This is a genomic window from Microbacterium sp. NPDC056234 (assembly GCF_042267585.1).
GTDB lineage: Bacteria > Actinomycetota > Actinomycetes > Actinomycetales > Microbacteriaceae > Microbacterium.
This window is the reverse complement of record NZ_JBHJTE010000005.1, coordinates 1-57,671: the sequence shown is the minus strand read 5'-3', so window position 1 is coordinate 57,671 and position 57,671 is coordinate 1. Positions and strand designations below refer to the sequence as shown.

At 68.4% G+C, this 57,671-nt stretch carries 45 protein-coding genes and 2 tRNA genes (1 of these 47 running past the window's edge); 36 read left to right on the top strand and 11 right to left on the bottom strand.

Annotated elements, in window-relative coordinates; all coding sequences use genetic code 11:
* Positions 1-360, top strand: the final stretch of a protein-coding gene (locus ACFCYE_RS14010) for an ATP-dependent helicase (protein ID WP_376179647.1). The gene continues 2,904 nt to the left of window position 1, outside the view; the window shows 360 of its 3,264 coding nt (coding positions 2,905-3,264); its start codon lies beyond the left edge, outside the window; it ends in the stop codon at positions 358-360.
* Positions 357-3,842 (top strand): UvrD-helicase domain-containing protein, encoded by a 3,486-nt coding sequence (locus tag ACFCYE_RS14005; protein ID WP_376179645.1) that lies wholly within the window; start codon positions 357-359, stop codon positions 3,840-3,842. The genes ACFCYE_RS14010 and ACFCYE_RS14005 overlap by 4 nt, the downstream gene beginning before the upstream one ends.
* On the opposite strand, the gene ACFCYE_RS14000 is transcribed toward ACFCYE_RS14005, so the two are convergent.
* Positions 3,788-5,053, bottom strand: coding sequence for a phosphotransferase (locus ACFCYE_RS14000; RefSeq protein WP_376179643.1), 1,266 nt, complete (start codon positions 5,051-5,053; stop codon positions 3,788-3,790). The two genes, ACFCYE_RS14005 and ACFCYE_RS14000, sit on opposite strands and share 55 nt — an antisense overlap.
* Positions 5,054-5,116: 63 nt before the next feature.
* Between ACFCYE_RS14000 and nudC the strand changes: the two genes are divergently transcribed.
* Together nudC and ACFCYE_RS13990 are read left to right on the top strand one after the other, a co-directional pair.
* The gene (nudC, locus tag ACFCYE_RS13995) at positions 5,117-5,998 is read left to right on the top strand and encodes an NAD(+) diphosphatase (RefSeq protein ID WP_376179641.1); all 882 of its coding nucleotides are present in this window, start codon (positions 5,117-5,119) and stop codon (positions 5,996-5,998) included.
* A complete protein-coding gene (locus ACFCYE_RS13990) occupies positions 5,995-7,716 on the top strand; it encodes an ATP-dependent helicase (protein WP_376179640.1) in 1,722 nt (573 codons plus the stop codon). The genes nudC and ACFCYE_RS13990 overlap by 4 nt, the downstream gene beginning before the upstream one ends.
* Before the next feature lie 809 nt (positions 7,717-8,525).
* Here ACFCYE_RS13990 and ACFCYE_RS13985 read toward each other — a convergent pair.
* Positions 8,526-9,938 carry a zinc-dependent metalloprotease gene (locus tag ACFCYE_RS13985; RefSeq protein WP_376179639.1) on the bottom strand — a complete coding sequence of 471 codons (1,413 nt, stop codon included), beginning with the start codon at positions 9,936-9,938 and terminating at the stop codon, positions 8,526-8,528.
* 120 nt (positions 9,939-10,058) lie between these two features.
* Between ACFCYE_RS13985 and ACFCYE_RS13980 the strand changes: the two genes are divergently transcribed.
* Together ACFCYE_RS13980 and ACFCYE_RS13975 are read left to right on the top strand one after the other, a co-directional pair.
* A complete protein-coding gene (locus ACFCYE_RS13980) occupies positions 10,059-11,159 on the top strand; it encodes a PDZ domain-containing protein (RefSeq protein ID WP_376179638.1) in 1,101 nt (366 codons plus the stop codon).
* Positions 11,160-11,222: 63 nt separating this feature from the next.
* Positions 11,223-14,162: a UPF0182 family protein gene (locus tag ACFCYE_RS13975; protein WP_376179637.1), complete on the top strand. Its 2,940-nt coding sequence runs from the start codon at positions 11,223-11,225 to the stop codon at positions 14,160-14,162.
* Positions 14,163-14,227: 65 nt separating this feature from the next.
* Here the strand turns inward: ACFCYE_RS13975 and ACFCYE_RS13970 are convergent, their stop codons facing one another.
* Positions 14,228-14,815 carry a dihydrofolate reductase family protein gene (locus tag ACFCYE_RS13970; protein WP_376179636.1) on the bottom strand — a complete coding sequence of 196 codons (588 nt, stop codon included), beginning with the start codon at positions 14,813-14,815 and terminating at the stop codon, positions 14,228-14,230.
* 91 nt (positions 14,816-14,906) lie between these two features.
* Between ACFCYE_RS13970 and ACFCYE_RS13965 the strand changes: the two genes are divergently transcribed.
* Complete coding sequence (locus ACFCYE_RS13965; RefSeq protein WP_376179635.1) at positions 14,907-15,839, top strand: helix-turn-helix domain-containing protein; 933 nt, start codon at positions 14,907-14,909, stop codon at positions 15,837-15,839.
* On the opposite strand, the gene ACFCYE_RS13960 is transcribed toward ACFCYE_RS13965, so the two are convergent.
* Positions 15,818-15,894 (bottom strand) — tRNA-Met (locus ACFCYE_RS13960). The two genes, ACFCYE_RS13965 and ACFCYE_RS13960, sit on opposite strands and share 22 nt — an antisense overlap.
* A 162-nt stretch (positions 15,895-16,056) precedes the next feature.
* A tRNA-Met gene (locus tag ACFCYE_RS13955) sits at positions 16,057-16,130 on the bottom strand.
* 71 nt (positions 16,131-16,201) lie between these two features.
* On the opposite strand from ACFCYE_RS13955, the gene ACFCYE_RS13950 reads away from it, so the two are divergent.
* Positions 16,202-16,996, top strand: a complete 795-nt coding sequence (locus ACFCYE_RS13950; RefSeq protein WP_376179634.1) for a carbon-nitrogen hydrolase family protein — start codon at positions 16,202-16,204, stop codon at positions 16,994-16,996.
* 36 nt (positions 16,997-17,032) lie between these two features.
* Here ACFCYE_RS13950 and ACFCYE_RS13945 read toward each other — a convergent pair whose 3' ends face one another.
* On the bottom strand, positions 17,033-18,232 hold the full coding sequence (locus ACFCYE_RS13945) for an aminotransferase class I/II-fold pyridoxal phosphate-dependent enzyme (RefSeq protein WP_376179632.1): 1,200 nt from the start codon (positions 18,230-18,232) through the stop codon (positions 17,033-17,035).
* Between the two features lie 100 nt (positions 18,233-18,332).
* Between ACFCYE_RS13945 and ACFCYE_RS13940 the strand changes: the two genes are divergently transcribed.
* The 3 genes from ACFCYE_RS13940 to ACFCYE_RS13930 all read left to right on the top strand — a co-directional run bounded on the left by ACFCYE_RS13940 (position 18,333) and on the right by ACFCYE_RS13930 (position 22,653).
* A complete protein-coding gene (locus tag ACFCYE_RS13940; RefSeq protein ID WP_376179631.1) occupies positions 18,333-19,883 on the top strand; it encodes a S1C family serine protease in 1,551 nt (516 codons plus the stop codon).
* Positions 19,884-19,948: 65 nt separating this feature from the next.
* Positions 19,949-21,220 (top strand): CDP-glycerol glycerophosphotransferase family protein, encoded by a 1,272-nt coding sequence (locus tag ACFCYE_RS13935; RefSeq protein WP_376179629.1) that lies wholly within the window; start codon positions 19,949-19,951, stop codon positions 21,218-21,220.
* Positions 21,217-22,653 (top strand): CDP-glycerol glycerophosphotransferase family protein, encoded by a 1,437-nt coding sequence (locus ACFCYE_RS13930; RefSeq protein ID WP_376179627.1) that lies wholly within the window; start codon positions 21,217-21,219, stop codon positions 22,651-22,653. The genes ACFCYE_RS13935 and ACFCYE_RS13930 overlap by 4 nt, the downstream gene beginning before the upstream one ends.
* 6 nt (positions 22,654-22,659) lie before the next feature.
* Here ACFCYE_RS13930 and ACFCYE_RS13925 read toward each other — a convergent pair whose 3' ends face one another.
* A complete protein-coding gene (locus ACFCYE_RS13925) occupies positions 22,660-23,727 on the bottom strand; it encodes a glycosyltransferase family 2 protein (RefSeq protein WP_376179625.1) in 1,068 nt (355 codons plus the stop codon).
* Between the two features lie 50 nt (positions 23,728-23,777).
* Here ACFCYE_RS13925 and ACFCYE_RS13920 point away from each other — a divergent pair, with 50 nt between their 5' ends.
* The 6 genes from ACFCYE_RS13920 to ACFCYE_RS13895 all read left to right on the top strand — a co-directional run bounded on the left by ACFCYE_RS13920 (position 23,778) and on the right by ACFCYE_RS13895 (position 29,658).
* Positions 23,778-25,061: a CDP-glycerol glycerophosphotransferase family protein gene (locus ACFCYE_RS13920; RefSeq protein ID WP_376179624.1), complete on the top strand. Its 1,284-nt coding sequence runs from the start codon at positions 23,778-23,780 to the stop codon at positions 25,059-25,061.
* A gap of 28 nt (positions 25,062-25,089) precedes the next feature.
* Positions 25,090-25,842, top strand: coding sequence for a biotin--[acetyl-CoA-carboxylase] ligase (locus ACFCYE_RS13915; protein ID WP_376179623.1), 753 nt, complete (start codon positions 25,090-25,092; stop codon positions 25,840-25,842).
* Positions 25,843-25,910: 68 nt separating this feature from the next.
* Entirely contained in the window at positions 25,911-26,465 is a 555-nt protein-coding gene (locus ACFCYE_RS13910) for a PH domain-containing protein (RefSeq protein ID WP_376179622.1), read from the top strand.
* Positions 26,466-26,489: 24 nt separating this feature from the next.
* Positions 26,490-27,647 (top strand): 5-(carboxyamino)imidazole ribonucleotide synthase, encoded by a 1,158-nt coding sequence (locus ACFCYE_RS13905; protein WP_376179620.1) that lies wholly within the window; start codon positions 26,490-26,492, stop codon positions 27,645-27,647.
* A gap of 98 nt (positions 27,648-27,745) precedes the next feature.
* On the top strand, positions 27,746-28,213 hold the full coding sequence (purE, locus tag ACFCYE_RS13900; RefSeq protein WP_376180149.1) for a 5-(carboxyamino)imidazole ribonucleotide mutase: 468 nt from the start codon (positions 27,746-27,748) through the stop codon (positions 28,211-28,213).
* Positions 28,210-29,658, top strand: coding sequence for an LCP family protein (locus tag ACFCYE_RS13895; RefSeq protein WP_376179619.1), 1,449 nt, complete (start codon positions 28,210-28,212; stop codon positions 29,656-29,658). Before purE ends, ACFCYE_RS13895 begins: the two co-directional genes overlap by 4 nt.
* Positions 29,659-29,790: 132 nt before the next feature.
* Here ACFCYE_RS13895 and ACFCYE_RS13890 read toward each other — a convergent pair whose 3' ends face one another.
* Entirely contained in the window at positions 29,791-30,474 is a 684-nt protein-coding gene (locus ACFCYE_RS13890) for a hypothetical protein (RefSeq protein ID WP_376179617.1), read from the bottom strand.
* 145 nt (positions 30,475-30,619) lie between these two features.
* Entirely contained in the window at positions 30,620-32,386 is a 1,767-nt protein-coding gene (locus ACFCYE_RS13885) for a DUF4012 domain-containing protein (protein ID WP_376179616.1), read from the bottom strand.
* 85 nt (positions 32,387-32,471) lie between these two features.
* Between ACFCYE_RS13885 and ACFCYE_RS13880 the strand changes: the two genes are divergently transcribed.
* From ACFCYE_RS13880 to ACFCYE_RS13795, 18 genes are all read left to right on the top strand, one after another.
* Positions 32,472-33,545, top strand: coding sequence for a glycosyltransferase (locus ACFCYE_RS13880; protein ID WP_376179615.1), 1,074 nt, complete (start codon positions 32,472-32,474; stop codon positions 33,543-33,545).
* 110 nt (positions 33,546-33,655) lie between these two features.
* On the top strand, positions 33,656-36,115 hold the full coding sequence (locus ACFCYE_RS13875) for an FG-GAP repeat domain-containing protein (RefSeq protein WP_376179613.1): 2,460 nt from the start codon (positions 33,656-33,658) through the stop codon (positions 36,113-36,115).
* 100 nt (positions 36,116-36,215) lie between these two features.
* Positions 36,216-37,154 (top strand): ABC transporter permease, encoded by a 939-nt coding sequence (locus ACFCYE_RS13870; protein WP_376179612.1) that lies wholly within the window; start codon positions 36,216-36,218, stop codon positions 37,152-37,154.
* On the top strand, positions 37,151-37,888 hold the full coding sequence (locus tag ACFCYE_RS13865; protein WP_376179610.1) for an ABC transporter ATP-binding protein: 738 nt from the start codon (positions 37,151-37,153) through the stop codon (positions 37,886-37,888). The genes ACFCYE_RS13870 and ACFCYE_RS13865 overlap by 4 nt, the downstream gene beginning before the upstream one ends.
* Entirely contained in the window at positions 37,885-39,819 is a 1,935-nt protein-coding gene (locus ACFCYE_RS13860; protein ID WP_376179608.1) for a DUF6541 family protein, read from the top strand. The genes ACFCYE_RS13865 and ACFCYE_RS13860 overlap by 4 nt, the downstream gene beginning before the upstream one ends.
* Before the next feature lie 32 nt (positions 39,820-39,851).
* Positions 39,852-40,580, top strand: a complete 729-nt coding sequence (locus ACFCYE_RS13855) for a glycosyltransferase family 2 protein (protein WP_376179607.1) — start codon at positions 39,852-39,854, stop codon at positions 40,578-40,580.
* Positions 40,577-40,978 (top strand): DUF2304 domain-containing protein, encoded by a 402-nt coding sequence (locus ACFCYE_RS13850; RefSeq protein ID WP_376179606.1) that lies wholly within the window; start codon positions 40,577-40,579, stop codon positions 40,976-40,978. Before ACFCYE_RS13855 ends, ACFCYE_RS13850 begins: the two co-directional genes overlap by 4 nt.
* Positions 40,975-42,192, top strand: a complete 1,218-nt coding sequence (locus tag ACFCYE_RS13845) for a glycosyltransferase family 4 protein (RefSeq protein ID WP_376179604.1) — start codon at positions 40,975-40,977, stop codon at positions 42,190-42,192. Before ACFCYE_RS13850 ends, ACFCYE_RS13845 begins: the two co-directional genes overlap by 4 nt.
* Before the next feature lie 11 nt (positions 42,193-42,203).
* Complete coding sequence (locus ACFCYE_RS13840; protein WP_376179603.1) at positions 42,204-42,809, top strand: DapH/DapD/GlmU-related protein; 606 nt, start codon at positions 42,204-42,206, stop codon at positions 42,807-42,809.
* Positions 42,806-43,903 (top strand): DegT/DnrJ/EryC1/StrS family aminotransferase, encoded by a 1,098-nt coding sequence (locus ACFCYE_RS13835; RefSeq protein WP_376179601.1) that lies wholly within the window; start codon positions 42,806-42,808, stop codon positions 43,901-43,903. The genes ACFCYE_RS13840 and ACFCYE_RS13835 overlap by 4 nt, the downstream gene beginning before the upstream one ends.
* The gene (locus tag ACFCYE_RS13830; protein ID WP_376180147.1) at positions 43,900-44,886 is read left to right on the top strand and encodes a Gfo/Idh/MocA family oxidoreductase; all 987 of its coding nucleotides are present in this window, start codon (positions 43,900-43,902) and stop codon (positions 44,884-44,886) included. Before ACFCYE_RS13835 ends, ACFCYE_RS13830 begins: the two co-directional genes overlap by 4 nt.
* On the top strand, positions 44,883-46,664 hold the full coding sequence (locus ACFCYE_RS13825) for an ABC transporter ATP-binding protein (protein WP_376179600.1): 1,782 nt from the start codon (positions 44,883-44,885) through the stop codon (positions 46,662-46,664). The genes ACFCYE_RS13830 and ACFCYE_RS13825 overlap by 4 nt, the downstream gene beginning before the upstream one ends.
* Complete coding sequence (locus ACFCYE_RS13820) at positions 46,661-47,749, top strand: glycosyltransferase family 2 protein (protein ID WP_376179598.1); 1,089 nt, start codon at positions 46,661-46,663, stop codon at positions 47,747-47,749. The genes ACFCYE_RS13825 and ACFCYE_RS13820 overlap by 4 nt, the downstream gene beginning before the upstream one ends.
* The gene (locus ACFCYE_RS13815; RefSeq protein ID WP_376179596.1) at positions 47,746-48,888 is read left to right on the top strand and encodes a glycosyltransferase; all 1,143 of its coding nucleotides are present in this window, start codon (positions 47,746-47,748) and stop codon (positions 48,886-48,888) included. The genes ACFCYE_RS13820 and ACFCYE_RS13815 overlap by 4 nt, the downstream gene beginning before the upstream one ends.
* The gene (locus tag ACFCYE_RS13810) at positions 48,885-50,153 is read left to right on the top strand and encodes a hypothetical protein (RefSeq protein ID WP_376179595.1); all 1,269 of its coding nucleotides are present in this window, start codon (positions 48,885-48,887) and stop codon (positions 50,151-50,153) included. The genes ACFCYE_RS13815 and ACFCYE_RS13810 overlap by 4 nt, the downstream gene beginning before the upstream one ends.
* On the top strand, positions 50,143-51,198 hold the full coding sequence (locus tag ACFCYE_RS13805; protein WP_376179593.1) for a glycosyltransferase: 1,056 nt from the start codon (positions 50,143-50,145) through the stop codon (positions 51,196-51,198). Before ACFCYE_RS13810 ends, ACFCYE_RS13805 begins: the two co-directional genes overlap by 11 nt.
* Before the next feature lie 28 nt (positions 51,199-51,226).
* Positions 51,227-52,309 (top strand): non-hydrolyzing UDP-N-acetylglucosamine 2-epimerase, encoded by a 1,083-nt coding sequence (wecB, locus tag ACFCYE_RS13800; protein WP_376179592.1) that lies wholly within the window; start codon positions 51,227-51,229, stop codon positions 52,307-52,309.
* Between the two features lie 4 nt (positions 52,310-52,313).
* Entirely contained in the window at positions 52,314-53,531 is a 1,218-nt protein-coding gene (locus ACFCYE_RS13795; RefSeq protein ID WP_376179591.1) for a hypothetical protein, read from the top strand.
* 19 nt (positions 53,532-53,550) lie between these two features.
* Here ACFCYE_RS13795 and ACFCYE_RS13790 read toward each other — a convergent pair whose 3' ends face one another.
* Positions 53,551-54,723 carry an acyltransferase family protein gene (locus tag ACFCYE_RS13790; protein WP_376179589.1) on the bottom strand — a complete coding sequence of 391 codons (1,173 nt, stop codon included), beginning with the start codon at positions 54,721-54,723 and terminating at the stop codon, positions 53,551-53,553.
* Positions 54,724-54,810: 87 nt separating this feature from the next.
* Here ACFCYE_RS13790 and ACFCYE_RS13785 point away from each other — a divergent pair, with 87 nt between their 5' ends.
* Entirely contained in the window at positions 54,811-56,106 is a 1,296-nt protein-coding gene (locus ACFCYE_RS13785) for a nucleotide sugar dehydrogenase (RefSeq protein WP_376179588.1), read from the top strand.
* Between the two features lie 65 nt (positions 56,107-56,171).
* Here ACFCYE_RS13785 and ACFCYE_RS13780 read toward each other — a convergent pair whose 3' ends face one another.
* Entirely contained in the window at positions 56,172-57,581 is a 1,410-nt protein-coding gene (locus tag ACFCYE_RS13780) for a sugar nucleotide-binding protein (protein WP_376179586.1), read from the bottom strand.
* Positions 57,582-57,671: the final 90 nt, after the last annotated feature.

Here is a 57,671-nt window from a genome sequence, read left to right as displayed (position 1 = left end):
GTCGATCTGAAGACGGGGAAGTACGAGCCGGAGAGCGAACAGAAGGTCGCCGATCATGCGCAGCTCGCGGCGTATCAGGTGGCGGTGCAGCAGGGGCTCGTCGATGGCGCCGACCCGGCCGCACTCACCGGGGCACGGCTGGTCCTCGTCGCCAAGACCCTGGCGGGCAGCGACTATCGAGTGGCCCACCAGCACACACTCGACGAACAGGCGCGCACGGTGTTCCTGAACCGCATCGCGGATGCCGCGCGAGGAATGTCCGCGAGCAGTTTCACGGCGCAGGTCGAGGCCCACTGCGCCGACACCCAGTGGCGTGTGCAGCCGTGCCGCATCCACACCGTCCCGGCGGTGAGCTCATGACGAACGCCGCAACCACCGCCACCGTCGGCTGGGCCACGGCCGGACACGGCATCTCGGCGACGGACGTCGCCGCGGCGCTCGGTCTGCCGACGCCGACGCCGGCGCAGCAGCGTGTGATCGAGGCGCCCCCGACTCCGGCGCTCGTCGTCGCGGGGGCCGGCAGCGGCAAGACCGAGACGATGTCGGGCCGGGTGGTGTGGCTGGTGGCCAACGGGTACGTCCGCCGGGACGAGGTCCTCGGCCTGACCTTCACGCGCAAGGCCGCCGGCGAACTCGCCGAGCGCATCGGCGCGCGTCTCGCTCTGATCGACGAGTACGGTCGCAGAGGTCTGCTCCCGCACCTGGCGGAGATCGTCGCGTCCGGCGCGCTGGGACGAGTGGATGCCGCGGCCGGGGGACCGCAACGCGAAACGGTGCGCAGGCAGGTGCTCGACGAACTCGCGCTCCGCTACGAGACGGGGTGGGATCCGGCAGCCGCCCGGACCGCCGAAGACCTGCTGATGCGCCCGCGGGTGTCCACCTACAACGCGTTCGCGGACTCGATCGTGCGTGAGCATGCCGCCAGGATCGGCCGAGATCCCGATGTGGCCATGCTGAGCCAGGCGGCTTCGTGGATGCTGGCACGAGAAGTCGTACTGCGAGCTGACCTGCCGGGTCTCGAGGAGATCGACCGTGCGGTCGGGGGCGTCGTCGACGCCGTGCAGCGCCTCGCCGGCGATGCGCTGGATCACCGCGCAGACCTCGATCGCGCGGACCGGATCGCGGTGCGTCAGGCCGAGGAGTTCGCCCCGTACACGAGCGGAGGAACCGGCGACATCGACAAGGCGACCGCGAATCTGCTGGCCCTGCCGACGCTGACGACGCTGGTTCGCGAGTACATCGCCGAGAAGCAACGGCGCGGTGTGCTGGACTTCGCGGATCAGGTGGCCGGCGCATTCGACATCGTCGAGTCCTCGCCCGATGTGCGCGACGAGCTGCGCGAGCAGCACCGGGTGGTGCTGCTGGATGAGTATCAGGACACCTCGGTGATCCAGACCCGGTTCCTGGCTGCGCTCTTCCGCGATACCGCCGTGATGGCGGTCGGGGATCCGCACCAGTCGATCTACGGCTGGCGGGGCGCCAGCGCCGACAATCTCTATGCCTTCTCGCGGACGTTCGCCGAGTCGGCGACGACCGACACCTACAGTCTCATGACGAGTTGGCGCAATGATGCCCGCATCCTCGACGTCGCGAATCGAGTGCTCGCACCGTTGCAGCGACCAGGCCTCGACGTTCCGCCTCTCGAGCCGCGCCCCGGTGCAGGCCCCGGCTGCGTCGATGTGCGATTTCCGCTCACGGTCGACGACGAAGCGGCGGATGCGGCCGCGTGGTTCGCCGAGCGCCGTGCCGCGCACGTCGGTGCGAGACCGCACACCGGTGCCGTGCTGTTCCGCTCCAAGCGCCACATGCAGACGTTCGCGGCGGCGCTCGCCGCTCGCGGCATCCCGCACCGCATCCTCGGGCTCGGCGGCCTGCTGACGACTCCGGAGGTCGTCGACGTCGTCTCGGTGCTGCGCGTGATCCACGATCCGAACGCGGGCTCCTCCTTGATCAGGCTTCTCGTCGGGCCGCGATTCGGCATCGGCGTGGCCGATATGGCGGCGCTCCACGGCCTCGCGGGCGAACTGGCCAAGCGGGACAGCGGCCTGCTTCCGCTGCCGGAGGACCTGCGTCAGCGGATCCGCGCCTCCCGCGGAGCCGACGAAGCGGTCTCGATCATCGACGCTGTCGATGTCGTGCGGGGACTCCGCGACGACTATCGGCTCATCCAGAGCATCACTCCCACCGGCCGTGCCCGGCTTCGCGCGGCCGGGGAGATGCTCGAGCGACTCCGCCGTGCCGCCGCTCAGCCGCTCCCCGAACTCATCCGGCTGATCGAGCTCGAACTGCGACTCGACATCGAACTGGCATCGAACGAGACACGCGGCCCCGCACGTGTCGCGGCGACGCAGCTGCGTGCATTCTCCGATGAGGTCCGCGCCTTCCTCGCCGCCGATGACCGGGGGACCATCGGCAGCCTGATCGCGTGGCTGGACAAGGCCGAGAGCACCGATGAGCTCATGCCGCGCCCTGAGCCTCCGGAGCCGGGTGTCGTGCAGCTGCTCACGATCCACGGCTCGAAGGGCCTGGAGTGGGATGCCGTCGCCGTGGTCAGGATGGTGGATGACGAACTCCCTTCCCGCCCGTCCGACACGGCCGGCTGGTTCGGATTCGGCGTGCTCCCGTTCGCGCTGCGCGGCGACGCCGAAGCCCTGCCGCGGTTCAGCTGGATCCCGCCCACCGAAGAGCAACTGGATCCGGTCAAGCGGAAGAAGGCCGGTATCGCATCGTTGACCGGCAAGAGCGCGAAGACGCCAGGATCGCTGACGGTCTTCAAGGACGCGTATCGCGATTATCAGAAGCAGGAGGAGCGCCGGCTCGCCTATGTGGCCGTGACCCGTGCCCGCACGGATCTGCTGCTGACGGGTTCGCACTGGGCCGGACAGAAGACGCCGCGCAAGCCGTCGCCGTACCTGGAGGAGGCGTTGGAGACCCTCGGACTCACGGTCCCTGGCGACCCGGGGGAGGAGAACCCTTACGACGGTCCGGGAAAGACCAGTCACTGGCCGCTGGATCCGCTGGGTGCCAGGCGCCGGGTCGTGACCACCGCGGCGGATGCCGTGCGCACAGCGCTCGACGGCGCGGCTTCCACGCCATCGCCCGAGCTGTCGCGCCTGCTCGCCGAGCGTGCAGAGCGGCAGAACGGCACCGTCGCGGACGCACCGACGCGTGTTCCGGCCTCGCGCTTCAAGGACTACGTCACGGACTACGACGGCACGGTGCGCTCGCTCGCCCGTCCGATGCCGGAGCGCCCCTATCGCCAGACCCGTCTGGGGACGCTGTTCCATGCCTGGGTCGAGCATCGGTCGGGGCTCGTCGGGTCGGGGCGTGCTCCCGATGCCGCGCTCTGGGAACTGGACGAGGAGCAGTCGGACACCCAGGAGGGCTCGGCCGCGGATCAGGCCGACATGGCACGACTGCAGGAGATCTTCGAGCGCAGCGAATGGGCTGATCTGCAGCCGATCGCCGTCGAGATCGAGATCGACTTCGCGCTCGGGATCCACAACGATGACCCCGCGTCGGACCTCGCACCGTCGGATGCCGCCGGTCACATCGTGATCTGCAAGCTGGACGCCGTGTACCGTCGCGCCGACCGCGGGGATCGTATCGAGATCGTCGACTGGAAGACCGGCAAGGCGCCGCGCACGGCGGCCGAGAAGGACGAGCGGATGCTCCAGCTCGCGCTGTACCGCCTGGCCTACCACCGCCGTTTCGGCGTTCCGCTCGAGGAGATCGACGTCGCGCTCTACTACGTCGGCGACGACCTCGTCATCCGGGGGGATCGGGTCTATTCGGAGGAGGAGCTGGTCCAGCGCTGGAGCGCGGCCCGCGCCGCTCGCTGAGCCTCGTCCTCCGAGGTCTCGTCCTCGCGATCGGATGCGTGGGAGGCGGGCTTCTCGCGGTCGCCCTCGGTCGGCAGAGGGTCAGACTGGACGAGGTCGGTCAGATCCGCGGTGGCATGCGGATCGCCGACGACTTCGGCCTCGGCGGATTCCAGCCACAGATCCTCCGGGTTGTAGGCGTCGGTCTGCATCGACGTGTCGACCTCGGAGGTCGGCCGTTGCGGTACCCGATCGAGGGCTGCCAGGGCGGAATCCACACCGTCGCCGCGCTCGGCGATCACCGCGAGGTCGTCGTCGCGCAATCCTTGCGCGAGGGAATCGAGCAGCGCAGCGGCGTCATCGACGATATCGGGACGACGAAGTGCATCACCGTGCACGAGCCACCGGGCGAACTCGAGCTCGGCCGTCAACCGCGCACGCACCCCGATGGCGGCGTCCGGTTGACGGTCGGATGCCTCGGTGTACGCCGCCTGCACATCGGCCGCGGCATCCGGCGCCGACGACAGCCAGGCCAGATCGACCGCAGGGTCGCCCAGCGCGAGACCGTGCCACCCGACGACGCCCGTCACCTGCGGACCTTCGGCCGGGTCATCGGTGAACACGAACGATGTCGCCTGGATTCCACCGAGCGTGACCGCCGATTCGAAGCGCCACAGCTCGTCGTCGTCGGTGGCCTCGCGCCAGCGCACGGTGAGCCGTGCCGGGACGCGCCCGGTGGACGCCGCCCGATCGACGAGCTGGCGGATCTCGGCGCGCACTTCGTCGGCCGAGCGGGCCGGAAGGCCGGCCGTGCGCACGACGGAGGCCGGGAGCGCGTGAATGGCCGCGATCGCGCGTCCCATCGACACCGCGGCTCCCCGGCCCGCGGGGATGTCCGCGGCCTCGACGAGGAAGCCGTCGAGCAGCTCGGTCACCAGGGCTCGACCGTCGCCCAGCCGAGTCTCTCCGACGTACTCCGGCGCGCGGAACGGCAGGATGGCTCGTGCACCCGGAGTCAGGGCGCGCAGGGCAAGGGCCTCGGCGGCGAGCTCCCGCGCGGTGTCGTCGGCGTCCGCGACGCGGATCGCGAGTTCCCGGCCATCGGCGAGCGAGGCGACCGCGGAATCGAAGCGTCCGTCCCCGCCCGCGGTGAGAGCGCGCGCACCCGTGACCTCCGCGCCGGGCAATGCCGCCGTCACCGCCGCCGCTAGAGTGAATGCAGAGCGAGCCATGCCCCCAGGTTAGGTCGGCCGCACGTCCCATCCGTCCACGCCACGCCCGGAGAGGGGGAGTCGATGACCATCGGTCGTGCCCCACTGGATCGCGCAGCACACCTGCGTGATGTCCCCGGCATCCTGGAAGCCCTGCGATCCTCGGACGAGGTCGAGGTGATCGTCGTCCGCGAGGGACGCGCACGCGTCGAGGACGGTGCGCTTGTCACGACCGCACCCTCGGACGTCGGTGAGGCGCAGTGGGCGCTGCTCGGACGTCGCGCCTCCGGCACTCCTCTGCTGCTGGCCGTGGTCGACCCGCCGTCGCAGTCGATCGACGCGGCTCCGGCAGAGACCTGGCTCGGCCTGCGCGAGACCGGCGGAACGCTGGACGAGCTGAACACCGAGATCCTCGTCGAGGCGACCGCGCTCGCCGGCTGGTTGCGCGACGCGCGCTTCTGCCCATCATGCGGGCGGTCGATGGAGTTGCGTCAGAGCGGATGGTCGCGATGGTGCGCCGACTGCGACCGTGAGCATTTCCCTCGGACCGATCCCGCGGTGATCGTCGCGGTGCAGAGCGAGGACGGCGAGCGGTTGCTGCTGGGGGCGAACGCGCAGTGGAATGGCCGGATGTACTCCTGTTTCGCCGGCTTCGTCGAAGCGGGCGAGTCGCTCGAGACGACCGTGCATCGGGAGATCGAGGAGGAGGCCGGCGTGCGTCTCGCAGATGTCCGGTACATCTCCTCGCAGGCCTGGCCGTATCCGCGATCGCTGATGCTCGGCTTCCGTGCGACGGCCGGCACCGATCGCAACGCGCGGCCGGACGGCGAGGAGATCGTCGATGTCCGCTGGTTCACGAGGGACGAGATCGGCTCGGCCCTGGCCGGCGATGGACCGGTCGGCCTTCCTGGGTCCGCGTCCATCGCACGAGCACTGATCGTGGACTGGTACGAGGAGGAAGTGTGAGCGCGCTCGACGCGCTCGACGAACGGCAGCGGCAGGCGGCGACAGTGCTGCGCGGTCCGGTTGCGGTGCTCGCCGGAGCGGGTACAGGGAAGACCCGCGTCATCACGCACCGCATCGCGCACGGCGTCGACACCGGGGCCTATTCGCCCTCGCGCGTGATGGCTGTGACGTTCACCGCCAAGGCGGCCGGTGAGCTGCGCGGACGTCTACGAGCGCTCGGCACGGTGGGCGTTGCCGCGCGCACCTTCCATGCCGCGGCGCTGGCCCAGCTGAACTTCTTCTGGCCGACGCTGGCAGGCTCGCCGGCCCCGAAGATCGTCGACAACAAAGTGCGCGTGCTCGGCCAGGCTGCCGACGCACTGCGGCTGAGACTCGACCGCGCCACGCTGCGCGACGTCGCCAGCGAGATCGAGTGGCGCAAGGTCTCGATGATCGGCATCGACCAGCACGCCGCCCTCGGACGAAAGGTCGGCGGGGTCACCCCCGAGCAGCTGATCGACCTGCAGCACGGGTATGAGGCGCTCAAGGACGAGCGGCATCAGCTCGACTTCGAGGACGTCCTCCTCGCGTGCGCGGGGATGCTCGAAGCGGAGAGCCGCGTCGCGGCGTCGGTCCACGAGCAGTACCGTCACTTCACGGTCGACGAGTATCAGGACGTCTCGCCACTGCAGAACCGTCTGCTCGAACTCTGGCTGGGGGACCGGCGCGACCTGTGCATCGTGGGCGACGCCAGCCAGACCATCTACTCCTTCGCCGGTGCCGACCAGCGCTACCTGCTCGACTTCGAGCGGCGCTTTCCCGATGCGACCGTCGTCCGGCTCGAGACGAACTACCGCTCGCAGGCACCGATCCTCGCCGCAGCCAACGCACTCATGCGCGGTCGGCCCGGTGCCCTCGAACTCGTGCCTGCCCGCGAGGCGCTGACCGCGGAGTCGCCGACGGTGACCGCGTACGACTCCGAGACGGAAGAGGCCGCTGGAATCGCCGCGCAGATCGCCGCGCGCATCGCGTCGGGGATCCCGGCATCCGACATCGCGGTGCTCTACCGCGCCCACGCGCAGTCGGCGGCCATCCAGCAGGCGCTCGCGACAGAGGGCATTCCCACCACGGTCCTGGGCGGCACCCGCTTCTTCGACATGCCCGAAGTGCGCCAGGCCGTGCTCGCGCTCCGCGGCGCGGCGGTCGCGCCGACCGAACGGGATTTCCTCTCCAACGTCCAGAAGGTGCTGCGTGAGCTCGGTCTCACCGACGAACCGCCGGAGGCCGGCGGCGCCCAGCGCGATGGCTGGGAGGCGAGGCGCGCACTCCTGCGTCTCGCGGAGGAGGCGCAGCCGGGAACGACGCTTCGGACGTTCAGCGACGCACTGATGGCGAGGGCGAAGGACCAGCACGAGCCGATGCTGCACACGGTGACCCTGTCGACGCTGCACGCAGCCAAGGGCCTGGAATGGCCGCATGTGCACGTCGCGGGTTGGGCAGAGGGCGCGCTGCCGATCTCGTACGCAACGGATTTCGAAGCCATCGACGAGGAGCGACGGCTCGCTTACGTCGGCGTGACGCGTGCGGGGCGATCGCTCACGCTGTCCTGGTCACGGGCAGCGGGGCGCGGACAGCGCTCGGCCTCGCGCTTCCTCGCGGAGATAGGAACGACGGCTCTCGGCACCGGCATTCTGCGTGAAACCTCACCGAACTCCGCTGCTGGCTCCCGTCGGCGCTGAGCCGGACGACGGTGGACGCCGCGGTGGGCGCCCTGCTCCGTTCGGCGCGCAGCAGACGCTCCACGAGTGCGGCGGCTGCAGCGACCAGAGCGTGCGGAATGGGGGAATCGACCCGCCCGACCAATTGGCAGTGCAGCAGAGGCCACGCGGGGTCGCGGTCACGATCGTGCGCGTCACGACAGGAGAGGCACGGCGTCTCGCCCGGAACCACCAGCGGCCCGACGCTCACTCCTCCGATATCGAAGGAGACCGGCAGATGCACGATGTCCTCGCGCACGTAGGGGATCATCTGCCCGGCCGCTGCGGCGCCGTGAACGAGCACGATCCCCACCGTGCCCGGGGTGGCACGGGCTGCTTCCGGCACGCCCAGACCAGCGAGAGCATCCAGCATCCAGCTGCCGACGCGCGAATCCGCGACGTTCGCGCTTTCCGCCCACACGGCCGGCGCCGGTGGGGCGTCGGTCTGCAGGATCGGCGCCAGCGCCTCCAGCAGCGCCCTCGCCTGTCGTCGCGGTGCGCCGAGCGAGTGGGCGACGACATCGAACGAGGCCAGCGGCATCCCTTCGCACAGCCGTGACACGAGTCGCTCCACCCACGGGTGCTCGGCGCGGACGCGCACCGCGCCGGCGATCCCGAACTGCAGGGTGTCGCCGTCGCGCCACAGCGGCGCGAACTCGGGGGCGATCCTCGTCAGGAGGGCGGACGAACGCGGCATGGCCCGATTCTGCTCGATGCGCGCACGGTCGTGGGCGCAGGGAGGTGATCGGTGGACAAGTCCCGCCGAAGACGGAGCCGTGCAGAAGGAGTGCTCAGACGGGCGTCTCGCCGTCGCCCTTTTCGCTGTCCTTGCCTTCGTCTGCGCTGCCGGATGCTGCTCCGTCGCCGGACCCGCCGTCGCCGAAGTCCTCGCCGTCCAGCAGACGCGCGAGCGCCTCGTCGAATTCGTCCGCCGGCGGCTCTTCGCCGCGCGCCGTCGCCTGGAGGCGTGCGATCAGGGCTGTGGGGTCGTCGATGTCCGAGGCATCCGGCATCAGGTCGGGGTAGTCCCAGAGCCCATCGCGTGCGGCGACGCCGACGGCGTCGGTGACGGCCCGCCACATCGCCGCCGCCTCGCGCAGCCGTCGCGGGCGCAGCTTGAGTCCGACCAGGGCGCCGAGGGCATCCTCGGCAGGCCCGCCGACCGCACGACGCCGTCTGGCTGCCTCGGCGATGCGCACACCGTCCGGAAGTCGGGACGTGGCCTCGGCCGTGACCACATCGACCCAGCCGTCGATCATCGCGATGATGTTCTCCAATCGCGCGAGCGATTCGCGCTGGGCATCGGTCTGCGCCGGCAGCAGCGCACCGCCCTCGATCGCCGCACGCAGCTCTTCGGGATCGGACGGGTCGAGCCGGCCGGCGACGTCCTCGAGGGCTTCGACGTCGACCTCGACCCCGCGGGCGAAATCGGTGATCTGACTCATCACGTGCAGGTGCAGCCACTTGGCGTGCCGGTACAGGCGGGCATGTGCCAGTTCCCTGGTCGCGAGGTACAGCGCGATCTGATCCTCTGGGATCTCCAGACCATCGCCGAAAGCAGCCAGATTCTGCGGGATGATCGCGGCGGTGCCGGCCGGCAGCACGGGGATGCCGACGTCGCCGCCCGAGACGACCTCGAGTGAGAGGTTGCCGAGCACCTGGCCGAACTGCGCGGCGAACACGGAGCTGCCGAGGCCCCGCATCAGCTTCCCGGCACCCTGCACGACCTGTCGCATGTCGTCGGGCACCTGCGCGTCCAGCGCCGACGTCAGCGCATCCGCGATGCTTGTCGACACGGGCTCGGCGATCTCCTTCCACACGGGGAGCGTCTGCTCGACCCACTCTCCGCGTGTCAGCACGCGGGGAGAATCGGCGAGTTCCGAGATCGTGGTCGCCTCGCCCAGCCACAGGTTCGCCAGCCCGAAGGCCTCGGTGAGCGACATGCGGGAGCCGTCCGTGATGCCTTGACCATCGCGGTTGGCGATGTGCAGCGCCTGGCGCAGCGTGTTCTGCCACGGGTCGCCCCCGAAGGCACCCTGCAACTGCGCCATCAGCTGCGACATCATCGCGGGATCCAACGGGATGCCGTCGGCGCCGCCGAGCGCGTTCTGCAGCGCGTCGAGGTCGAAGTCGGCTCCGCCGTTCGACATCATCCGACGGATGAACTCCTGGAAGTCCTCGGGGTTGGGGTCGTTGTCTGCCATCTCGATCGCCCTCTCAGCGCGCCTGAAGCCTGTGGCCTCTACGCTAGTTGCAGCATCCTGCGCAGGACCCGACTGTTCGCAGATCGCTGTACGCCACTCGCGAACGACGGAGGTAGATCTGTGAGTCAGACCCGGTCTCGACGGCTCGGGCTGGGTGTATGGGCGCTGATCGTCGCCCTCGTCGCCCTGATCGTGCTCACCTTCCTGCCGACGCCGTACGTGATCCAGCGTCCGGGGCCGGTGTACGACACGCTCGGCACCGCGGAGGATGCCGATGGCGTCGACGTCCCGCTCATCGCGATCGAGGGCGCCGAGACGTTCGAGACCGCAGGCACGCTCGATCTCACGACGGTCCAGGTGGTCGGCAACCGGCAGCGCACGCCCAGCTGGTTCGAACTCGCGCTGGCCTGGATGGATTCGTCCAAAGCCGTCGTCCCGATCGAGAGCGTGTTCCCCGAGGGCGTCACGACCGAGCAGCGCGATGAGCGCAACGCCGTGCTCATGGTCGACTCGCAGCACGAGGCGACCGCGGCCGCGTTGAACGAGCTGGGCTACGACACCGGCGCGCAGGTCGAGGTGGTCGAGGTCATCGAGGACAGCGCCGCGGACGGCGTCCTGCAACCGGGTGATGCGATCGTCGCGATCGACGGCGTCGCGGTCACATCGGGCGCCCAGCTGCGCGAGACGATCCAGGATGCCGCCGGTGCGACGATCTCGCTCACCGTCCAGCGGGCGGGGGAGCAGACCGAGGTGGAGCTGACGCCGCAGAAGACGACGACCGACGGGGTCGACACGTGGCTGATCGGCATCACCCTGACGACGGAGTACGACTTCCCGATCGACGTGACCATCCAGCTCGACGACGTGGGCGGCCCCAGCGCCGGGATGATGTTCGCGCTCGGCATCGTCGACATGCTCACCGAGGGCGAGCTCAACGGCGGAGAGAACATCGCCGGCACCGGGACGATCGACGCCGCCGGCACGGTCGGGCCGATCGGCGGCATCCGGCAGAAGCTCTACGGCGCCCGCGACGCCGGCGCGGAGTTCTTCCTGGCTCCGGCATCGAACTGCGACGAGGTCACCGGTCATGTCCCTGCGGGCTTGCAGGTGTTCTCGACCGCGACCCTGGACGAGTCCATCGAGATCCTCGACGCCATCGCAGAGGGCGGGGATCTGGATGCCCTGCCGACCTGCGCGGTCGACACCGCGGCGGCGCCGTGAGTCCCTGTCCGCGCTGAGCGGACAGAGGCGCCCGTGATCAGGCATCATGCCTAGGATGGAACGGTGACCACGACCTCAGCGCCGACACCGGCCACGCCCCGTACATCCCGACGCATCGTCGCCATCACGCTGGCGATCATCGCCGCGCTGGTCGCGGCGTTCTTCGTCTTCGCCTCGCTCTACACGGAGTTCCTCTGGTACGACCAGCTGAGCTTCGCGAACGTGCTCACGACGCAGTGGTTGGCGGCGGCGACGATGTTCGTCGTCGGATTCCTCGGGATGGCCGTTCCGCTGTTCGTCGTCATCCAGCTCGCCTACCGGCTGCGTCCGGTGTACGTGCGGCTGAGCTCGCAGCTGGACCGGTACCAGGAGGTCATCGAACCGCTGCGGCGCCTGGCGATGTGGGGCATGCCGATCTTCTTCGGACTCTTCGCCGGCTTCGCCGCCGCGGGCAACTGGCAGACCGTGATGCTGTGGATCAACGGGGTCGCCACCGACGTCGTCGATCAGGAATTCGGGCTGGACACCGGCTTCTACCTGTTCGCGATGCCGTTCTACACGATCCTGCTCGCGTTCGTGTCGGCGGTGCTCCTGCTGTGTCTGCTCGTCACGGCTCTGGTGTCGTACCTGTACGGGTCGGTGCAGATCGGGCAGCGCGAGCTGCGCATCTCGAAGCCGGCGCGCATTCAGCTGGCCGTGCTGGCGGGCCTGTACCTGCTGGCGCAGGCGGTCAGCCTCTGGCTGGACCGCTACAAGACGCTGATCACGGAGGAAGACCGCATCACCGGTGCCGCATACACGAGCGTGAATGCGACGATCCCCGGACTCGCGATCCTCTCGATCCTCGCCGGGATCGTCGCACTGCTGTTCTTCGTCACCGCCATCATCGGGCGCTGGCGCTTCCCCCTCGCCGCAACAGCTCTGCTCATCGTCGCCTCGCTGGTCGTCGGAGTCGGCTACCCGTGGGTGGTCGACACGTTCCAGGTGCGCCCGAACCAGAACAGCCTGCAGGCGGAGTATTACCAGCGCAACATCGACGGCACGAAGGCCGCGTACGACATCGCCGATCTCGAGACGACTCCCTTCGAAGCGGCCCTCGACGTCGAAGCCGGTCAGCTGCGCGAGGACGCCGAGACCACGGCATCCATCCGCATCGTCGACCCCGGTATCGTCAGCCCGACCGTGCAGCAGCTGCAGCAGTACCGCGGCTACTACCAGTTCACCGACACGCTCGACGTCGACCGGTACGAGATCGATGGAAAGTCGCAGGACACCGTCGCTGCCGTCCGCGAGCTGAACATGAACCAGCTCGGCGACGGCAACAACTGGAACAACCGCACGGCCGTGTTCACGCACGGCTACGGTCTGGTCGCGGCCGCGGGCAACCAGCGCACGCCTGACGGTGAGCCGGTGTTCCTGGAGAGCGGCATCCCGTCGTCCGGCTTCCTCACGAACCGGGACAACTTCGAACCGCGCGTCTACTTCGGCGAGTACTCGCCGGAGTACTCCATCGTCGGAGCGCCGGAGGGCACGGACCCGGTCGAGATCGACTACCCGCGGGGTGAGGACGGCGCCAACGAGACGAAGACGACGTTCTCGGGCGACGGCGGTCCTCGTGTGGGCAGCACGTTCAACAAGCTGCTGTACGCACTGAAGTTCCAGGAGGCGGAGATCCTGTTCTCCGACCTCGTGAACGGGGATTCGCAGATCCTGTACGACCGCGACCCGAAGCTGCGCGTGCAGAAGGTGGCGCCGTATCTGACGGTCGACAGCGACCCGTACCCGAGTGTCGTGGACGGTCGCATCGTGTGGATCGTCGACGGATACACCACGAGCGCGAGCTACCCGTACTCGACGGGCGTGAGCCTGGCCGAGGCGATCGCCGATTCGAACAACCCGGCGCCCAGCCTGACGTTCGACGACATCAACTACATCCGCAACTCGGTCAAGGCCACCGTCGACGCCTACGACGGCTCGGTCACGCTGTACGCGTGGGACGACGAGGACCCTGTTCTGCAGGCTTGGCAGAACGTCTACCCCTCGACGGTCGAGCCGATCAGCGAGATGTCCGGCGAACTCATGAGCCACGTCCGCTACCCGACCGACCTGTTCAAGGTCCAGCGCAACATCCTCGGCGTCTACCACGTCGACGACGCGCGCTCGTTCGCCCAGCAGGACAACCGCTGGCAGACCCCGAACGACCCGCGCAATTCGCAGCAGCTGCAGCCGCCGTACTACCTGACCATGAAGATGCCTGGCCAGGACGAGGCAGCGTTCTCGATGTTCTCGACGTTCATCCCGTCCTCGCAGGGCACGGCGGAACGCAACGTTCTGATGGGCTATCTGGCGGTCGACTCGGATGCCGGGGACACCCCAGGGGAGAAGAGCGACGGATACGGCAAGCTCCGGATGCTGGAGATCGACACCGACACCACGGTGCCCGGCCCAGGACAGGTGCAGAACACGTTCAACTCGGATGCCGATGTGGTGCGCGAGCTCAACCTGCTGCAGCAGGGTGAATCCGAGGTCAAGTACGGCAACCTGCTGACCCTCCCGGTCGGCGGCGGCTTCCTGTACGTCCAGCCGGTCTACGTCCAATCCTCCAGCGGAACGCAGCTGCCGCTGCTGCGCAAGGTGCTGGTCTCCTTCGGCGACGAGGTCGCGTTCGAGGACACGCTCACGGACGCGCTCGACTCCCTGTTCGGCGGTGACGCCGGCGCGGACGGCGGCGATGAGGAGGTCGATCCGGTCGACCCCGATACCGGCGAGCCCACCGAGCCGGCTGAGCCGACCGAACCCACCGACCCGGATGCGGGCGAGACCCCCGGCACGGACGGGGATGCTCGGGCCGCGGCCCTCGCCGCGGCGCAGCAGGCGATGCTCGATCGGGATGCCGCGCTGAAGGCCGGCGACCTGACGGCGTTCGCCGAGGCCGATGACCGCCTCACCGAGGCCGTCAGCACGCTGCTCGAACTCGAGGCGCAGGAGACCGGCGGCGAGTAGCCCAGGGTGATCGTGAGAAGAGGGCGTCCCTTCGGGGATGCCCTCTTCTGCGAATACGGCCTCTCCTACGGCCGGATGACGTCGTAGGACAGCGCGAGGGTGCCCATCGACGTCGTCTCGGAGCTCACGAGAGTCAGATTCTGCGGAGCAGGAAGATCGCCGAACAGCCGCTTGCCGGAGCCGAGCACCAGCGGATGGACGAACAGACGCAGCGCGTCGATCAACTCGGCCCGCATGAGCGAGCGCACCAGAACACCGCTCCCGAGGATCGCGATGTTCCCGGTTCCCTCGTTCTTGAGGTCACGCACGCTCGCGCCGAGCTCGCCGGTCAATGCCCGAGTGTTGCGCCAGCCGAAATCCACCACTGTGGAGGTGACGACGTGCTTCTCGGTCGTGTTCAGGTGCGCGGCCATCGGGTTGTCGTCCGGCACGTACGGCCAGAACGCGGACATCTTCTCGTAGGTCTTCCGCCCGAACAGGTATGCACTCGTGCCCGACAGGCCGTCAGCTCCGCTGGATGCGTGGATCGCCTCCGCATACGGGGCACCCCAGCCGCCGTGCTCGAAGCCGCCCTCGCGGTCCTCGTCCGGTGATCCGAGACCCTGCATCACGCCATCGAGCGACAGGAATTCGATCGCGACCAGTCTTCGCATTGCTCATTCTCCTTCTCTGTTCGGGTCCTGCTCTTCTCATCGTCCGGGAGAAGAGGCATCCTGGCTTGAAGAAAACTGACCGGGGTGATGGATGCACGCTGAATCCGGGGTGGCGGGACCGGTGCTCATCAGGCACCGTGCGCCCCCGCTCCTCGACGGCATCGTCGCGGGGATCGTGGGCTTTCAGGAGCGCGCCACAGAGGTGGTCACCCGCCGGCAGCACGCCGGGAGTCTGATTCCGGTGATCCTCTCGTCAGGGCCCCGCCTGGACGTCACCGCGCTCGCCGATGGAGCTGGCGTCGGAACCCACAGCTCATTCATCGCAGGATTCATGCCCGGTCATGCGACGACCGCGTTCGACGGCGAACAGCGATGCATCCAGATCTACCTCACGCCCCTAGGGGTGCAGCGCCTGCTCGCCCTGCCTGGCCGAGAGGTCGCGCGCCGCATCGTCGACATCGAGGACGTCGCGCCGTTCTTCGGCGAGGGGTTCCACGACGAGCTGTGGTCATCCGAGACGTGGGAACAGCGATTCGCGCTGATCGATCGGACGCTCATCGCCCGGCTCGATCAGGGAGTCGATTCCGAGGCGTTCGTCGTGTGGATGTGGGAGCAGATCAGACGCACCGGCGGACGCGCTCGCATCGCCGACCTCGTCGAACGAACCGGATGGAGTCAGCGGTACGTCACGTCGCTCTTCACCGAGCAGGTCGGGCTCGGCCCCAAACTCGCCGCTCGCATCGTGCGTTTCGAACACGCGTCGTCGGCGTTGAGGCGCTCCCCGGTCGCGTCGGTGGCGGCCGACTTCGGCTATGCCGATCAGAGCCACCTCGCACGTGAGGTGCGGTGGTTCTCGGGCCGGACCATCACGGAATTGAAGCGGACCGCACCGGTGACCGCACAGGCCGCCATCGGCATCCGCGTCGACGGGACCGAGTCGGCCGCGCGTGCTCGGCGACCGAACGACGAAGTCCCGACCCTTGCGGGCCGGGACTTCGTCTCTGGTTGCGGGGACAGGATTTGAACCTGCGACCTCCGGGTTATGAGCCCGGCGAGCTACCGAACTGCTCCACCCCGCGTCACGATCACCAGCCTACCAACGGACTTCTCCGGCGACGAAAGGGATGAGGAGGCGGGCGTGTCGGCCCGGCTCGGTGGCCAACGGGCCAGCGCGGTGGCGAAGCAAAAGGCTCCTGATCTGGTTTTCACCTGATCAGGAGCCTTTTATGTGTCGCTATCCGTTGCGGGGACAGGATTTGAACCTGCGACCTCCGGGTTATGAGCCCGGCGAGCTACCGAACTGCTCCACCCCGCGGCACAAGAATTTACTCTAGCACGGATCCGTGTGTTCGTCACATCACCACGGGGATGAGCCAGGATGGGGGCATGTCTCATGTCCTCGTCGCCGTGTGCCAGTTCGCCCCGACCGCAGACCGAGCGGACAATCGCGCGCGGATATCGCAGCTGACGGCGGATGCGGCCGCCCGAGGCGCTGAGGTCGTGGTGTTCCCCGAGTACGCGGGCTACTTCGTCGATCCGCTGGATGCCACACTCACGGACAACGCCGAGACTCTCGACGGCGAGTTCGTGCAGGCGCTGCGGCTCACGGCATCCGAACACGGTGCGACGATCGTCGCGGGACTGGTGGAGGCCGCAGGGGAGCGGGTCAGCAACACGCTCGTCGCAGTGGACGGTGCAGGCCTGCGCGCCGTCTATCGCAAGCAGCACCTATACGACGCGTTCGGCCAGACCGAGTCTGACTGGATCGCGCCGGGTGCACTGACCGCGGCGGAGACCTTCGAGATCGGCGGCCTGCGCTTCGGAATGATGACCTGCTACGACCTCCGATTCCCTGAGGTCGCGCGGACGCTCGTGGATGCCGGGGCCGATGTCCTGGTGGTCCCCGCGGAGTGGGTGCGCGGCCCGCTCAAAGAGCACCATTGGACGACCTTGCTCGCCGCGCGCGCGATCGAGAACGCATCCTTCGTCGTCGCTGCGGATCACCCTGCTCCGATCGGCGTCGGACGCTCGCAGATCATCGATCCGCAGGGCGTCGCGCTCGCGGGGCTCGCCAGCGGCGAAGGGATCGCCCTCGCCGGACTCGCACGGGCCGAGCTGGAGCGCGTTCGAGAAGTGAACCCCGTTCTTCGGCTGCGTCGCTACGCCGTGGGCCCGCGCTGAGAGACTCCTCACGTCCGGCGTCACCGGATCCGGGGCTCAGAACGCCGCGTCGAGGCGCCGCAGCGCCTCCTCGAGCACATCGACACGCTTGCATGCGGCGAAGCGCACGAGACCCGCGTACTCGCCGGCGTTCTCGGGGGACACGAACGCGCTCAGGGGGATCGCGACGACGCCTGCGCGTTCTGGCAGCGCGCGGCAGAACGCCGCACTGTCGTGACCGCCGAGCGCTGACGCGTCTGCGACCGTGAAGTATCCGCCGCGAGGCGCGATCACATCGAACCCGGCCGCCTCGAGCCCGCGCGCGAGCAGGGCCTGCTTGTTCTGCATCACCCGAGCGGCGTCGGCGAAGAACGCATCCGGTAGACGCAGCCCCACCGCGACGGCGGGCTGGAACGGCGCGCCGTTCACATACGTCAGGAACTGCTTCACGGTCAGCACCGCCGTGATGAGGTCAGCGGGTCCGTGCACCCACCCGATCTTCCAACCCGTCACCGAGAACGTCTTGCCGGCCGACGAGATCGTGAGGGTCCGGTCCGCGGCGCCGGGGAGAGTGGCGATCGGGCGGTGCACGTCGTCGAAGACGAGGTGCTCGTACACCTCGTCCGTGACGATCACCGCGTCGTGCGCGTGCGCGAGCCGTACGATCTCGGCTTGCACATCGGCGCCGAACACCGCACCGGTCGGGTTGTGCGGGTCGTTCACCAGGATGATGCGGGTCCGGTCTGTGACGGCATCCGCCAGCGCATCCAGATCGGGCTGGAAGTCCGGCAGGCGCAGGGGGACCGTCCGCAGTCGTGCGCCGGCCAGCGCGACGGCCGCCGCGTACGAGTCGTAATAGGGCTCGAAGACCACGACCTCGTCGTCCGGCGATCCGACCAGCGCGAGCAGCGTCGCGGTGAGCGCCTCGGTGGCGCCGGCGGTCACGATGACCTCGCGTTGCGGATCGACCTCCAGACCGTAGAACCGGTGCTGATGCTCGCTGATCGCGGTCAGCAGATCCGGGATGCCGCGACCGGGCGGGTATTGATTGACGCCGTCGGCGATGGCCGCGCGCGCCGCCTCGAGCACCTCAGCCGGCCCGTCTTCGTCGGGGAAGCCCTGTCCGAGGTTGATCGCGCCGGTTCGAGCCGCAGCCGCGGACATCTCTGCGAAGATGGTCGGGGCGACTTCTCCGGAGGGCGAAAGGAGCCCGGCTCCGGCGGCGGTGCGGCGCCACGCGCCGGGGATGTCTCTCATGGAGAACAGGCTAAGGCCATAAGCGACACTCATCTCAGGCATAAGGAACACACAGACTCGGCGGGCAGTCTGAAGGCACCTTGTTGAAGGAGCAGAGACCATGAACGAAGAGAACGCACCCACCGCCGGGTCCACGCCGGAGGCCGCGAACAGCGCAGCCGCGAGCAACCAGGCGGCGACGCGCCCCGCGGTACCCAGCGGGCACGAGGTTCCGCAGACCTTCGCGTCGCAGGCCTCGACGACGCAGCGGCCGGCGCCGCACGCCGTGACTGCGCAGACAGGCGGCTTCGTTCCGCCGGTCGCCCCGCAGGGCGCCGCCTTCGGCGCCGGCGCGACCCAGGCCGGTGTCTCCCCGCACGGCACGACCTCCGGCTCCTACCCGGCTGCCGACCAGCCGACGACCCCCATCGGAGAGACCGCTCCGGTGACGCCGATCGCCACGAAGGACCGCAAGCCCTTCGGTGCCGGCAAGGTCGCGGCCGTCATCGTCGCCGCTGCTCTCGTCGGCGGGGCTGCGGGGCTCGGCACGAGCTACCTCGGCTCGACCATGTGGCAGCAGCCGGTCAGCAGTTCCGCCCAGGGCCCCGGAACCGTCACCGTGAACAATCCCGACGACGTCAACGAGGCGACCGCGGTCGCCAGCAAGGTGCTGCCATCGGTCGTCACGATCGCCGTCCAGGGCACCAGCGAGGCGGGCAGCGGCTCCGGCGTGATCCTCAGCGAGGACGGCTATGTGCTGACGAACGCACACGTCGCGACCCTCGGCGGAGCGGCCGCCGACCCGACGATCCGCGTCACCACCTCCGATGGCCGCATCTACGCCGCGACGATCGTCGGCACGGACCCGATCTACGACCTCGCGGTGCTCAAGCTCACCGACGCCGAGGGACTCACGCCGATCGAGTTCGCCGACTCGTCCGAGGTGAACGTGGGTGCGACCGCCGTGGCGGTCGGAGCGCCCCTCGGTCTCGCGAACTCGGTCACGACCGGCATCATCTCGTCGCTGAACCGCAGTATCGAGATCGCCTCCTCGGCTCTGCCGGACAGCGCGGAGCAGGACAGCCCGAACGGCGAGGGCGACGGCGAAGAGGGCGGTCCGTTCCAGTTCGACATCCCGGGCCTCGAGCAGCAGCAGCCGAGCTCCAACGGGACGATCTCGATCGCGGTCCTCCAGACGGATGCGGCCATCAACCCCGGCAACTCCGGCGGCGCTCTCGTGGATGGCGAAGGCAAGCTCATCGGCATCAACGTGGCGATCGCCACGGCATCCAGCTCCGAGGAGTCCGGTTCGATCGGTGTCGGCTTCGCGATCCCGTCGAATGTCGCCGAGCGCATCGCCGACGAGCTCATCGAGGATGGCCAGGCCACGCACGGTCTGCTCGGCGCATCGGTCAGCGACGCGGCGAACTCGGCGGACGCCGACATCTCCGGGGCCTACATCGCCGGCGTCACCGACGGCGGTGCCGCCAAGAAGGCCGGGCTCAAGGAGGGCGACGTCGTCACCGAATTCAACGGCGCGCCGATCTCCGGTGCCAGCGACCTCACCGCCCAGGTGCGCGCGGCGGCCGCGGGCAGCACCGCGAACGTGACATACGTCCGCGACGGCAAGACCTACGAGATCGAGGTCGAGCTCGGCAAGCTCTCGCTCTGACACCCAGGGCGGAACCTCCACCCGTCGCACACGAAGGACGCCACCCCGCGCGATAGGCTCGCGGGGTGGCGTCCTTCTCTTTCGGCACCGGCAATGCGGCGAAGCTCCTGCGTATTCCGTTGTATGCCGCGGGGCGCATCGCGGCCTGCCTGATCCCGCGGGGATCGCGCTGGGTCTTCGGATGCGGAGCCGGCATCGGCGACGGCGCGCTCGCGCTGTGGCGCGTGGCGACGGATGCCGGTCACGACGCCGTCTGGCTCACATCGTCCGCACGCGAGCAGGACGAGGCGGCCGCCCTCGGCATCCGGACGATCCGCAAGCAGAGCCTGGCCGGTTGGTGGACGACCGCTCGCGCGGGAGTCCTCGTCGTCACGCACGGCTTCGGCGATGTCAATCGATACGGCGGCGCGGGAGCATTCACCGTTCAGCTGTGGCACGGCATCCCGCTGAAGCGGATCGGACTGGACTCCCCGGCCACGACGCAGGTGCCGAGGGTTCCGGGCGCTGCGGCGCTGCGCTCGCTCATCGGACGCCTGTACCGTTCGTCGGCGCAGCGCATCGACGTGCTGCCCGCCGCATCGGACCGTGCCAGGGGCCGCCTCGAATCGGCGTTCGGTCTCGGCGACGACCGTGTCGTCGTGACGGGGGAGCCCCGAGTCGACGTGCTCTCGAAGGGCACGGCCGCCGAGCGGCGCGCCGCGGCATCCATCCTCCTGGCATCCGCGGGCATCGACGTCCCCGACGGCGCCCGCACCATTCTGTACGCACCGACCTGGCGTGACGGCGCGCCGGATCCGGCCGTGCCGTCCGCTGCCGAGTGGGTGCGGATCATCACGCTGCTCGAACGCAGGAACGCGGTGCTGCTGGTGCGCTCGCATCCGCTCGGCGAAGGCGGCTATACGCCGCCGCTGCCCACGGAGCGCGTGCGGATGCTGGGGTCCGCCGTACTGGCCGATGTCACCGGCGCGCTGCCGGCGATCGACGTGCTCATCACCGACTACTCGTCTCTCGCGTACGACGTCGGACTGCTGGCGATGCCGGTCGTGCATCTGACGCCTGACACGGCCGAGTATGCGCGCAGCCGCGGGTTCTACGGCCGTCTGGATGAGGTGACGCACGGCGATGAGGCATCGTGCTGGGACGACTCGTTGGCTCAACTGGACGAGCTCCTGACGGACGCCGACGTCTTCGCCGCACGTGCGGCGCGATCCGCCGCGCTCAGCGAGCGGATGCACGCTTATCGCGACGGACACAACACCGACCGGGTCTACCGGGTCATGCGCGCCAGGGGCGCAGCAGCACCCGCGCGAGCCGCGAACGAGGGAGAGCATCCATGACCACCGCCGAGATCGATGAGCAGCGTGAAGCGCTCGTCGTCGCTGGCGCCGGCGCGCGTCCCGTCTCCGCCCTGCTGGAGGGTGCCCGCGCTCGTGTCGTCGGCGAGGTGACGGGCGACGCCGGTGCATGGCGGGTGATCTTCCCCTTGCACGTCGCGCGTTTCGGAGGCGATGAGCTGCCGCTGCCGTCGGGGGAGTACGAGCTGCACATCTCCGGCGTTGATCTCGACGATGCGTCGCTCCGCCGGCGGGTTCTCGCCGGTCTCGGCATCCAGGTGCGCGGTGCGTCGGTCACGATCGACCCGCCGCTGGACGCCGTGCATCTGTCACCCGAGGGCCAGCGCACTCTCGAGGAGCGCTACGTGGCGCAGCCGGGCGGCACCGAGAACGCGGTGTTCTTCGAAAGCTTCTACGGCCAGAGCGCCGGCTGCAACCCGCGTGCGATCGATCGGGAGCTCGCCGAACGCGCACCGGAGGTCGCGCGCTACTGGAGCGTGGTCGACCTGTCCGTTGCCGTCCCCGATGGCGCGATCGCCGTCGTGGAGGGCAGCCCGGAGTGGTGGCGGGCACGAGCGTCCGCGCGCCTGCTCGTCGTCAACGACTGGCTGCGCCGGCGGTTCGTCCGCAAGCGCGGACAGCGCGTGCTCCAGACCTGGCACGGCACGCCGCTCAAGCGTCTCGCTCTGCACCGGCCGGGCTTCGATCCGCGCCGAATGGCCGCCGTCGTCAAGGAGTCCCGCCGCTGGGACGTCCTCCTCGCGCAGAACCGGTACTCGGAGCGCATTCTCGCCAAGGCATATGCGTTCTTCGGCAAACCGATCTGGGTCGACGGATACCCGCGCAACGATGTGCTCGTGAACGGCGATGCGGTCGCCCTGCGCGCTGCCCTCGGCATCCGGCCCGATGAGAGGGTGCTGCTGTATGCGCCGACCTGGCGCGACGACCGCACCGAGATCGTGGATTTCGTCGATCCGGAGCAGTTGGCGCACGACGCGGATGCCGTGGTGCTGGTGCGCGGGCACTCCCGGACCCTGAAGCCCGGTCGTGACCAGGACGGCGCCCGGGTGATCGACGTCACCGGCTACCCGCAGACCGCCGAACTGCTCCTGATCGCCGACGAGCTGATCACCGACTACTCGTCGGTGATGTTCGATTTCAGCGTCACGGGCAAGCCGATGCACTTCCTCGTGCCTGATCTGGAGCACTACCGCGGGCGCCTGCGCGGGTTCTACTTCGACCTCGCCGAGCGCGCCCCCGGACCGCTGCTGCGCACGCAGGACGAACTCGTGGCGGCGCTGGCCGATCCGACGCTCGCCGAGAAGCACGCGGAGCGCTACGACGCGTGGCGCCGGCAGTTCAACACGCGCGACGACGGGCATGCCGCGCAGCGCGTGGTATCGCGCATCCTGGATCTGGGATTCGTCGGAGCCTGAGGACCGCTAGGGCAACGGGGTGTTGCGCGTGCCCAGCCGTGACGCATCCACGGTGCCTCTGGCGCCGCGGAGCACCCCGCCGAGGAACCCCCACCCCCACGCCAGGTGCATCGTGGGCAGCACAGCCAGGGTCCAGAGCCGTTCGCGGAAACTGCGCCCCGGCGTCAGCGCCATCGCGATCACCAGGACCGCATAGGCGACCAGGGGCAGGTAGGCGAGACACGCGATCAGCGATGGTACGCCGGACAGCACGCCGGTCAGCTGCAGGACGCCGATCAGCAGGGCGACGATGAGGTTCGCCAGGAGAGCAGGGGGCGCGAAGAAGCGCAGGCCGTTGCGACGGCCGTACCGGCGCACCAGCTCACCGCGCCAGGCGCCGGTCGCGCGGAACTGCCTGGCCAGGCGCAACCAGCTCTCGCGCGGCCAGTAGGTCACCGACAGCGCAGGATCGAACCAGACCAGGTGTCCTGCCTGACGGATGCGCAGGTTCAGCTCCCAGTCCTCGCCGCGGCGGATGCTCTCGTCGAAGAGGCCGACCTCCTCGAGCACGCCGCGACGCATGACGCCGAGATAGGCGGATTCGGCTTCGCCCTCACGTGCTCCGCCGTGATACGCGCCGCCGCCGAGCCCGATCGGGGAGTTGTACGCCCATGCGGCGGCCTTCTGGAAGGGGGTGCGGCCCTCGGCGTGCATGACGCCGCCGACGTTGGCGGCTCCGGTCCGTGCCAGAGTCTCCAGCGCACGGGCGGCGTATCCCGTGGAGAGCTCCGAGTGCGCGTCGACCCTGACGATCGTGTCGTGGCGACCGGCGCGGATCGCCGCGTTGAGTCCTACCGGGATATCGGCGGCGGGGTTGTCGACGAGCCGGATCCGGTCGTCTTGCGCGGCCAGTGTCCGAGCGAGTTCGGTGGTTCCGTCCGTGGAGGGGCCGAGGGCGAGCACGAGCTCGGTCTCCCCGGCGATCTGCTGCGAGAGGACGGACTCCACCGCGTGCTGAAGATAGTCCCGCTCGTTCAGAACGGGCATGACGAACGTGACACCAGGAGAAGGTGTTGTCGTTTCGTTGTCGAGCACCCCCCGATCATGCCACGAGGCAGGGTGGGGTGCCTGGGTACTCTTGACAGGTGAGTCTCGTGTCCGATGGAAAGAAGGCGTACCGACTGCTCCGGCGCGCGCTGGCGTCGCGGTCCGCTGTGCAGCGGGTGCGTCGTCGCCTGGCCGCACTGCCGCCGCACCCCCGCGATCATTACAAGGTCGCCGTGTACTTCGCCGACGGCGCGGTCAACATGTACCAGATGCGGCAGTGGTATCGACCGCTCGCCGAACTGTCGAAGCTGTGGCCGGTCGTCGTGCTGTCCCGCAGCGCGACCGGTGCGGAGAAGCTCCTCGACGAGGATGGTCCTCCGGTCGCCTTCGTGCCGAAGGTGCGCAACCTGGAGCGATTCATCGCCGAGCAGGACATCCGCATCGTGCTGTACGTGAATCAGAACACCCGCAACTTCCAGATGTTCCGCTACGGACGTCGCTGGCATGTGTTCATCAACCACGGCGAGTCCGACAAGATGTACATGACCACCAACCAGTACAAGGCGTACGACTTCGCCCTGGTGGCCGGCCAGGCGGCAAGGGACCGGCTGTCGCGCACGCTGTGGGACTACGACATTGATCGACGCACGATCGAGATCGGCCGTCCGCAGGCCGACCACTACTCCGGGACGCTGCCGTACACCCCCGACAGCCGTACGGTCGTGCTCTACGCGCCGACGTGGGAGGGCGATCGTCCGAGCGCCCACTACGGCTCGATCGCGACGCACGGTGAGACGCTCGTGAAGAAGCTCCTCGCGACGGGGTCGCATCGCGTGATCTATCGCCCGCATCCGCGCAGCGGCGTCGTGGATGACGAATACGGGGCGGCGCATCGCCGCATCCTGTCGGCGATCGAGGCGGCGAACGCGGCCGATGCCACCGCGCATCACATCTACGACGACGGACCGGACCTGGGGTGGCAGCTCGCCTCGGCCGATGTCGCGATCGTCGACATCTCGGCGATGGTCTACGACCGGCTCGCGGCGGGGAAGCCGCTGATGATCACGCGCCCGGCAGACGAGCGGGCGTCGGTCGACACCAGGGGATACCTCTCCGACTGCGAGTGGCTCACGGTCGACGGGGCGTACGACATCGTCGCGGAGGTCGACCGCGTCCGCGCCGATGATGCGGCGATCACGAAGCTGCGCATGTGGGTGCAGCACTACTTCGGCGACACGACGCCCGGTGTCGCGACGGCCAAGTTCCACGCGGCGATCGAGCGCCTCATGGGGGAGTGGGACCAGTGGCGTGCGAGCGAGATCGGCGCGGTCCCGGACGATCAGGACGATGATGACGAAGAAGCAAAGGACGGCGAGGACTGACCCGCCACGTCGTCTATACAGTGGGCATATGGACTTCCCCCTCGCGGACGCTGTCGCCTCCCGGCTGGTCGTCGTGGAGGAATCTCCGTCCACGAACGCGCAGCTGCGCGAGCAGAGGGCGGATGCCGCGCATCTGACGGTCCTGCTCACGACCCACCAGACCGCCGGACGCGGCCGGCTCGATCGCACCTGGACGACTCCGGCCGGTTCGGCCCTGGCGATCTCGGTTCTGCTGCGTGATCTGCCGAAGGCCGAATCCCTCGGGTGGATCCCGCTCGCCGCAGGCATGGCGATGGCGGATGCAGTGGCCACACAACTCCCTGACCACGAGGTCGGGGTGAAGTGGCCCAACGACGTGCTGGTCGACGGCCGCAAGATCTGCGGCATCCTCGCAGAGGGTGCAGACGGAGCCGTCGTCGTCGGCGCAGGCGTGAACACCGCCATGACGGCCGATCAGCTCCCCGTCGAGACCGCGACCTCCTTCGCCGTGCTCGGCGCGGTGGCGGACCTCGACCGGCTCGCGCGCGACTTCCTCGTCGGTCTCGACCAGGCCCTCGTGAACCTGGTCGCCGCAGGGGACGCGGATGCCGCGGGGCTCCGCGTCGCCGTCGAAGCACGCTGCCTGAGCCTCGGACGTCCTGTGGAGGTCTCCCTGCCGGACGGCGCAGTGCTGCAGGGCACCGCCGTCGGTCTCGAAGCCGACGGACGGCTCATCGTCGAGACCGGTGGGCAGCGGCATCCGATCGCGGCCGGTGACGTCGTCCATGCGCGCCTGGTCTGACGACGCGACTGGAGTTGACACGCCGTCGAGAGTCGGGTGATGTCGCCCGCCTCGGTCACAATGGAGGCATGACGCAGCCAGTGACGCTCGGCGGTCGGCCGATGATGCCACCGCCTGGAGCGCCCAGCGAAGAGCTGCTCATCGCGCGCTTCCGCAGCCAGCCTCGTCGGTTGCTCTGGTCGGCCCTGCTGCTCATCGCGCTGTTCGGCGCGACGGCCTATTTCTACGACAATCTCCCCGCCGGCTTCGAGGACTGGATGCTGCTGGCGGCCGCCGGTCTCCTGCTGCTGGTCGGCGTCGTGATCCCCTACCTCGTCTGGTTGTCCCGGACGTACGTGATCACGACGCGTCGTGTGATCGTGAAGTCCGGGCTCGGCGCCCGTCACCGGCGCGAGATGACGCATGTTCGCGGGTACACGATCACGGTGCGCCGCGGCATCCTGCAGCGGCTGTGGGGAGCGGGGACCATCACGCTGTCCAACGGCGTCGATGCGCCGTTGCGCCTGGCCAACGTGCCGACGGTGACGCTCGTGCACGAGACGCTGGTGGATCAGATCGAGGTCAATCAGATCCTCGCGCACCGCGACGCGCAGTCCGCGTCCGATACCGGGCCCACCGCCTGATCGGCGCCCGCAGTCGCGTCCAGGATGCGGAAGAATGGTCGTGACGAACGGAGAGCTCGAATGGCGTTGCGTGTGGGTGTGATCGGCGGTGGCCAGCTGGCCAGGATGATGATCGCGCCTGCGGTCGAGCTGGGGCTCGAACTGCGGGTGCTGGCGGAGGCCGAGGGGATGTCGGCCGAGCTGGCCGCCACCTCGGTCGGTGATTATCGCGATCTCGAGACGGTCCGTGCGTTCGCGAAGGACGTCGACGTCGTCACGTTCGACCACGAGCACGTGCCGCAGGACGTGCTGCGTGCGCTCGTCGACGAGGGCGTCGCTGTTCACCCCGGCCCCGATGCTCTGAAGTACGCGCAGGACAAGCTCGACATGCGCGCCCGCCTCGCCGAACTCGGCGTGCCGCAGCCCGATTGGGCGGCGGTCGCGACGCCGGACGACCTGCAGGCGTTCCTCGACGACCATGGCGGACGTGCTGTCGTGAAGACGCCGCGCGGCGGATACGACGGCAAGGGCGTCCGGGTCGTGTCGGATGCCGCAGAGGCCGCCGACTGGTTCGAGGCGCTCGACGGCGGAGCGCTCCTGGTCGAGGAACTGGTGTCCTTCGTCCGCGAACTCGCGCAGCAGATCGCGCGGCGGCCCAGCGGTGAGATGGTCGCATACCCGGTCGTGGAGACGGTGCAGCTCGACGGCGTCTGTGCGGAGGTCTTCGCTCCCGCTCCCGGAACGACGCCTCGACTGGTCGAGGTGGCCGAGGGCATCGGGCGCAGCATCGCCGAAGGTCTCGGCGTCACGGGAATGCTCGCCGTCGAGCTGTTCGAGACGGATGACGAACGCATCCTCGTAAACGAGCTCGCCATGCGACCGCACAACAGCGGACACTGGAGTCAGGACGGTTCGGTGACCTCTCAGTTCGAGCAGCATCTGCGCGCGGTGGCCGATCTGCCGCTGGGTGAGACGACGCCCCGCGCGCCGTGGTCGGTGATGATCAACATCCTGGGCGGTCCGGTCGAAGGCGCACTCGACTCGCGATTCGCGGACGCCATGGCCGATCAGCCGAGTGCCAAGATCCACACCTACGGCAAGGCTCCGCGCCCGGGACGCAAGGTGGGCCACGTCAACGCCACGGGCGACGACCTGGATGACGCGGTGTTCGTGGCCAGGGCCGCGGCCGAGCACTTCCGTTGATGTCCGCGCCGTTCAGCGGATCGTGAGCCGCCAGACCGTACCCTGGGTGAGTGACTGAGCCGCTGCACTCCTCTGCCATGCCCCTCGTCGGTGTCGTGATGGGTTCCGATTCCGACTGGCGGATCATGAGCGACGCCTCGCAGGCGCTGACCGATTTCGGTATCGCGCACGAGGTCGAGGTCGTCTCCGCGCACCGGACACCCGACAAGCTCGTGCAGTACGCGCGCGATGCTCGCCGGCGCGGCCTCCGCGTCATCATCGCGGGCGCCGGCGGTGCTGCGCACCTGCCGGGGATGCTCGCCTCCATGACGCCGCTGCCCGTCGTCGGCGTCCCCGTGCCGCTGGCGTATCTGGACGGGATGGACTCGTTGCTCTCCATCGTGCAGATGCCGGCAGGCATCCCCGTCGCGACCGTGTCGATCGGAGGCGCGCGCAACGCGGGGATCCTCGCCGCTCGGATCATCGGGTCTGCGGATGCCGAGGTCGCCGACCGGATCGAGGAGTACGCCCGCACGCTCGAGGGGCAGGTGGCGGAGAAGAACCAGCGGCTGAAGGACTCGCTGTGACCATCGCCGCGCCGCGCGCCGGATTCGGTGCTCGTCCCATCATCGAGACGCGTCCGATGCGCAATCCGGATCTGAACGATTCCGGGTTCATGGCGCGGCGCGGGTGGTGGCTCGTGGCGCTGAACGTGCTCGTGCCCGGATCGGCGCAGGTGCTCGCGGGCAACCGCCGACTCGGGCGCTTCGCGCTGGGTGCGACGCTCTTCGGCTGGCTGTTCGCGATCGTCGCGGTCGGGCTGGCGCTGTTCGCCCGCCCGACGTTCCTCTGGCTCACGGTCGGGGCAGGGTGGGTGTCCACCATTCTGCTCACCATCGTGCAGGTGGTCCTGGTGGGCTACCTGGTGCTCTGGATCGTGCTCGCCATCGACACACTCCGTCTCGTGCGCCTGGTGCGAGTGTCGACGGTGTCGCGCTTCGGCATCCCCGTCGCGATGCTCGTCATCCTCGGTCTCGTCGGGGCAGGCACCGGGTACGCCGCGACGGTCGTCGGATCCAGCCGCGACACGCTGGGGTCGATCTTCACCCAGAGCGGACCGAGTCTTCCGCCCAGCGACGGCTACTACAACATCCTCCTGCTGGGCGCCGACAGCGGCGAGGGCCGGGACTCGATGCGCTACGACAGCATCTCCGTCGTCTCGGTCAACGCCGACACCGGTGCCGTGACGATCACCGGCATCCCGCGGGACATGCCCGGCTTCCCGTTCGCGGAGGGCCCGATGCACGACAAGTATCCGAACGGTCACGAGAGCCACAACGATTCCACCTGCGGCTGGGGCAGCGGCATCAATCAGCTGCGCACCGAGGTCGAGGTGTGCAATGACGGAGCCGAGCTGTATCCGGATGCGCAGGCGAACGGCTCGGAGCCGGGCATCGAGGCCACCAAGGACGCGGCCGAAGGCATCCTGGGCGTCGAGATCCCGTACTACGTGTTCATCGACATGAACGGCTTCGCGAACCTCATCGATGCGCTCGGCGGCGTGCAGATCACCGTCGACAAGCGCCTGCCCAAGGGTGGCGGACCGTCGTACACCGGCGAGCCGGCCGAGGACTGGGCCATCGGCTGGATCGAACCGGGCGAGCAGATGATGAACGGCGACACCGCGCAGTGGTACGCCCGGTCGCGGTACACCACGAACGACTGGGATCGCATGAAGCGCCAGCGTCAGCTGCAGGAGGCGATTCTCGCGCAGTTCACACCGCAGACCGTGCTGACGCGTTTCAACGAGATCGCCGCAGCCGGCACCGCGCTGGTGAAGACCGATCTGCCCCAGGACAAGCTGCCGGAGTTCTTCGACCTGGTCGTGAAGGCCAAGGCGCAGGCGGTCACGTCGATCGAGCTCACGCCCGAGAACGGAATCGATGACCAGGACCCCGACTACGAATACATCCGCCAGGTGATCCAGGACACGCTGCACCCGCCGACGGCGACGCCGGATCCGTCTTCCTGATCGCAGGCGCGCCGATGGGCTCGCGGAGCCCCACGCTCCACGAGCCCATCGACTCGGCACTGAGCGACGACGGACGGAGGGGGAGGGCCGTCGTCGCCCGGCCGGCCCGGTCGCCGCGCGCAGCGACCGGACTCAGACGCGGCGTCGACGCGCGGCGCCGGCCGCGACGAGGACGCCGCCGGCGGTGAGCGCCAAAGCGCCGCCGCCGATGATCCACGGTGACAGAGAACCGCCGGTCAGTGCGAGTTCCATCCCGGACCCGGTGGACCCCGTCGACGCGGAGGAGCCGGTCAGCGGCAGCTCGGTGCCGGCCGGTGCCGGCGCGGGGTCCTGCTCGCAGTCGGATCCGATGCCACCGCCGACGACGGTGATCGTGGCGGTGTAACCGGTCGAGACGGCGGCATCGGCCAGCGTGCTCGCGGCGGGGTCGCCTGCGGTCGAACCCCCGGTGCGCGCAGCGCGCGAGAACGTGAGCGAGTACGTCCCCTCACCGTCGGAAGGAGGGCGGAACGAGACGACGAGACTGCCGTCCCCGGCCGCGATGTCGCCCGAGATGCGCGCCGCGGCGGCATTCAGCCCCGACACCGACACGTCGACCCGTTCGCCGGGCAGGAAATACCCTGCTCCGAACGTGATCGTGGACGCCTCGCAGGTGTCGATGATCGGATGCCCGACCGAGACGCGCGGTGTCTCCGCATATTTCTGCGGAGTCGGAACCGGCGCTGGCGTCTCGAACGACGCGGCAGTGGCGGCGGTGGGCGCGGCAAGGAAGAGCGCACCCGCGGTAAGGCCGATGACGGCCATCTTCTTCAGCATGATTCTCCCCCAGAGAGATGCACGCGGAATCACACCCGAACACACCCCTGCATTCGACTGCGTGGACCCTTCCTGCCCCCACGGCAGGATGGCAGAGTCCGATATTCCCCAGTGGGGTCGACACTAGCGCATGCCGGTCGGAAAGTCACGACCCGCAATCGATGGATTCGCGCGTCACCTCCGGGTCGCGGATGAGGGGCGTGTGCCCGACCTCGGTGAGCCGTTCACCCGCACCTGTGCCGGTGAAATCGACCGTGATGGTGGTCGATTCCCCCGGGGCCAGCTGCACCGAGTGCTGCAGCACCGTTCGCCCGTCGATCACGGCCGTCTGGACCTGCTCCTCGGTGCCGTCGCGGTCGATCCGCACGGGAGTCGCGCCCTGCGGGCCGTAGAGGGCTATGAGGGTGCGGGTCTCGCCAGGCGGGACGCCGTACCAGCCGGCCGCGGTGACGTACTCGGGCAGCGCGGTGGCAGCATCCGCCGGGGCGCCGTTGGTCCACGTCGCCTCGAGGCGGGTGATCGGTTCGCCGACGCAGACACCGGTGGCGACGGTGAACGCCGCGTCGGCGTAGTAGTCCATCTTGCCGCCGGTGGTGTCGTTGAACAGGGCGCCGACCCAGGTCGTGCTGTCGTCATCGGTGGGGAGCGCACCGCTGAGGGATGTGGTCGCGAGCTTGGCCTGCTCGTCCTCGTGAGCGCTCCAGATGCGGATGCGTTCCTCGTCGGCGGACGCGGACAGGGCACCCAGCAGGGCCTGCGTCTCGCCGGAGGAGAAGGCGGCGCCCAGCAGAGCAGCGGATGCCTGGGCGAAGACGGCATCCTGAGCTGCGGAATCCGGGATGGTGCTGTAGATCTCCGAGAGCAGGATGCCGAGGATGTTGTCCCCGTCGGCCGTGAACGGTCCGAAGGCCACCGGCCCGGTGGCCGCGACGAGATGCTGGGCGACGACGGTGTCCACGGCGACGACACCGTCGACGGTGCCGCCGAACTGCTGCGTCCAGCGCGTCGCGATCAGAGGTGCCGCCTCGGTGAACTGCGGGATGCTGGTGAGATTCTGCAGATACCGTCCCGGTTGCTCCTCGAACAGGGCGACGTTCGGCTCGCTGACTTCGAGTGGGGCCTCCAAGGGCGGGAAGTCGGTCGTCGAGGCGTTGCGCACGATCCGGATGCTGCCGCGATCGGCGGTGACCAGTGCCAGGGCGCCGACGATGCCGCCGGAGGAGCGCACCTCGGCGTTGTTCTGCATCGCCACGACGTACGACCGTGGCCCATCGGCTCCGAGCATGCTCGGCAGCAGCACGGACGCGCCGTGCAGCGTGCCGACCAGCGTCGCAGCCTTTTCGACCGAGCCGAGAACCTGCCCGACCGCGTCCTGCAGCGGTGGGAGCGTGGCGCCGGCGTCGATCGCCCTGGCCCGGGTGAGGGCGTCGGAGAGCGTCGCGTCGGCGCGACCGAGCGGCTCCTGGGCGGCGGCGAACGGGGCGAGGTCGATGGTGGTGCCGGTGAATCCCAGATCGGCGAGATCCAGTTCATCCGCAGCATCCAGCACCGGGGTCAGCGCATCGGCCGCCACCGCATCCGCGATCCTGGCGATCTCGCGAACCGCCGTGAAGTTCGGTCCGACCCAGGGCACGAATTCGAAGCCGCGCCAGACGGGGTCGCTGGTGAGATCGGCGGCCTCCGCCGCGTGACCTGCGATGCGATCGGCGATCGCGTGCGCGCCATCGAGATCCTGAGCGGCGACGGCCGTCTTGAGCGCTGCCGTATTGTCAGAGACCGCCTGCAGTTCGTGGGCCGCACCGATCCCTCGGACGGTGACCCAGCCCATCGCGACGAGCAGGAGCACGACGAGCGTGCCGATGGTCCAGCCCAGCCATCGTCTGCGATGCCGGGGGAGTCGTCCGTCGCTCACGTGAGCATTCAAGCATGCCCGCGCGACCGGAGCGATCGTTGGCGCGCGTCCCGAGGAAGAGCTCGACGCCGTCTACCCTTCTGTTATGGGTGCTCAGCTGCGTGTCGTTCTCGATCAGCTCGCGCAGATCGTCTCGCCGGACGTCGCGTGGGCCTCACTCGAGCTGACCGCAGGACTCATCGCCACGGCGCCGCGGGAGTGCACTGTCGACGCGATCGTTCCGGCCGGCGCGAGGCCCGAGATCCGCGGGTTGGGGGAGGTGCGCACGCTGGCTCTGCAGCGGCGGGAGCTCGCGGCATCCTGGCAGCTCGGCATCGCTCCGGCGGTCGGCGGCGGGATGATCCATTCGCCGTCGCTGATGGCGCCGCTGGTCAAGCACGACCGGGTGCACGACATGGACCAGACCGTGGTCACGCTGTGGGACCTGAACGCCTGGGAGGCACCGCAGGCGATGGCCAAGCCCGCAGTCGCGTGGCAACGGGGCATGCTGCGTCGCGCGGCCAGGCACGCCGATGTGATCGTCGTGCCGTCGCACGCCTTCGTCGATCGGCTCGAGGATTACGCCAGATTCGGCGATCGTGTACGGGTGATCGCCGGCGCCGCGGCATCCGATCTCTCCGTGTCGAAGGACGCCGCAGCGCGGCGCTCGCGCGTCGGAATGCCGGAGGAGTACGTCGTGATCGCCGGGTCGGGGGAGTCGTACGAGCACGGGTTCCGCGCAGCTGTCGCCGCCGGAACGGATGCCGTGGTGCTCGGAGTCCAGGACGGAGCCGAGCCGCAGCTTGCGGAGCTCGCCTCAGCGGCCGGGCTGCCGGAGCGGCGCGTGCACGTGCCGGGGCGGCTGGACACGTCTGACCGCGCGGCAGTGATCTCCGGTGCGCGCGCGTTCGTCGCGACGAGCGCGCTGACGGCCTGGCCCTGGCGTGCCGTCGAAGCGATGACACTGGGTGTCCCCGCGATCGCGGTCGACGGCGGACTGCACGAAGACGTCATCGCGGACGGAGGCATCGTCGTGTCGGAAGCGGACCTGCCGGATGCCGTGGCGGATGCCGTCGGGAGCGGGAATGCGCGGCTTCGCGTACTCGCGGGCGATCGGTCACGGGCGTTCTCCTGGGCGAGCACCGCCGAGCGGGTCTGGGCGCTGCACGCCGAGCTGTGAGCGCTGGAACGTGCTGAGAGGTTGCTGAAAACGGGCGACACGCAGCGAATCGGCGAACGCGCGGGGCGCGTCACACCGGATAATGTCGCCACGTGCGTCACACTGGTCACATGTCTCGTCGTGCCCCACGCCCTCGAAACGTGCCCAGGATCGCCCGAATCCTCACAGTCTTCGTCGCCGCGATAGCGGTGACGATCGGCACGGTCCTGCCGGCGTCCGCCGCGACGTCCGCGACCACGGGGACGGCGGTGTCGGTCAGTCGGGCCGTCGGTGATCCGGCCGTCAGCGGGATCGTGAAGACGTCTCTCGCCGGTTTCAACGCGGGCAACATCATCAGCGACGCCGTCTTCACGAGCAAGTCCACGATGACCGAGGCGCAGATCCAGACGTTCCTCAACAGCAAGGTGAAATCCTGCCGCTCGGGGTACACGTGTCTGAAGGACCTCAAGACCTCGAGCCAGACCAAAGCGGCCGACAAGTACTGCGCCGGGTACACGGCGTCATCGGGTGAGACGGCCGCGCGCATCATCCATCGGGTCGCGCAGTCCTGCGGCATCAATCCCCAGGTGCTGATCGTGATGCTGCAGAAGGAGCAGGCGCTGGTCACGCACACCTGGCCGAGCGACTGGCGATACAACGCGGCGATGGGCCAGGCGTGTCCTGATACCGCCCCGTGCGATGTGAAGTTCGCCGGTTTCTTCGCGCAGGTCTACGGCGCGGCGCGGCAGATGCAGCTGTACATGGAAGGGCGCTACTTCACCTGGTACGCGCCGGGGAAGACCTGGAACATCAAGTACGACGTCGAGGACTCCTGCGGACGCTCGCCGGTATACATCGCCAACAAGGCCACCTCGGCGATGTATTACTACACGCCCTATCAGCCCAACGCTGCGGCGCTGCGCGCGGGGTACGGCTCGGCCGAGCCCTGTGGTGCATACGGCAACCGCAACTTCTACAACTACTTCACCGACTGGTTCGGGTCGACGCAGAAGCCGGCGCCGACTGCGCCCCCGGTTGCACCGCCCAAGCTGACCTCCGCCAACACGTCTGCCTACGTGGTCAGCGCTGACACGGCAGGCAACGTCTGGGGCTACCCGTACGCGAAGGGCGTGTGGGGCGCGAGCGTGAAGATGGCGAGCGGACTCGGCGCGCTGAAGTCCTTCTTCGGAGTGGGTGACCTGAACGGAGACGGTCACCGGGACTTCATCGCCGTCGGCACGAACGGAAAACCTTCGGCGCTCTACGGCGGCGGATCCACGAGCCTGACGGCGCCCAAGGCCCTGGGAGGGGATTGGTCCGGCGTCACGGCGGTCGTACCCGCGGGAGATTTCACCGGGGACGGCGTCCCCGACGTCTTCACCACCGACTCCCGCGGACGGCTGCTCCTGCGTGCCGGCGACGACCGCGGAGGGTTCCGTTCTCCCGTTTCGATCGGCGCCGGCTGGTCGTCCATGAGTCAGCTGATCGGTGGCATCGACATGAACGGCGATGGGAAGCCGGATCTCATCGCGCGTGACAGCGCCGGAGGCCTCTTCCTCTACCCCGGCAACGGGCGCGGTGGCTGGAGCGGCGGCAAGATCCAGATCGGCAACGGCTGGAAGAGCATGACGGCCATCTTCAGCCCGGGTGACTTCACCGGGAACGGATCGCCTGATCTGCTGGCGCATACGGCAGACGGCCGGCTCATGGCCTTCGAGGGCCGGGGCACCGCCTACCCGACGAGCATCGGCGTCGTCGGAACCAGCTGGCACAAGCTGGCCACGAAGGGCAGCGCCGGTGCCGCGGTGAGCAAGCCCCGCGCGTTCGCCGCCGGCGTCGGCAACGCAGATGGCGCTGCCGGCAACGATATCGTCGCGGTGACGACGGGCGGCGAGGTTCGCATCTACGGCGGCGACGGCAAGGGCGGCTGGAGCGGCGTCAAGAAGGTCACCGGCGGCTGGAGCCCGCGCGACAAGGTGATCGCGATCGGCGACTTCGACGGAAACGGGGTCCGGGATCTGGGCCGCATCGACAGTGCCGGCGTGTTCTGGTTCTACCCCGGTAAGAGCGGCGGCGGTTATGGTGACCGCAAGCGGATCGGCCAGGAGTGGGACAAGTTCGTCCACGTCCTCGGCGGAATCGACTTCGATGGCGACCGTCGGACCGATATTCTCGCCGTCACCTCGAAGGGCGACATGTTCCTCTACCGCGGCGACGGCAAGGGCGGGTGGGCGTCCGGCGTGGGGGCCCGAATCGGCAACGGCTGGAACATCGCGGATCAGATCGTGCACGTCGGCGACTTCACCGGTGACGGGCGCGCCGACCTGATGGCCCGGTTCAAGGACGGAACTCTCCGTGTCTACCCCACGACGGGAAGGGGCGGGTTCTCGGCTCCGGTGCAGATCGGCGTCGGCTGGGGCTCGATGGCCAGGATCGTCGGCCCGGGGGACTTCGATGGCGACGGTCGTGCGGACGTCCTCGGCATCCACAGCAACGGGACGATGTACCTGTACGCGGGCGACGGCAAGGGCGGCTGGAAGACGAGCAAGCAGATCGGCACAGGCTGGACGACGATCAGCAGCGTCGGCTGACGAACTTCGCTGACGGACGTGTCCTGGCAGAAGACTCAGCAGCGCATGGGATACTGGATGCCGCGATGGCGGATGTCGTCGCTTTCGATTGTGTGGGCCAGTGACTGATACCCGAGACCTCTTCGCAGCCGTCCCGCGCTCCGAGTTCGACATCCCCGGCAAGAGCCGGGGCCTGATCGACGTGGTGCGCTGGCGCTACCTGCTGCGCCTGCTCGTGCGCACCGGCGTGACGACGCGCTACCGCAATTCCGTGCTGGGCTGGACCTGGTCATACGTGCGGCCGGCTGCCCAGTTCCTGGTGTTCTGGGTCGTGCTCGGCCTGTTCATGAACCTGGACCGCGGCATCCCGAACTACGCCGTGTACCTGTTCAGCGGCATCGTCGTGATCAACCTCTTCTCCGAGGGCTTCAAGAACGCGACCACCTCGATCGTGGGAAACGCGGCCCTGGTCCGCAAGGTGTTCCTGCCGCGGCAGCTCTTCGCGGTCTCAGCGGTGATCGTCGCCTTCGTGCACTTCCTGCCTCAGGTCGGTCTGCTGCTGGTGGTCTGCCTGCTGCTCGGATGGATCACGCATGTCTCGATCCTCGGCGTTCTCGCGATCTTCGCCGGAATGATCATCGTGATGGTGTTCTCCCTCGGTCTCGGCCTCTTCTTCGGCGCGATCAACGTGCGTTTCCGGGACGCCGAGAACATCGTCGAGCTCATGCTGCTGCTGGCGACGTGGGCGTCGCCCGTCCTGTACTCGTGGACTCAGGTCCAGGACGCCATCGTCGGCACGCTCGGCTGGCCGCAATGGATCGTCGAGATCTATCTGCTGAACCCCATCACGCAGGGCGTCGAGCTGTTCCACTACGCCTTCTGGCGGCCCGCGACCGAGGGCATGGTGTCCGCGTCCGGCTACGTGGGCACCCAGCTCATGGATCTGCCGCCCGGACTGCTGTGGAACACGTTGTGGACGTTCCTCATCGCCGTGGCCACTCTGCTGTTCGGCCAACTGGTGTTCCGCCGCCTCGAAGGAAGGTTCGCGCAAGACCTATGAGCGAGCAGACCACCATCAAGCCCAGCATCATCGTCGACGGCGTGCACAAACGGTTCACACTCAACCACGCGTATTCGCTCAAGGACACGGTCGTGTCCTGGATCAAACGGCGAAAGCTCACGAGCGAGTTCGAAGCTCTCAAGGGCATCGACCTCGTGATCGGCCAGGGCGAATCCGTCGCGATCCTCGGGCTCAACGGCTCCGGCAAGTCGACGCTCCTCAAGATGGTCTCCGGCGTCATGGAGCCCGATGACGGCCAGGTGCTCACCCGCGGCCGAGTCGCAGGCCTCATCGAGGTCGGCGCCGGTTTCCATCCTGAGCTCTCCGGGCGCGAGAACGTCTTTCTCAACGCCGCCATCCTCGGAATGAAGCAGCACGAGATCGAAGCACGCTACGACGACATCGTCGCCTTCAGCGAGATCGAGCAGTTCATCGACCAGGAGGTCAAGCACTACTCGTCCGGCATGTTCATGCGCCTGGCCTTTTCGGTCGCGATCCACGTCGAGCTCGATGTCCTCCTGGTCGACGAGATCCTCTCGGTCGGCGACGCTCCGTTCCGCGAGAAATGCCGTCTGAAGTTCGAGGAGCTCATCGACGAGGGCAAGACGCTGGTCGTCGTGAGCCATGACATGGAGATGGTCCGCGAGCTCTGCACGCGGGGAGTCGTGATCAACAAGGGCGACGTCATCTACGACGGTGAGATCGAAGGCGCGATCGCACTGGTGGACGCGTGATCCTGGACTGGATCGCGCAAACACCGGCTCTTCTCGTCGGTGTCCTCGTGGTCTTCGTCCCCGGTGTGCTCGCACTATGGGGGGTGGGCCTTCGCGGGCTCCCTCTGCTCGCGGCGGCACCGCTGTTCGGGACGGCGACCGTCGGCTTCGCAGCGCTCGGCGCCGGACTGCTCGGCATCCCATGGTCGCCGCTGACCTGGGCCATCGGGGCGGTCCTGCTCGTGGTCATCGCGTGGGTGATCGGGCGGCTGCTGGGCAACCGACTGCCGCGGCCGGCGGGTTCGGGTTCTCCGCGCTGGCTGATGCCCACCGCGCTGTCGATCGGCATCGTGATCGGCGCGGCGCGGTTGATCACGTTCATCGCCGACCCCGAAGCGATCTCGCAGACGAACGACGCCGTCTTCCACATGAACGCGGTCCGATTCGCGCTGGAGACCGGCAATGCCTCAGCGTTGCACATCAGCGCGGTCGTCGGCGGTACCGGCTTCTACCCGGCGGCCTGGCACGACATCGTCACCCTCATCGTCCTGATGTCGGGGGCGTCCATCCCCGTTGCGGCGAATATGCTCACCCTGCTGATCGGCGCTGTGATGTGGCCGCTCGGCATCGCCTGGATGACGACCGAGATCACGGCATCCGCCCGGATTGCCGCCTTCGCCGCCGTGCTGTCCGGCGCGTTGCAGACGTTCCCGCTGCTGATGTTCCAGTGGGGCGTGCTGTTCCCGAACGCGCTGTCCACGGCGTTGATACCCGCGGGCGTGGCCGTGGTCGTCGCCGTGCGGCGGTGGAGCCAGGGCGGCGATCGTGTACGGGCGATCGTGCGGAGTCTGCTTCTCGTGCTCGTCGTCATCGGTGCGCTGCTGCTGGCACAGCCCGCGGCGCTGCTGCCGTGGGCTGCGATCAGCCTGATCTGGCTGACATTCCAGGTCCTCCGGCGCCGCGACGGCAGGTCGGCAGCGCCGGCGATCGTCGCGGTCGCGGTGGCCTGGGTCGCCCTCGCCGGCGTCTGGTTCGTCATGTCGCAGGGGACCAGCGGATCGCACTGGGCGCCGTTCCGCGGAAAGCTGCAGGCGGCCCTCGACGTCGTCCTCAACGGGCAGGTGATGATCCCGTTCGCCCTCGGGATCAGCGCGCTCATGCTCGTCGGTCTGGTCGTGGCTGTGCGACGCGCCTCCTTCCGTTGGCTGGTGGTGGCGTGGCTGGCGATGTCACTCCTCTACGTGCTCGCCGCCTCGGTCGGCAATCCGTTGGTCCGGAATGTGGTGCTGGGTGCCTGGTATGCCGACCCCTATCGGATCGCCGCACTTGCGCCGATCGCGGTGATCCCGCTCGCGGCGATCGGTCTCGACGCCATCGTCACGGCCGTCGCCCGATGGACGCGCCGCCCACAGGATTCGAGGGCGGCAGCCGTCGTCGGGCTCGTGGCGGCGACGCTCTTCATGATCGCCATCACCGTGCTGCGTCCTGTCGAGATGCCCAGGATCACGGAGGACTCCTTCTTCCCTGGATCGACGTATGACGAGAACGGCAGCGAGGCGTACCTCGACGCCGACGAGCGCGCGATGCTGGAGTCGCTGGACGAGCTCGTCGAGGAAGGCGTCGTCGTACTGGGCAATCCGTCGACAGGATCGGGCTTCGGGTACTTCCTGAGCGGTGTCGATGTGTATCCCCGCACGTGGTCGCCGCCGACGCAGCCGCAGTGGCAGGTGCTCGCGAACGGGCTGAGCGACGCCGCGGAGCTACCCGAGGTCTGCGACGCCTTGGACTACTTCGGAAGCGCGGAGTACGTCCTGGATTTCGGGCCAGGAGAAGTGGATCCCGGTCGCTACGTCATGCCGGGCATGACGGGATTCGAGGAGCACGACGGATTCGAGTTCGTGGCGGAGGAGGGTGATGTCTCGCTATGGAGGATCACAGCATGCGCGCCGTGACCCAGCCCACCGGGTCGGTAGAATCTGACACGATGCGTCCGGAAGATCAGACCGTTCTCGTCGCCATACCGGCGCTGAACGAAGAAGAGTCCGTCGCGGACGTTGTCCGTGACGTGCGCCGAGCGATCCCGGATGCGACCGTCGTCGTCATCGACGACGGATCCAGCGATCGCACGGGCACGCGCGCTGCTGACGCAGGGGCGATCGTGCTGACGTTGCCGTTCAACCTGGGAGTCGGCGGCGCCATGCGCGCCGCCTTCCGCTACGCCAGGGACAACGGGTTCGATGCAGTCGTCCAGGTCGACGCGGACGGTCAGCACGACCCCCGCAACGTCGCAGAACTCTTGCGGAAACTCGTCGGTGCCGACCTCGTGATCGGAGCGCGATTCGCCGGCGTCGGCGATTACGGCGTCCGCGGCCCGCGCAAGTGGGCCATGCGGCTTCTCGCCACGACCATCGGCCGTGTCGCGCACACCCGGCTCACGGATGTGACCAGTGGATTCAAGGCCGCGGGTCCCCGCGCGATCGCGCTGTTCGCCGACAACTTCCCCGCCGAGTATCTCGGCGACACGATCGAGGCACTCGTCATCGCGGCTCGCGCGGGGCTGATCATCGATCAGGTTCCGGTGGAGATGCGCCAGCGTCAGGCCGGCGTTCCGTCTCACAACCCGTTCAAGGCCGCCGTTTACCTCGTTCGCGCGTGCGCAGCCTTCGCGCTCGCGATGATGCGTCCTCGTACTCCGCTGAAGGGCGAATCATGAGCCCGGTCACCTATGCGTTCGGAATCGTCGCCGCTGTTCTCGCGCTGATCGCCATCATCGAACTGATGCGTCGCGGCACGCTGCGTGAGCGTCACGCCGTCTGGTGGTTCGTCGGCGGCGTGCTGGCACTGGTCATCGCGGTCTTCCCGCAGACGCTCACCTGGGCCGCTCAGACGCTCGGCATCACGGTGCCGACGAACCTGGTGTTCTTCGTCGCGATCGGTCTGCTGTTCCTGGTCAGCCTGCAGTACGGTGCCGAGCTGACGAGGGTCGAGGAGAAGCTGCGCACGCTTGCCGAGCAGTCCGCATTCCAGGAGAACCGGATCGCAGAGCTCGAGCGACGTCTCGACGACCGCTCGGCTCGCGCCGAGCGCGCGGACGGAGACCCGCACGAATGAGCCGACCCATGCGTGCGCTCATCGCGTCACGACTGTTCCCGCCCGAGGTCAGTGCTGGCGCGTTCCGCCTCGGAGCGCTCGGGCGCGCGCTCGCGCGCAGAGGCGCCGAGGTGACCGTGCTGACGACGCGGCCGCCGAAGCACGCGCCGACCGTCACCGACCCGGCCGGCGTCGTCGTGCGCCGCTGGCCGGTGCTGCGTGATCGCGGAGGAAACGTTCGGGGATACATCCAGTACCTCAGTTTCGACGTGCCGCTGATCCTGCGCCTGCTGGCTCGCCGATTCGACGTCGCCGTCGCGGAGGCGCCCCCGACGACAGGACTCGTCGTGCTGATCGTCGCGTGGCTCAAGCGCCGCCCGGTGGTGTACTACGCCGCTGATGTCTGGACCGACGGTGTCGTGTCCATGGCTGCTCCACGCCCGGTCATCTCGGTCATCCGCGGACTCGAGCGAACCGTGTTGCGGGGTGCGCGCGGCATCATCTCCGTCTCCGACGAGGTCACCGCACGCCTGGTGACGCTGGGTGCGGACCCGGCGAGGATCACCACGGTGGGCAATGGGATCGACACCGCGGTGTTCGCCCCCGAGGTCGAACCGGCGACCGATGACCGATACTTCGTCTACACGGGCACGATGTCGGAATGGCAGCAGCCCGATATCTTCGTTCGTGCTCTGGCGCTCATCGCGGACGACCATCCGGACGTGAAGCTGCGCTTCTTCGGACAGGGGTCCGTCCAGTCGGCGCTCCGGACGCTTTCCGATGAGTTGATCCCCGGTCGCGTCAGCTTCGGCGGAGTGGTGAGCCCGACAGCATCCGCCGGGTGGATACGAGGCGCTGTGGCGTCGCTCGTGAGCATCGTGCCGGGGATCGGCTACGACTTCGCCAAGCCCACCAAGACCTATGCCGCCGCGGCCATCGGTACGCCGGTGCTGTTCGCCGGAGCGGGGGCAGGCGCAGAACTGGTGCGCTCGGCGCGGCTCGGCCTCGCCGTCGACTTCACCGCTGAAGCCGTCGCGGACGCCATGCGCACGCTGCTCACCCAGACAGACACCGGTGAGACGGAGAGCCTGCGCGCGGAGCGTGCGACCTGGGCGACTGAGCATGCCTCCCTCGATGCCGTGGCATCGCGTGTGTCGGCAGTGGTCTCTCAGGTCGCTCTGGCGCGCACCGGTAAGCTGAACACGGCTTCCGGTGGCACCTCTCGACCGGAGTGAAAGGCATTTTCATGACTGAATCCGTGCGCATCGTCGACTCCGCCGATGTGTCTCCGAACGCCGTGATCGGCGACGGATCGTCGATCTGGCATCTTGCGCAGGTCCGAGAGGACGTCCGGATGGGCGTCAACTGCATCGTCGGGCGCGGCGCGTACATCGGCACCGGAGTCGTCATGGGCGACAACTGCAAGGTGCAGAACTATGCGCTCGTGTACGAGCCGGCGAAGCTGGGCGACGGGGTCTTCATCGGACCGGCCGTCGTGCTGACGAATGACACGTACCCCCGTGCGATCAACCCGGACGGGTCGCTGAAGAGCGCGCACGATTGGGAACCCGTCGGCGTCACGATCGAGCGCGGCGCGTCCATCGGCGCCCGTGCGACCTGCGTCGCACCCGTGACCATCGGCGCCTGGGCGACCGTCGCCGCCGGTGCGGTCGTCGTGAAGAACGTCCCCGCATATGCGCTGGTGGCCGGCGTCCCGGCGCGCCGCATCGGCTGGGTGGGAGAGTCGGGTCATCCGCTCACCCCCTCGGACGCGGACGGCGTCTGGATCTGCCCCGCAAGCGGCACCCGCTACATCGAGAACGATGGCGCACTGAGCAAGGAGAACGTGTGAGCGAGTTCATTCCCCCCGCCAAGCCGATCATCGGCGATGAGGAGCGCGAGGCGGTCGACCGCGTGCTGCGCAGCGGCATGGTCGCGCAGGGTCCGGAGGTCGCAGCTTTCGAGAGCGAGTTCTCCGAGCACTTCGTGCAGGGGCGTCCATCGGTCGCCGTGAACTCCGGAACAGCGGGCCTTCACCTCGGCCTGCTCGCTGCGGGCGTCGGTGCCGGTGACGAGGTCATCGTGCCGTCCTTCACCTTCGCCGCGACCGGCAACTCGGTGGCACTCACCGGCGCCACCCCCGTGTTCGTCGACATCGAGCCCGAGACGTTCAGCCTCGATCCTGAGGCCGTCGCCGCGGCGATCGGGCCGAAGACGAAGGGCATCCTCCCGGTGCACCTCTACGGGCACCCGGCTCGTATGCGCGAACTCGAGGCGCTGGCGGCGGCGCGCGGCGTCGCTCTGTACGAAGATGCCGCGCAGGCGCACGGCGCGGCCCTCGACGGTCGTCCGGTCGGGACCTTCGGTGATTTCGCGATGTTCAGCCTCTATCCGACGAAGAACATGACCAGCGGCGAAGGCGGCATGGTCACGACGGCGACCGACGACATCGCGCGCCGTGTCAAGCTGCTGCGCAACCAGGGCATGGAGCGTCAGTACGAGAACGAGGTCATCGGCTTCAACGCGCGCATGACCGACATCCACGCGGCGATCGGTCGGGTGCAGCTGACCAAGGTGGATGCCTGGACGAAGACCCGTCAGGCCAATGCGGCCTTCCTGGACGCCAACCTTCACGGAGTGGTCATCCCGCCGGTCGCCGACGGGGCCACGCACGTCTACCACCAGTACACGATCCGCGTCACCGAGGACCGGGACGGATTCGTCGCAGCGCTGAAGAACGAGCACGGCGTCGGCGCGGGTGTGTACTACCCGATCCCGAATCACCGTCTCCCTTCCCTCGCGCCGTACGCACCGGGGCTCGACCTGCCCGAGACCGAGCGTGCTGCGCGCGAGGTGGTCTCGCTGCCCGTGCACCCATCGCTGACAGAGGGAGATCTCGAGCGCATCGTCGCAGCGGTCAACGCCGTGGCCGGAGCGGGTTCCTGATGGCGCTGCGTGCAGGACTCCTCGGCGTCGGAATGATGGGACGCCACCACGCGCGCGTACTGCGTGAAGTGGACGGCGTCGATCTCGTCGCGATCGCCGATCCCGGCGGCGATCCGCACGGCGTCGCGGGCGACCTGGAGGTGCTTCCCGACATCGATGCCCTCATCGAGGCAGGAATCGATATCGCGGTCGTGGCCGTTCCGACGCGCTTCCATGAGGACGCCGCGCTCAAGCTGGCGGCTGCCGGTGTGCACACGCTCGTCGAGAAGCCCATCGCCGACAGCGTCGAGGCCGGTCAGCGGATGGTGGATGCATTCGAATCACAGGGTCTCATCGGCGCGGTCGGGCACGTGGAGCGGTTCAACCCCGCGCTGCAGGAGCTGCGCCGACGTCTCGAGGGCGGCGAGATCGGCGACGTCTTCCAGATCGCGACCCGCCGTCAGAGCACTTTCCCCGCCAGGATCGCGGACGTCGGTGTCGGCAAGGATCTTGCCTCGCACGACATCGACCTGACCGCGTGGGTCGCGCAATCCGACTACGCCTCCGTGTTCGCGCAGACGGCGTTCAAGAGCGGGCGAAGCTTCGAAGACATGATCACGATCACGGGCCGGCTCTCGAACGGCATCATCGTGAATCATCTCGTGAACTGGCTCACCCCGATGAAGGAGCGGGTGACCGTCGTCACGGGCGACCGTGGCACCTTCATCGCCGACACCGCGACGGGCGATCTCACTTTCTACGCCAACGGCACGATTCCGCTGGAGTGGGAGAGCATCTCCAGTTTCCGCGGGGTGTCCGAGGGCGATATCACCCGTTACGCATTCGCCAAACGCGAGCCGCTGCGGGTCGAGCACGAGGCCTTCCGCGACGCTGTTCTGGGAGAGCCGAGCGAACTGGTGACGATGCGCCAGGGGCTGCACACGCTCAGCGTGGTCGAGGCGGCGCTGCAATCGGCATCCGATGGGATGTCGATCCGACTGTGATCCGCGTATTCGCCAAGCTGCGGGAGCTGATGCCGTACCTCCCGTCGGATGCCCGCGGGTATCTGGTCAGGTACGTCACTGTGTCCTGCCTGCTCGCCGTGCTCGACGTGGCGGCGCTCATGCTGCTGGCTTTGACGCTGCCGCCGATGACGACCGGGACCTCCGTGACGCTGCCGCTCATCGGCACGATCACGGAAGACGCCTTCGTGTGGGTCATCGTCGCGGTGGCGGTGCTGATCCTGCTGAAGTCCGGCCTGTCGGCGCTTCAGCAGTGGTTCGCCACGCGTCGTCTCGCCCAGTTCGAACTGGAGATCGGGCGGCGCCTGTTCGATTCCTACATCAAGGCTCCCTGGACGCTTCGGATCACGCGCAACACGGCGCACGTGGTGCGCATCGCAGATGTGGGCATCGCGAACTCGATCACGGGATTCGTGCTGCCGATCATCCAATTCCCCGCGATGGCGATGACCTTCGTCCTCATCCTCGCCGTGCTGTTCATCTCGCAGCCGGTCACTGCCGTGATCACGGTGCTGTACCTGGGCGCGATCATGGTCGTGCTGTACTTCGTGATCTCCCGTCGGACGGTCCAGGCAGGCCGGGTCGCGCGCGACTACTCCATGAAGGTCGCGGCGCTCATGACCGAGATGATGCAGGCGATCAAGGAGATCACGCTCCGAGACAAGACCGGCGAGATCGCGGAGATCGTGCAGTACAACCGATCGTTCAGCACCCGCGCCAGAGCCAACATGAACTTCCTCGGCTCGTTGCCCGGATTCGTCCTCAACGCCGCACTGGTCGGCGGGTTCCTCCTCATCGGCGGTGTCGGGATGCTGGTGGGCGACCTCGATTCGGCTCTCGCATCGGTCGCGCTGTTCGCCGTCGCGGGTTTCCGTCTGGTTCCGTCGCTGACGGGCTTCCAGGGGATCGTGACGTCGACGACCGCCAACCTCCCGCACGTCGAAGGCGTGATCGAGGACATCCAGGCCTCGCACGTCTACATGCAGCAGCAGGAGCGACTCGGACAGATGCCGCTCGTGGATGAGCCGCACTCGCTGAAGCTGTCCGATGTCTCCTTCACATACCCGAGCGCCGGTATCGCGGCCGTGCACGACATCGACCTCGAGATCCCCATGGGATCTTCGCTCGCGCTGGTCGGTGCGTCCGGTTCGGGCAAGTCGACGCTCGTCGACATCCTGCTGGGCCTGTTGACTCCCCAGCACGGCTCGGTCATGCTCGACGGTCAGTCCGTCGTCGATGTCATGGCCGCATGGCGGCGGCGCGTCGGCTACGTGCCGCAGGAGGTAGCGCTCTTCGATGGAACGATCGCGCAGAACGTCGCACTGAGCTGGGACGAGGAGCGCATCGACTACGCGCGGGTCGAGGAGAGTCTGCGCAGAGCGCAGCTGCTCGACACCGTCCTGGAACGAGCAGGCGGGCTGCGTGCGCCGATCGGCGAGCGAGGGATCGCACTCTCCGGAGGCCAGCGTCAGCGTCTGGGGATTGCCAGGGCGCTCTACACCGACCCGCTCGTCCTCGTGCTGGATGAGGCGACGAGCGCGCTCGATACCAAGACCGAGGCTCTCGTCACCAAGGCGCTCCGCGAGTTGAAGGGCAAGGTGACGACGGTGTCCGTCGCGCACCGTCTCTCGACCATTCGTGACAGCGACCTGGTGTGCTTCATGCAGGACGGCACGATCGCAGCGCGTGGCACCTTCGACGATCTGGTCGAGCAAGTGCCGAACTTCGCCGAGCAGGCCCAGCTTGCGGGGCTCGCATGACCAGCCGGTTCGTCGATCTCGTGATCGCGTGCCATGATCCGTCCCGGCCGATCGAGCGGGCCGTCGGGTCCGTGCTGGCGAGCGACACGGCACGCGAGAACGTACGGGTGACCGTGGTGGCTCATGGCCAGCCGGCTGAAGCGTTCCAGCAGCGTCTCGCGGGCATCGACGGCGACTGGCGGGTCATCGAGCATCACGATGGCATCGCGAGTCCAGCGGGCCCGTACAACTGCGGACTCGCGCTCGCCGAGGCCGAGTACTGCGCGGTGATGGGGTCGGATGACTTCCTGGAGCCAGGCGCGATCGAGGCGTGGATGGCGGCCGCGAGGTCCGGCCGCGCCGACATGGTCGTGGCACCCATCCGCATCGACGGCCAGCCGATGATGTTCAACCCGCTGCCGCGTCCTCGGCGGACGACATCGTTGGACGCTGCGCGCGACCGGCTCTTCTACCGCTCGGCACCGTTGGGACTCGTCCGCACCGACACCATGCGCAGCCTCGGTCTGTCGATGACCGAGGGCGTTCCCGTCGGAGAGGACATCGAGTTCGGGGTTCGGCTGTTCGCGGAGGCCACGCGCATCGATTTCCCGTTCCGTGCTCCTTGCTACGTGATCGGCACGGATGCCCGCGAGCGAACCTCGCACACGCCGCTGACGATCGAGCAGACGATGCGGCCTCTGCATCGGCTGCTCGACGGAGACGTGCCGGCGCGCCTGTCGCCGGCTCATCGTCGCGCCCTTGCGGTGAAGTTCATCCGGATCAGCGTGCTCGGCGCGGCCAGATCCCGTCCTCGCCCCGAGGACTGGCGACCAGGGGATGCTCAGGCGCTGGCCGACCTGCTCGACCGGCTGCTCGCGCTTGATGCCCGCGCGCTGCATCCTCTGTCCAGACAGGAGCGCACGCTCATCGATGCCATCCGGTCGTCGACGACGTCCGAGGGAATCGTCGCCGGAATCGCGGCATCGGACGCGCAGAAGTCGAGGACGCAACGGCTGCTGCCGCGACGAGCGAGCGCGACTCTGGACCGTGAGTCGATCCTGCGCCGGTACATGGTCTACGCGATCCGGCAGCGGAGGTGGGGATGAACAAGCCCAGCATGCTGATCATCTCGTTCTCGCCGATCGCCTCGGACGCGCGCGTGCTCAAGCAGGTGCGCGGATTCGCCGAGGAATTCGACGTGACGACGTGCGGCTTCGGCCCTCAGCCGGACGAACGGGTCGAGCACATCGAGCTCGGCATCCCGAGGCCGCACCGGGCGCGCAGGCTCTGGGACGAGGCGCTGGTGCGTTTCGGGCGCTACCGCACCGCCTACTGGACGGGACCGACCGTGAGAGCGGCGCGCAAGGTCCTGCGCGGACGGCGCTTCGACGTAGTGATCTCCAACGACCTCGACACGGCAGGGCTCGCGGTGGCGCTGTACGGCGGCGAGCGGGTGCACTGCGATCTGCACGAGTACTGGCCCGAGCTGCACGGTGAGAACGCCGCGTGGATGCGTCACAGATCGCAGTTGTACCGCTGGCTGCTTCGGACGTACGTGCGGCGGGCCGCGTCCGCGACGACGGTGAGTTCGCGAATCGCCGAGGAGTACCGACGCGTGTTCGACCTCGACGTCGCAGTCGTCACCAATGCGTCCCCGCATCAGAACCTCGCCGCGGGGGAGGTCTCGGATCCGTTGCGGCTCGTCTACAGCGGCGCAGGCGACGCGGAGCGCGGCCTGGAATCGCTCGTGGAGGCGACCGCCCGCACCAGCACTCCCGTCGAGCTGGATCTCTACCTCGTCTCGATGACCCCGGAGTACCGGCGGTCGTTGGAGGAGCTGATCGACCGCGAGAAGTCTCCGACGCGCATCAGGGAGCCGTTGCCCTATCGCGAACTCGTCCCGACGCTGAACACGTACGACATCGGGATCTACCAGCCCAAGCCGATCAACCTGAATCATGCGTACGCGCTCCCGAACAAGGTGTTCGACTTCGTGCAGGCGCGGCTCGCGCTCGTGATTGGTCCGGCCGAGGAGATGGCGCGGGTCGTCCATGAGCACGGGATCGGCGTCGTCACGGCGGATTTCAGCACCGAATCGCTGCGTCGGGCGCTGGATGAGCTCGCACCGGGCGACGTCGCCCGCTGGAAGGACGCGTCTGATCGCGCGAGCGCAGCGCTGTCGGCGGAGGCGCAGCAGCAGGTGTGGGTCGACGCCGTCCACGCGATCGCCGAGAAGCGCGCATGACGTCACCTGCTCGGATTCTGAACGTCCTGCTCGCACCTGTGCGCGGCGCGTGGAGGTTCGTGCTCGCGCATCGCATGCATCTGCCGGACTTCGCCAATCGATTCATCGACAGCATCGCGGAGAATCCCAGCAGCGCGCTGGGACGCCTCGCCGGTCGGATGCAGTGGACCTATGAGCCTTCGGATGTGCCGCCGCCCGTGCGGTCGCCTGCCTCGCAGCCGTCGGTGTACATCGGACCTGTGAACTACTCGGCCCAGGGAGCGCAGTGGGCGCGCGGGCTGCGGGACACCGGCATAGACGCGGTGAACGTCGCCCTCTCGGTCACCGGAGGCTATTCCTTCGCCGCCGATTCGGTCGTGCCGCCGGCGGTGTACGAACTGTCGCCGCAGTGGCAGGACGCGGCTTTCGACCGTGCGATCGAATACAGTCACATCCTCATCGAGGCCGAGCGTTCGCTGTTCGGCCGGAAATTCGACCGCGATCTGCATCGTGAGGTCAGCGCACTTCAGGAGCACGGCGCAGCGGTCGCCATGATCGCGCACGGGACAGACGTGCGCATGCCCGAACAGCACGCGCAGCGCTCGGAGCTCTCGCCGTACCGTGACAAGGACTGGTACTTCGGCAAGGAGGCACGCGATGCCCAGCGCAACGTGCGCCTCCTCGAATCGCTCGAGGTGCCGGTGTTCGTGTCGACTCCCGACCTGATGGACTTCCTCCCGTTCGCCCACTGGTGCCCTGTCGTCATCGATCCGACGCGCTGGGAGCGCGTCGAGCGCGTACGTTCGGAGGGGCCGCTGCGGGTCGTGCACGCACCGACGAATCCTCGCATCAAGGGCACGCCGCTCATCGAACCGGTGCTCGAGGCGCTGCAGGCCGACGGCGTGATCGAGTATCGGCGCATCAGCGGGGTGGCGCACGCCGACATGCCTGCGGTCTTCGCGGCGGCCGACGTGGTGCTGGACCAGTTCCGGCTCGGCTCGTACGGGGTGGCGGCCTGCGAGGCGATGGCCGCCGGCTGCGTGACAGTCGGGCATCTGGATGCCTGGGTGCGCGAGCGCGTGCAGAGCACGACGGGGCAGGACATTCCGCTGGTGCAGGCGACACCGGACACACTGGGCCAGGTGCTCAGGGAGCTCGCGGCCGACTCCGACGCGCGTGACGAGATCGGCCGGGCTTCACGGCGTTTCGTCCGAGAGGTCCACGATGGGCGTCGCAGCGCAGAAGTCCTGACGACGCACTGGATCGGTGACATGAATGGGCGCTGACGTCGATGTCATCGTGGCTGTGCACGATCCAGCGCGCCCGGTCGAGCGAGCCGTCGCTTCCGCACTGGAATCCGAAGCGGTCGCCCGAGTGATCGTGGTGTGCCACAACATCCCGATCGACCCGATCCGCAGCCGGCTGGGCTCTCTGGCAGACGACCCGCGGATCGTGATCGATGCGCTGGACGATGGTACCCGCAGCCCGGCCGGTCCCTTCAACCGCGGTCTGGACCTCGCCCTCGGGGCCTTCGTGTCCGTCATGGGCTCGGATGATGCGGTCCAACCAGGGGCGATCGACGCGTGGCGGCGCGCCGCGGCCCAGCACGCCGCGGACGTCGTCATCGCCCCGCTGCGCCACGCCGGCGGTTCCCGCGTTCCGACCCCGCCGACGCTTCGTCGATCCTCTTTGCGGGGAGCGCGTGACCGACTCGCGTTCCGCACCGCGCCCCTCGGACTCGTCTCACGCGCGAAGTTCGGCGATCTGCGCTTCACCGAAGGACTGGCGACGGGGGAGGACCTGGCGTACTCGACTCGACTGTGGTTCTCCGGCGCTCGCATCGCCGGATGCCGAGAATCCGCGTACTACCTGATCCACGATGACAACGAACGGGTGACCTTCACCAAGCGCACACTGGCGGAGGATGTGCGCGCCGTCGAGCTGCTGATCCGCGACCCCTGGGTGCTGTCCCTGTCCGCGCGTGATCGGCGGGCGATCGGTGTGAAGCTGTGGCGCGTCAACCTGTTCGGGGCCGTGCACTATCGAGCGGGCGCGTGGTCGGCGGATGACCGTTCGACGGCCTCGGCGATGGCTGCTGCGCTCGCCGAGTTCTCGCCTCAGAGCACCGAGGTGCTCTCCAGAGCCGAGGGACTGCTCGCCGACGCGCTGCGCGACCCGACATCCACCGACTCCAGAATCGACCTGCTGTCCCAGCGGCGCCGCCGGTTCGCCAGCCTCCGTGCACTGGTTCCGATTCGAACCTGGCGGCTGTTCGACCGGGATGCGCCCCTGCGGTTCAGTGCAGCGACATGGTGGGCGCTTCGAGGCTGAACCCGCCCACGCCGTAGACTGGTGTCTCGTGAAGATCGTCAGTGTGGTGGGCGCGCGCCCCCAGTTCGTCAAGCTCGCCCCGATCCACAAGGCGGCGAAGGCCGCCGGGGTCGACCACGTGATCGTCCACACCGGTCAGCACTACGATCCGATGCTTTCCGACGTGTTCTTCGAAGACCTCGGGATCGGGGCGCCGGATGTCCACCTCGGCGTCGGCAGCGGTTCTCACGGGGTGCAGACCGGCTCGATGCTCGCCTCGCTGGATGCGGTGTTCGACGAGCATCGGCCCGACTGGGTGCTGGTCTACGGCGACACGAACTCGACGGTCGCCGCCGCGCTGAGCGCGGTGAAGATGCACATCCCGGTCGCGCACCTCGAGGCGGGCCTGCGCAGTTTCAACCGCCGGATGCCGGAGGAGCACAACCGTGTCATGACTGATCACGCCGCCGATCTCCTCCTCGCACCGACGGCGGTGGCCGTCGAGCATCTTGCGAATGAAGGTCTGGCCGACCGGACCGTTCTCGTCGGCGACGTGATGACCGATGTGCTGTTCGACGTGCGCGCGCAGAAGGCGGGGCAGCCGTCGGAGCTGCTGGAGGAGTACGGCCTGGAGCCGGGCGGCTACTACCTCGCGACCATTCATCGTGCCGAGAACACCGATGATCCCCAGCGCCTCGCAGCGGTCGTCGCCGGCCTCGCAGGTCTCGACCGACCGGTCATTCTGCTCGCACACCCGCGCGTGGTCGCGAAGGCATCCGATCACGGCGTGAACCTCACTCAGGGCTCTCTGATCGCTCACCGTCCACTCGCGTACCCTGACCTGATCGCTGCCGTCGTGTCGAGCGCGGGCGTCGTCACCGACTCCGGCGGTCTGCAGAAGGAGGCGTTCCTCCTCGGCGTCATGTGCACCACGGTCCGTTCGGAGACCGAGTGGGTGGAGACGGTCGAACTGGGCTGGAATGTGCTGGCGAACTCGGCGGATGAGATCGCCGCTGCCGTCACGCGCTCGGCGCCGCAGCGCACGGATGCTGCACCATACGGCGACGGGCATGCCGCCGAACGCGTCGTCAAGACGCTCATCGCAGCCGGCCATTCGACCAGCGCGGTGTGAGCGCATGCCCATCAGCGCCTCGAGGATCGCGATCCGGGTGCGCAGCAGCGCGCCGGCGTTCCTCCGGCGATGGATCGACGGGGCGCTTGCGGCAGAGCGCGGTCCCATCGCCTGGGCGAAGGATGTGCTTCTGGTGCACGGTGAGCTGCCGCCGGTGGCGGAGCCACGGACCGATCTCGGCGTCCGCCTGCTGATCGCACCGCTCAACTACGCCGGACAGGGACGGGAGTGGGCGCGGACGGCATCCTCGGACGCGGTGGAGGCGGTCAATCTCGGGGTCGTCGTCGACGGGTCGTTCGGCGCCCCTTCGGACTGGACGGTCTCAGCCGAGGTGTTCACGGCGTCGCGGCGTTGGCGAGCCGATCAGCGAGCGGCCGTCACGCGGTTCAGCCACGTGATGATCGAGTCGTTCGCATCGCCCTTCGGACGCGGTACCGGCGCTGTCGTCCTCGACGACGTCGTATGGTTGCGCGAGCGCGGCGTGCACGTCGCGCTGATCTGCCACGGCACCGACATCCGGCATCCGCAACGGCATGTGAACATGCATCCGCATTCACCGTTCGCTGAGGTGGGTCCGGGCGCTCTGGCCGCCGCCGTACGATCTGCGGATGCGAACAGCGCCGTGCTGCGTGGTTTCGACGGACCGGTCTTCGTCTCGACTCCTGATCTGCTTGCAGACGCGCCGGGCTCGCGCTGGTTGCCTGTCGTCGTCGACCCGGCGCGCTGGGCATCCACGCATCCGGTCGACGCGACGGTGCCGATCGTGGTGCACATCCCGAGCGCAGGACACGTCAAAGGCACCGAACACGTGGATCGCGCGGCGCAGCGACTTCAGGATGCCGGCGTCCTCCGGTACGTGCGGATGCAGAACGTTCCCGCTGCGGCGATGCCCGGTCACGTCGGCCAGGCGGACGTGGTCGTCGACCAGCTGCTGCTGGGCGGCTACGGCGTCGCCGCGTGCGAAGCGCTGGCCGCCGGGCGAGTGGTCGTCGGCAACGTCGACGACCACGTGCGCGCGCACGTGAGAGCCGAGACCGGCCTGGATGTCCCGATCGTCCAGGCCGATCCGGACACGCTCGATGAGGTGCTGAGGGTGCTCGCGGCGGATCCGGAACGGCGTCGGGCGGTGGCCGCGAAGGGGCCTGATTTCGTCCGTCAGGTGCATTCGGGCGCGCTGACATCGCAGGTCCTCGGCGGCTTCCTCGGCGCGGCAATGCAGTAGCGGGGCCGGCGTCCGGGCGTCAGGCCCGCGGCTCGGACACGGGTTCGGACGGGCTCCCTGCGGTCCGGCGCGCGGCGCGCTTGGCCACGATGCCGTTCTGCCATGCGCGCAGTCGGCTTTCGACCGGGCGTTCGATCAGGACGTGCAGCGCCCATGCGCACAGGATCGCCGCGCCGAGGAGGAGCGCCGTCCACACCACGCCCCTCAGCCCCGGCTGCGGGCCGATGAGGCCGAGGACGAAATAGATCAGGGTCGCGTGGATCAGGTAGAAGGCGTACGACCATTCGCCGAGCGCGACCAGCGGGCGAGCACGAGACCACCGGGAACGCCCTGCCAGGTCGGCGGACGCGAAGGCGCAGATGAGCAGTGCGAACAGCACCACCATCGTCTCGGGCGTGTAGCCGGAGAGTGCCGCGTGCACAGCCGTGGTCTGCGGCAGGCGATGCAGTACCGGAACAGCGAGGACATAACCGGCCAGAAGAGCGACCGGGATCCACACGGGAAGGCGTGGACGCCATCCCTGGCGGAATGCCCAGGCGAGACACATGCCGATCACGAACTCGTTCAGCCGGAGAACCGGCCAGGGGAGCTCGGCGAGCCAGCCCGACGGATCGGCGATGATCACCGCGCGTGCCGCGAAGCCGAGCGCCAGGAGGATGCCCGTCGTGATCATCGCGACACGGCCTGTGAACAGACGGATCACTCGTGTGATGAACGGGTGCAGCGCGTAGAAGAACATCTCCGCCGTCAGCGTCCACGCCGCCGGATTGCCGGAGAACAGGATGACCGGATCCCGCGACCAGCCCTGCAGCAGCAGGAGGCTCAGCATCAGCACGCCCAGATCGAACGGTTTCACCCAGGTCTGAGCCGGATCCGGATCGAAGCTGTAGAACACGGGGATCGCGAGCAGCAGCGTGACCAGATGAAGTGGATAGATGCGCGCGAGTCGGCGCCAGTAGAACGTTCCGATCCCGACGGAAGGGCGCCAGGACCAGGTCAGCACGAACCCGGACAGGATGAAGAAGAAGGCGACGCCGTAGTTGCCGTAGAGCGCGATCTCCGTGACCGGGCCCGGCAGGGGAACGATGTTGCGGATGTGGAAGACGAAGACGGCCAGAGCAGCCCACCACCGCAACCCGGTCAGTGAGTCCAGTCGAGGCGTCCTCGCCGGCCGGGGGAGTGGGCTCGCCATAGTTCTCCCATTGTATGGCCGCGGTGCGCGGTCACCGCGCTCGCCGCGTGGGCGTCCGCACAACTTCGGCCGCATAGACTGGAACCCATGCGTATCGCCGTCGTGGCCCTTGGAAAGATCGGGCTTCCCCTCGCCATCCAGTTCGCTTCTTCGGGGCACGATGTCGTCGGGGTCGACGTCAACCAGAGGGCCGTCGACATGATCAACGCGGGGCAGGAGCCGTTCCCCGGTGAAGCCCACCTGCAGGAGCGCCTTGCCGAGCTGATCCCCGCGGGCAGACTGCGCGCGACGACGGATTACGCCGAGGCCATCCCCGGCGCGGATGCCGTCGTCCTGGTCGCGCCCGTCTTCGTCGACGACGAGACATGGGAGCCGGACTTCCGCTACATGGACGCCGCGACGCGATCGCTCGCCGAGCACATGACGCCAGGGACGCTGGTGTCGTACGAAACGACCCTTCCGGTCGGTACGACCCGCACTCGCTGGAAGCCGATGCTCGAAGAGGTCTCGGGTCTCACCGAGGGAGTCGACTTCCATGTCGTCTACTCGCCGGAGCGGGTGCTCACCGGTCGTGTCTTCGCGGACCTCCGCAAGTACCCGAAGCTCATCGGCGCGCTGTCCGAAGAGGGCACCCGCCGTGCGCGTGAGTTCTATGAGGCCGTCCTCCAGTTCGATGAGCGAAGCGACCTGCCGCGCCCGAACGGCGTCTGGGACCTCGGCTCCACCGAGGCATCCGAGATGGCGAAGCTCGCCGAGACGACCTATCGCGACGTCAACATCGGCCTCGCGAACCAGTTCGGCCTCTTCGCGGCTTCCCACGGCATCGACGTGTACCGCGTCATCGAGGCCTGCAACTCGCAGCCCTACAGCCACATCCACCGGCCGGGGATCGCCGTCGGCGGTCATTGCATCCCGGTCTACCCGCGCCTGTATCTGGCCACGGATCCGGATGCCGACATCGTCAGGGTCGCTCGTCAGCTTAACGCGTCGATGCCGGAGCGCCTCGTCGCGCAGGCGGCCGGAATCCTCGGCGATCTCACCGGAACCCGTGCGGTCGTGCTCGGCGCCGCGTACCGCGGGGGAGTGAAGGAGACGGCGTTCTCCGGCGTCTTCCCGACCGTGAAGGCGCTCACCGAGCGCGGAGCCGACGTCGCCGTGCACGACCCGCTGTACACCGACGACGAACTGCGCGCGCTCGGCTTCCAGCCGTACGCCATCGGGGATGCCGCTGAGCTGGCGATCCTGCAGACCGATCACGCCGACTACAAGACGCTCGCTCCGTCGAGCATCCCCGGCGTGAAGCTTCTCGTCGACGGACGCAACGCGTCCGACGCGGCACTGTGGGCCGGCACGCCGCGCATCGTGGTGGGCGCTGCGGCCTGACTCCGAAGACGAGAACGCCCCGCAGCCAGGAGCTGCGGGGCGTTTTCGTCTTCGGGGTGACCGGTTCAGACCCCGAGGTGCTCCGCGAGTGCCTCAGCGCCGTCGCGTGGCGTGAATCCTGTCGCCGTGATCTTCGCGAGGTCGAGCACGCTGTTCAGTGGTCGGGGCGATACCGGGCCGGCGGCATCCGCGAAGTAGTCCGCGGTCGTGACGTCGCCGACCCTGGCGGGGTCGTGCCCGGTGAGGCGGTAGACGGTGCGGGCGATGTCGGCCCAGGACTGCGGTTCGCCGGCGCTGGAGACGTTGTAGGTGCCGTGGGCGGCACCCGATTCGAGCAGGTGCAGGATGGCGTCGGCGATGTCGCGGGTGAAGCTGAGGCGGCCGATCTGGTCGCTGACGACCTTCGGGTCGATGCCGCGTTCGGCGAGGGAGCGCATGGTGGCGACGAAGTTCTTGCCTTCGCCGATGACCCAGGAGGTGCGCACGATGTAGTGGCGCGTCGCGGTCTGCACGACGAGGTCGCCGGCGGCTTTGGTCTGGCCGTAGACGCCGAGCGGGCTGAAGCCGTCGTCTTCGGTGTAGGCGCCGGGTGCTGTGCCGTCGAAGACGTAGTCGCTGGAGACGTGCACGAGCGTGATGCCGTTGTCGTCGGAGATACGCGCCAGTTGCGCCACGGCGAGGGCGTTGGCCTGCCAGGCGGCGGCGCGGCCTTCGGGGGTCTCTGCGGTGTCGACCGCGGTGTAGGCGGCGGCGTTGATGATCGTGCCGTAGTCGCGCCAGCGGCGGGCGCCGGCGAGGCCTGGGGCGGTGACGTCGAGCTCGGCACGGGTGGCGTACTCGATGTGCGCGGCGTCGCCCAGGCGTGCGCGCAGGGCGAGTCCGAGCTGTCCGCCGGCTCCGAGGACGAGGATCTTGCGGGGCGCGATCGGGGTGACGTCGGCGAGGCGGGGGTGCGCCTTGTCCTTGTCCGAGATCTCGACATCGGCGAGCGGGATGGGCCAGTCGATGCCGGCGGTCTCGTCAGCGAGGTTCAGGAACGAGTAGGACGCGTCGGGGGACCAGTGGTCGTTGACGAGGTACGCGTACGCGGTGTTCGCCTCGAGCGTCTGGTAGGAGTTGCCGACGCCGCGGGGCACGAAGATCGCCCGGGACGGGTCGATCTCGGCCGTGTAAACGGCACCGAAGGTGGAGCCTTCGCGGAGGTCGACCCAGGCGCCGAAGATGCGACCGGTCGCCACGGACACCCACTTGTCCCAGGGCTCGGCGTGGATGCCGCGGGTCGTGCCGACTGCGTCGTTGAACGAGATGTTGTTCTGCACGGGGCCGAAGTCCTCGAGCCCTGCGGCGATCATCTTCTCGCGCTGCCAGTTCTCCTTGAACCACCCGCGCGAATCGCCGTGCACCGGGAGCTCTGCGATCAGCAGACCCGGGATCGAGGTCTCCGAGATCGAGAGCGCCTTGCCGAATTCGGTCATCACTGTCCTTTGGAGGCGTAGAAGGTTTCGGTGGCGTCTTTGGAGGGTGCCCACCAGTCTTCGTTGGTGCGGTACCAGTCGATGGTGGCG

Excerpts from the sequence above, each read along its gene's own strand:
- ACFCYE_RS13865 (WP_376179610.1), top strand. The coding sequence starts at position 37,151 with ATGAGCGAGCAGACCACCATCAAGCCCAGCATCATCGTCGACGGCGTG.
- ACFCYE_RS13890 (WP_376179617.1), bottom strand. The coding sequence starts at position 30,474 with ATGCTGAAGAAGATGGCCGTCATCGGCCTTACCGCGGGTGCGCTCTTC.
- ACFCYE_RS14005 (WP_376179645.1), top strand. The coding sequence starts at position 357 with ATGACGAACGCCGCAACCACCGCCACCGTCGGCTGGGCCACGGCCGGA.
- ACFCYE_RS13910 (WP_376179622.1), top strand. The coding sequence starts at position 25,911 with ATGACGCAGCCAGTGACGCTCGGCGGTCGGCCGATGATGCCACCGCCT.
- ACFCYE_RS13970 (WP_376179636.1), bottom strand. The coding sequence starts at position 14,815 with ATGCGAAGACTGGTCGCGATCGAATTCCTGTCGCTCGATGGCGTGATG.
- ACFCYE_RS13845 (WP_376179604.1), top strand. The coding sequence starts at position 40,975 with ATGAGCCGACCCATGCGTGCGCTCATCGCGTCACGACTGTTCCCGCCC.
- ACFCYE_RS13850 (WP_376179606.1), top strand. The coding sequence starts at position 40,577 with ATGAGCCCGGTCACCTATGCGTTCGGAATCGTCGCCGCTGTTCTCGCG.
- ACFCYE_RS13840 (WP_376179603.1), top strand. The coding sequence starts at position 42,204 with ATGACTGAATCCGTGCGCATCGTCGACTCCGCCGATGTGTCTCCGAAC.
- ACFCYE_RS13880 (WP_376179615.1), top strand. The coding sequence starts at position 32,472 with ATGGGTGCTCAGCTGCGTGTCGTTCTCGATCAGCTCGCGCAGATCGTC.
- ACFCYE_RS13780 (WP_376179586.1), bottom strand. The coding sequence starts at position 57,581 with ATGACCGAATTCGGCAAGGCGCTCTCGATCTCGGAGACCTCGATCCCG.
- purE (WP_376180149.1), top strand. The coding sequence starts at position 27,746 with ATGGGTTCCGATTCCGACTGGCGGATCATGAGCGACGCCTCGCAGGCG.
- ACFCYE_RS13795 (WP_376179591.1), top strand. The coding sequence starts at position 52,314 with ATGCCCATCAGCGCCTCGAGGATCGCGATCCGGGTGCGCAGCAGCGCG.
- ACFCYE_RS13875 (WP_376179613.1), top strand. The coding sequence starts at position 33,656 with ATGTCTCGTCGTGCCCCACGCCCTCGAAACGTGCCCAGGATCGCCCGA.
- ACFCYE_RS13785 (WP_376179588.1), top strand. The coding sequence starts at position 54,811 with ATGCGTATCGCCGTCGTGGCCCTTGGAAAGATCGGGCTTCCCCTCGCC.
- ACFCYE_RS13940 (WP_376179631.1), top strand. The coding sequence starts at position 18,333 with ATGAACGAAGAGAACGCACCCACCGCCGGGTCCACGCCGGAGGCCGCG.
- ACFCYE_RS13905 (WP_376179620.1), top strand. The coding sequence starts at position 26,490 with ATGCGGAAGAATGGTCGTGACGAACGGAGAGCTCGAATGGCGTTGCGT.
- nudC (WP_376179641.1), top strand. The coding sequence starts at position 5,117 with ATGACCATCGGTCGTGCCCCACTGGATCGCGCAGCACACCTGCGTGAT.
- ACFCYE_RS13805 (WP_376179593.1), top strand. The coding sequence starts at position 50,143 with ATGGGCGCTGACGTCGATGTCATCGTGGCTGTGCACGATCCAGCGCGC.
- ACFCYE_RS13790 (WP_376179589.1), bottom strand. The coding sequence starts at position 54,723 with ATGGCGAGCCCACTCCCCCGGCCGGCGAGGACGCCTCGACTGGACTCA.
- ACFCYE_RS13965 (WP_376179635.1), top strand. The coding sequence starts at position 14,907 with ATGCACGCTGAATCCGGGGTGGCGGGACCGGTGCTCATCAGGCACCGT.
- ACFCYE_RS13810 (WP_376179595.1), top strand. The coding sequence starts at position 48,885 with ATGACGTCACCTGCTCGGATTCTGAACGTCCTGCTCGCACCTGTGCGC.
- ACFCYE_RS13945 (WP_376179632.1), bottom strand. The coding sequence starts at position 18,232 with ATGAGAGACATCCCCGGCGCGTGGCGCCGCACCGCCGCCGGAGCCGGG.
- ACFCYE_RS13985 (WP_376179639.1), bottom strand. The coding sequence starts at position 9,938 with ATGGCAGACAACGACCCCAACCCCGAGGACTTCCAGGAGTTCATCCGT.
- ACFCYE_RS14000 (WP_376179643.1), bottom strand. The coding sequence starts at position 5,053 with ATGGCTCGCTCTGCATTCACTCTAGCGGCGGCGGTGACGGCGGCATTG.
- ACFCYE_RS13855 (WP_376179607.1), top strand. The coding sequence starts at position 39,852 with ATGCGTCCGGAAGATCAGACCGTTCTCGTCGCCATACCGGCGCTGAAC.
- ACFCYE_RS13815 (WP_376179596.1), top strand. The coding sequence starts at position 47,746 with ATGAACAAGCCCAGCATGCTGATCATCTCGTTCTCGCCGATCGCCTCG.
- ACFCYE_RS13820 (WP_376179598.1), top strand. The coding sequence starts at position 46,661 with ATGACCAGCCGGTTCGTCGATCTCGTGATCGCGTGCCATGATCCGTCC.
- ACFCYE_RS13950 (WP_376179634.1), top strand. The coding sequence starts at position 16,202 with ATGTCTCATGTCCTCGTCGCCGTGTGCCAGTTCGCCCCGACCGCAGAC.
- ACFCYE_RS13915 (WP_376179623.1), top strand. The coding sequence starts at position 25,090 with ATGGACTTCCCCCTCGCGGACGCTGTCGCCTCCCGGCTGGTCGTCGTG.
- ACFCYE_RS13930 (WP_376179627.1), top strand. The coding sequence starts at position 21,217 with ATGACCACCGCCGAGATCGATGAGCAGCGTGAAGCGCTCGTCGTCGCT.